Raw genomic sequence first — 57,671 nt, forward strand, 5'->3', positions numbered from 1 at the left:
CAAATTACAATCACAGGTTGCACTTATTTAGATGTATTAGATTCTAAACTCAAAAAATTTCAAGCACAACTTGCAAAGAATGAAATATTAATATATGAGAATCAGGAAATAAAACCTATAACTTCTTTTTTCACAAATAAAGCAGATTCTGATAAATACACAATTTTAATCTCACCGTCATGGGGGCGTGAAGCAATTTTAAGTAAATATGGTATGAAGGTTATCTCTCCCCTTATAGATTCAAATTTTAATATCATCATACGTCCGCATCCACAAACTTATATTTCAGAATCTCATATCTTAGAAAATCTTAAAGCTCAAACCAAAGATTGTCCAAATATAAAATGGGATAGTAATATAGATAACATTTATGCTATGCAAGAAGCGGATTTAATGCTTGGTGATTTCTCTGGGATTTTATTTGATTTTCTTTGTCTTTTTTCTAAACCTATTGCCACAATGGAATTCAACTTTAATATCACAGGATATGATTTAGAGGATATTTATGACACTCCGTGGGTAAAAGGTGCGTTGCAAAAAATTGGCAGGAGTATCAAAGATGAAGAAATACCCAATCTTGCATCTGTTTTAGAATCTTTTTTAGAAGATAAATCTGGAATCTTAAATAAAAATATAGCTGAAATGAAAGAACTACTTTGGCATTATCAAGGCACAAGTGCAGAAGTTAGCACAAAAGAGCTTTTGAAAATACATAGGAATATTTTGGAATCTTCACTTGGGGAAAAATATTCTATTTACCAGCATTTATCATGTCTTAATGCAATCTTAGATTCTACAACAATGTATCAAACTAAAGATTCTAATATTTCGGAGAATGAAATGCGAAATAATATATTCTCAAATCAATTGCAAAATAAAGCTCAAACAGCATATAACTATTCTTTTGTTTCTAATGTAGGAGGGGGACAATGATTGATATTTTATATTATATTTGCATCTTTCCTTTGGAGAATGTATTGGATTGGTTATTTGGTAGATTTAGACTTTGGACCCATAATAGTAGTGGAATGGGCATTATTCTCTCTAGTCTTACTGTGAATCTCATCTTGTTAAAATTATTTTTATACACAGATAAAAAGGCACAACAAGAAAGTGACTTAAAAGCAAAGTTAGATTCTCGTATAAAAGGGTGGAAAAAGGTTTATAAAGGTGCAAAGCTTCATGCTTTTACAAATGCACTTTATAGACAACATAAATATCACCCAATCTATGCTTTGCGTAGCCTTGGTGGTTTGGCGTTACAGATTCCATTCTTTTGGGCTATGTATCTTGTTATTAAGAAATCAGAAGTTCTTGCTGGCAATAGCTTTCTATGGATTGGAGATTTATCTCAACCAGATCTTGTTTATGGTGTGCATGTTTTGCCACTTTTAATGACACTTTTTACCCTTATAAATGTATTTTGTTTATCAAAGGAGTTGGGTGCTAGGATACAAGGCTCATTGATTGCACTGCTTTTCCTTGTGCTACTTTATAACATGCCATCAGCACTTGTTTTATATTGGTGTGTGAATATGTTGTTTTCTTTGCTCAAGACATTATCTGTGAAATTGATAGAAAGAAGGAAGGAAATTTGTGATACATATAACAAAAACAAAGATTCTCTTGATTTAGATTCTAAAGATTTAGATAATATAACAAAATACTTCAATAATCTTTTATCGCAATATAATCAAGATTTTACAAAGATTGGTTTTTTGCAGAAGTCAAAATTATGGTTTAAGGGGCTTTTTGAATCGTATCCTAAATTTTTGATTAAGCTAGATTCTCAACAAATAGGGCTTGTTGTGAATAATTTTCTTGTGCAACAAGCATCTAGTGTTGTTTCTATAAAAGAACACAATTGCAATAAAGATTCCATAAAAGCATATTTGCAAATGCAAATACAAGCCAAACAAAGCCAGTTTTTATCTTTTCAGAATCTTATAAAATGGATTATTCTTAGTGCTTGTTTTATTATATGTATTTTCTCTCCTTATGGTGTGTATAGCTCTGATGTATCGCAGTTTAATCTTGCTTATACTTATAATACGCTAGAGGTTATGTTTGGTTGTTTTTTACTGCTTTCATTAAGCCTTTTATACTTTATTAGTTTTTTTTCTTATACGCGTGTTTTTAAAATTGTTGTTGGGCTTTTCTTTGCATTTTTATTACTTGGGGTGAGTTACACATTTGTGCTTACTGGGGATTATGGTCTTATGACTGATTTCGTCTTTGCTAATATGCCTTCTGTAAGCACAAGGGATAGCATCATAGATATTGTTCTCTGCGTTGTTTTCGTTGTGTTCGCATTTGCTTTACTTGCTTGGCGATATAGCATTTATCTTGTTAAAATTATTTTTATTGTGGCATTTGTGATGAGTCTTGTATTTGCTGGGAATATCATTAGCTATGTGCAAAGCCATCAATTTCTTATTGCTGAAGATTCCAAAGATACAAAAGTGAAAACACGAGAGAGAAATTTTATTACGAAAAATACACAGGAAGTCGATCCACTATTTGATTTCTCAAAAGAGAAAAATAATGTGTTAGTCATTATCTTAGATAGAGCCGATGGATATTCTATCAATCAGCATATAGAAAATTATAAAGATATTGCAAATAAATATGATGGCTTTACTTACTTTGATAGAGTATTATCCACTTCTGGTAATACTGCACAAACACTTGCAAGTATCATTGCTGGGGAATACTATACCGGGCATAATATCAATCAAAGATATACAAAATATGGCTCATGGAAAGAAATAGCGCAAGGCTATGCTGGAATCTTTAATGCCTTTCATAGTGCGGGGTATAAGACAGCAGGTATTGTTGAATGGCCACTTGATGGCGCGTATTTTTATCCCTTAGTTAAAGAGAAAAATGATGTTATATTCAATACAGAAAAATATGAGACATTTTACAGACAGCAACATGGTATTTCAGAAGATTTTCACAAGAGAATCCCATTTTCAAAGCTTTTTTCATTTGGTGTGTTTAGATTTGCTACATATAGTATGCGTCCAAAGGTTTATAAAAGTGGCTTTTGGTTATTTAGAGTGAAGAGCGTAAAATTATCCCCTATTGCTGAAGTCTATGCCTTTAAGGAACTCATTTCTAATCGCACCACACAATCAACATTTAAATTTTTCCATTTTGATATAACACATGATCCTTATTTACTTGATTCTAAATGCGAATATACAGAAAATTTTGGTGAACATAAAACAAGTGAAATATGCGCTCTAAAATGGATTGCTGAAGCAATAGATAAGATGAAGAAATTAGGAATATATGATAATACAGAAATATTTATCACAGCAGATCATGGTGCACATGGCATATCAGATTCTGTATTGCCTATCAAACAAAACTTCGTTGTGCCATTTTTCTATAAGCCATATAATGCAAGAGGTGAGCTACAAATCAATCATGCAAATCTTGTCAATTATGATTTAGCCACAATCTTTTGTGCAAATATCGCCAAGAGTGAGACACCATGTCCGCATGTCGCACAAAATATTTTAGAGAATCTACCAAAAGATAGAATAATTCTGACATATGACATGGGATGGAAATTTAACAAAAATTATTTTATACCATACACTTACTACGAATTTACCCCCAACCAATCAGGTGATATATACGACCCAAAAAACTGGAAAGATGTAACGGAAAAATATAAGGATAAATAGGGAATATTTATATGTAATACTATCGAATTTATGGCAGTCAAATATAAGATTTCACAATTTATAAATCTATAAAAAGGAAAAATATGAAAGCTATTATTCTTGCAGCAGGGATGGGCACTAGATTAGCTCCTATGACATTACTAAAACCAAAGCCACTCTTAGAAATTCGTGGCATAGCTTTGCTTGAAAATATGATTAAGCATTTGCAAGCTGGGGGAGTGAATGATATAATTGTTGTTACTGGATACAAAAGTGAATTATTTACACCTTATGCAAAAAGATTAGGTTTTAAGCAAATAACTTATAGTGATTATGCCACGAAAAATAGTGCCGCTTCCTTAAAGCTTGTGATTGATGAAATGCAAAAAGGTAGCATTATTCTTAATGGAGATTTGTATCTTACAGAATCTTTTTTCCAATATATTAAACCAAATGTTTCACAATTTATTGCACAAACGATTACAAATAATGTCATATCTTGGGGATATATTACAGATTCTAACTTTAAAATACAAGATATAGATACAAATGCGACAAGCGGGTATGGTGATGGAATTGCTGTATTTGATAATGAAAAAGATATTGAGATTTTCAAGCAAGAATTAGAAAAATGTAGCGATGATGAGTATTGGGAATATTGTGTCCTGCGTTCTTTGACAAAAATCGATTGCTATGCTTTTCATCATAATACTTATGTAGAGATTGATTCTTTTCAAGATGCTTTATATCATGATTTATTAACTCCAGAAGATATTGCTGTGCAATGTAGTGATGATTCGCATATACAAAGACTTGGTGGTATAACAAATATTAATTATAAAATTACATTTTTAGGACAAGAAAAAGTTATTAGAATCCCGCGAAAAGGAATAGAAAATATTGTCAATAGAGATTCAGAAAAAGAAATTATATCGCTTTTACAGAATACAGATATAACAACACAATGTGAATTCTATGATAGTAATATCAAGCTTTCTACATTTTTAAATGATTATAGAATCTTAACTTTTGAAGATATAAAAAATAAAGAAAAAATTTTTCCACTTATTGTAGAAAAACTTAAAAAACTGCATTCTTTTACATTCAAAGATTATCCTACATTTCAATCAATTAGCATGGTAGGTGAAATAGTAAAATTTGAAAAACTTGCAAAAATCCCATTACTCACTCAACAAGAACACAAGCTATTACTAAACATTGCAAGAAAGATGGATAAAGATATTTCTGTGCTATGCCACAGGGATTTGCAACTTCCAAATATTATGTATAATGGATGTGAAGTAAAATTTATTGATTTTGAATATGCAGGGTTTTGCTCAATTGCTTGGGAAATAGGGAATCTTAGTGCCGAACTTGAATTAAATAAAGATGAGATTCTCTATTTTATTTCTCTATATGATAAGATTACTTATCTTGAAGTCATTGAGGGGCAATTACTTTCAAATTACATTTGGGCTTTGTGGGGATTTATCTACAATCGTATTGATGTAGCTCGTAATTATATTAAGCGATTAGATTCCAATCTTGCAATATTACAATCTCAAGAAATGGAATTCTCATGAATATGATGAAATTGTATGGACATTTATATGCTTTTTTAAGTGTATTTTTTTGGTCAGCACTTTATGTTTCAACAAAGATTCTTTTAGAATCTTTTACGCCTTTGACATTGCTTATTATGCAATTTATCGTTGGATATACTCTTTTAATATTATGGAAACCAAAAAGACTAAGAACAAAAAATATGAAAGAAGAGGTATATTTTATTCTTGCTGGATTATTTGGAATCACAATCTATAATCTCTTTTTAAATCTTGCAATGGATTATTCACTTGCTTCAAATGTCAGTGTCATTATTGCTACTGCACCACTTTTTACAGGAATTTTTTCATTTATCCTCAAAATAGAAAAGCCATATATTAATTTTTTTATTGGTTTTTGTATTTGTATTGTGGGTATTTTTCTTTTAAGCTTTAATGGAAATTTCAATATTTCTATTAATCCATTGGGTGATTTTTTTGCGATTATTTCTGCTATTGGTTGGGGAATCTATGCAGTTATTATCGCACGGATAACAAAAATGAACTATGATATTATTTTGACAACGCGAAGAGTAATATTTTATGGTATTGTTTTTATTATTCCTGCATTTTTCTTTTTAGATATTCATTTTGATATTGAAAAACTTACAAAGCCTATCAATTTCTTAAATCTTTTATTTTTAGGAGTATTTTCCTCTGGTATCTGTTTTATTATATGGAACAAAGCCACCCAATTAATTGGTGCGGTTAAAACAAATATCTATGTCTATCTCACACCTATCATTACGATAGTGGTATCAATGATTGTATTAGATGAAAAAATAACATTTGTGATGTTTATTGGAATCATTCTTACACTCCTTGGGGTAATCCTCTCAGAATATAAAAATGCAAAAACACAAGGTAAAAAAGATTCTCTGTGATTGATTCATTGAATTGATAATTTTATTGTTATTAAAAATCTGCAAAGCTTTTTAATATCTTGAGATTCTAAATTGCAAAAACCCTAAGAGCATAATATGTATTCATGAAATATTTTTTAAGCCTTAATAAACCTTATTGTATTCTGTATTTTATGTTTTAAGTTAATATGAAAATAAAGTAAAAATAAAATTGTTTTATTTTATTACACTATAATATAACATTAACTTATAAGATTTCAAAAAGAAGTATATATTCATATTTTGTTTGATGATTTTATAATGTAACGGAATCTCAATTTTTATTTAAGTATATATAATTTTCTTATTATAAAATTCTTATTTATCTCAAATTTATTTAGGAGTTCTCATGCGTATGACACAAGCCCTTGCAGATTTTATCAAAAGTGAATCTTTTGGTGGGATTTTTCTTGCAATAAGCACACTGATGGCATTAGGTATTGCAAATTCTCCTCTACAACATTATTATCGTGAGTTTTTTCATTATGAATTTGGATTTACTTTTAATAAATATCATATCGGTATGTCCTTGCGTGATTGGATTAATGATGTTTTAATGTCATTTTTCTTTCTTTTGGTTGGTTTGGAAATTAAGCGTGAAATGCTATTTGGTGAGTTAAATTCATTCTCTAAGGCTGCCTTTCCGGCAATTGCGGCTATTGGTGGCATGATTGTTCCTGGTGTAATATATTATGCTCTCAATTATGATACAAATTCTTCACATGGTTTTGGAATCCCAATGGCAACAGATATAGCGTTTGCTTTAGGTGTTATGCTTATGCTTGGTAAACGCGTTCCAACAGCATTAAAAATCTTTTTGGTAACACTTGCCGTTGTTGATGATTTGGGTGCAATTGTAGTTATTGCCTTATTTTATGGTGGAAATATTCAAGTGATGTGGTTAGCTGTCGCTGGTATAATTATCATTGTTCTTACACTTTGTAATTCAAAAGGCATAAAATTATTAAGAGTGTATTTAATATTGGGAGTTCTTTTATGGATATTTGTACACATGAGTGGTATCCATGCAACAATAGCTGCGGTCGTGCTTGCATTTTGTATTCCTGTGCGAGCAAAACAAGATTTTTCGGCTTTTCAGGCACAATTGAATGAATGGTCAAAAATAAAAGTTTACCAGACACAAGAAGATTCTGTTTTGCTTGATGCACATAAAGTTGAATTTATTCATGAAATTCGTGAAAATATTCTTCACACTCAAAATCCGCTTTTGCGTTTAGAACACTTTTTGCAACCTTGGAGTGCATATTTTATTATGCCTTTATTTGCATTTGCAAATGCAGGTGTAACATTGCAATCAAATTTTAATTTTCATATTGATCATATTTTTTTAGGTATTTTTTTAGGATTAGTCGTTGGAAAACCAGTTGGAATATTCCTCACAACATTCCTTTGTGAAAAATTTGGTATAGCAAAACGACCAACAGGAATCTCATGGTTACATATTATTGGTGCTGGTATGCTTGCTGGGATAGGCTTTACTATGTCACTCTTTGTTTCAGGATTAGCATTTGATAATGAAGCTGCACGCGAATTATCGAAAGTTACAATTTTAATTGCTTCATTATCATCATGTATTGTTGGTGTAATTTTTTTACTTTTAATAGGAAAATCTAAAAATTAAACACTTTTGTGCTAGAATTACAATTCGCAATTGTCTTTTCAGTAAGTTAGAGATATTTATTTTCTAAGTATTTTACAAGGAGTTTTTATGGAATCTTTATTATCATTTTTACCGCTTGTGGTTTTGATTTTGGTTTTTTATTTTTTGGTGTTTCGTCCGCAACAACAACAACGAAAAAGACATGCTGAAATGGTAACAACATTAAAACGAGGCGATAAAGTTATTACAAATGGTGGATTTGTCTGTGAGGTAATTAAACAAGAGGAGAAATTTATAATGGTTCGTTTAGGCGATAGCCAAGTGCGATTATCAAAAGATTATGTTGCCTATAAAATTGATGATATTTCGGAATCTGATGATTCTGTGGAGAAGAATTAAATAATAAATGTGTAATACTATCTAGATTCTCTATAAGGTAAATAAAATATGGCAAAAATTCATAAGCATACCCAAAAACCTTTCAATTATCGCCTTTTAACTTTGATTATTGCTTGTTTATTTGGAATTATTTTTAGCATTCCCTCATTTTTTCAAGATGGTGTAAAATACCCTTTATTCAAAGATAAACCAAAAATTACTCTTGGGCTTGATTTGCAGGGTGGATTAAGTCTTTTACTCGATGTAAACGTGCAAGTGGCAATCAAAAATCATTTTTCTAAAATTCTTAGTGAAATAAAATATAAAACTGATAAACAAAACATATTTATTAATAAGCTTAAAGCACAAGAAAGTAGTGTAAGTTTTACCCTCATTGATACTGATAAAGAGACAGAAATTAACAAAATTCTTGCCAATATAAATGGATCGCAAGTTAAAAAGAATGGTAATAAATTCATTATCACATTAAGTGAAGAAGAAGAAAGAAATGTCGCGAAAGGTGCTATCGATCAGGCTATTTTTATTATACGAAAGAGACTTGATACATTTGGATTAACAGAACCAAATGTCGTTCGTGAGGGACTTAATCAAATCCGTGTAGAAATGCCTGGGACAAATACAAAAGAAGAGCAAGATAGAGTCATTAAACTCATTTCACAAAATGCAAAACTTGATTTTATGGCAGTTGATGAGACATTAGCTATACGCAGTGATCTTACAGAATCTGAAGCTATGAATGCAGGTGATATTTTGCTTCCTTATGCAACAAATGAAAACGCAAAGCTTCCACTGAAATCTATACCAATTCTTGATGGAAGCTCCATAGTTGACGCACGACCAACACTCGAAGAAAGCAAGAATGCTGTAAGCTTTAAGTTAGATTCGAAAGGTGCAGAAATTTTTGGTGATTTTACTGGTAAAAATATCAAAAAAAGATTAGCAATCGTGCTTGATGGAAAAATTGTATCAGCTCCTTCGATCAATGGACGCATTGGTGGTGGTAGCGGTATTATTACAGGAGATTTTACACACGAAACTGCAAAAGATTTATCTATTACATTGCGATCTGGTGCATTACTTGCTCCTGTAAGTATTATAGAAAAACGTAGTGTCGGTCCTAGTTTGGGTGCTGATTCTATATATGCTTCATTTGTAGCATTAATTGGTGCTTTAGTCTTGGTTGCTGGTTTTATGATTTTCTATTATTCTGTTGCAGGAATCTTTGCCTCCTTGGTGCTTATTATCAATCTTTTTTTAATTATTGCAGTTATGGCACTTTTCCATGCAACATTGACACTACCTGGAATGGCTGGAATAGTTCTCACGATAGGTATGGCAGTTGATGCAAATATTATCATTAATGAACGAGTAAGAGAAGCACTTAAGCAAGGAATGGGTGTCGTAAAGGCACTTCAAATTGGCTATCAAAATGCCTCAAGAGCGATTTTTGATGCAAATATCACTTCTTTGATTGCTTCACTATTGTTGTATATATATGGAACAGGTGTTATCAAAGGTTTCGCAATTACCACAGGGATTGGTATTCTCGCTTCGATTATTACTGCTATCATTGGCACACATGGAATTTATCTTTGGCTTGGTGAAAAAATAGAAAAAAGTAAGAAAATTAATCTTTGGTTTGGCATAAAGCTTGATCCAAACCTTGTATCTTTGGCAACAAAAGATAATAGAATCAAAAAGAAATCGAGGTAATATGGAAATATTCAAACAAAATAGGGTATTTGACTTTGTATCATGGAGTAAGTATGGTTTAATCATTTCTATTCTACTTACTATTGGTTCAATTTATCTTTTTTTTGGTGTCGGATTTAATTTTGGGATTGATTTTGCTGGTGGCAGCACAGCACAGATTCAATACCAAGAAAAACAAGCTCCAATGGTTGAAATCCGCAAACTTCTAACTACAAATCCACATTTTGATAATACACAAGTCAGTAAATTTGGTGCAGATAATGAAATTGTTGTAAAAATTCCATATCATGAGAATCTTAAATCAGAGGAACTTGAAAGTGAATTGTATCAGACTCTTGCTTCGAGTGGAGATTTTACAATTCGCAAACTCGATAGTGTAGGAGCAAAAGTTGGAGATGATTTGACAAAAAGTGCGATACTCTCATTACTTCTTGCAACGCTTGCAATGATGCTTTATGTAAGTTTTCGCTATGAATGGCGATTTGCACTTGCTTCAATCATTACTCTTGTACATGACATTATCATTACCGCAGCTTCTGTAATTATTTTTAAGATTGATATGAATCTCGAAGTGATTGCCGCACTATTAACATTGCTTGGTTACTCTATTAATGATACAATTATTATTTTTGATAGAATACGAGAAAAAATGTTAGAAGGAAAAAAGATGCAAATTAGCGATGTTATCAATGAGGCTATTTCAAATACTCTTCCAAGAACACTTTTAACTTCGCTTACAATGTTCTTTGCAGTGCTGACACTGTATCTTTTTGGTGGACATATTATCGTAGGTTTTTCTTTGCCTTTGCTTGTTGGCGTAATCTTTGGAACTTATAGTTCTATGTTTGTTGCTCCTAAACTAGCTATTCTTTTAGGGTTTTCTATTGAGAGATATTATGCAAAAGAATCTGAAAAAGCTAAAAAAGCTGAAGAAAAGCGTAGAATGCGACAACTTTATGAGGGTGGTCGAGTATAAAAGCACTGGTTATAAAGAATATAAATAAAATAAATTAACTTTTTAAATTGGAGATATGCTAGGGTAGGCTGAATAGTGAGAAATAAAAAGGTTTGTGACTCACTATTTTGGCATTATTATTTTTTCCATTTGTTTTTTATTTGTGTTGAGTGACTTATAACATACAAATATTATATATCTTTAATTTAGTTTTATCCTTACTCATTGTATTTTCTCGTGTATAATCTATTTTCTTTATGAAGTTTATTATTTCTTTTTAGATTTTTTTGTTCTATTTCTAAAAGAGTCTTTTTGACAGAATCTTATTTTGACAGCAAGAGTAGTAAAAATACGATATACTTGTAGGATATTTTAGTTTAAAAAAGGTTATTATCTATGAAAATAAAAAAGATGGCAAACACTCTAATCGATGAGCTAAATAAAGGTATTGCAAATGGGGAGATAAAACGAGATATGGTGGATAAATTCGCCGAAGAGGAAAAAATACAAAGTATGCAAATTAGTGAGATGATACGCGGGAATCTTGCGAATTTAGAAGGGAGAGACAAACCCGTTTTTGATGCATTGAAATCATTACAAAATACTATAAGTGATTTAAATCCAAATAATTTCAAACCATCGTTTTTTGAAAAACTCTTTGGTAAAACTACAAAAAGCATGAAGCAATATTTTCAAAAATTTCAAGATAATCAGGATTTATTAAATGAGATACTTAAACAACTTGATACGAGTAAAGAAACCTTATTGCGTGATAATATCGCACTTGGTATTGAGGCACAAAGAAATGCAGAACTTGCACACAAATTAGAAGAACAATTAGCACTTGCAAATGAAGCAAATAATTATATCGAATCTATTCTAAATACTTCATCACACACAGCAATGCAACATAAACTTCTTACAATAGAATCTAATAATGCGACAATGCAATCAAATACAGAAATTATTTCGCATGATTCAGATGTGATACCAGAAATATATGCAGAAATTACTCATAATGACATCGAGATTTCAGAAAAAAATAGAGATGCAATACAAAACCAGATTCTTTTTCCTTTGAAACAAAAAATTATGGATTTTCAGCAACAAATTCTTGTGCATACACAAGGGGAGGTTGCATTAAAAACTTTGATTAATAATAATAAAGAGTTGGTAAATAGTGTTGATAGGACAAAAAGTGTAACACTTAATGCACTTAATATGGCAATTATTACAGCACAAGGTTTGGAACAACAACAAAGAGTGTTAAAAGCTGTGCAAGATATTAATACACAAACAAGTGATCTGATTGCACATACAGGAGCAAAATTGAAAGAACAAGGTGTGCAAATTCAACAAGGCGCAGCAAATACAATGCTTGATATGGATAAACTCAAAGAAGCGTTTGACAATGTGATTACTGCAATGGAAGATATGAAAACTTTTAAAGTAAATGCTTTGCCAAAAATGCAGGAGAATATTAATCTCTATGATAAATATCTTGGTAATATGAAAAAAGCAATGCAAAAATCCTAAATATGATATGGGGAAGTATCAACAATCAAATCTATTAGAATCTAAGTATGATAGATAAAAATAAAAACTTAGAATTATTAAAAAAATATTTTCTTATGTATTCTTAAACAAATATTCTTGTTGTTTAATATAGTAAAAAACAATATTTTAGAATGTTTTTATCGTTTGTGGGTAAAATCATACACATTTTAGAGCTTTTTGAATATACTAAATACATTCTTTTAATGTTTTATGTATATCAATGTTTTTTCGCTATAATTATCCAGCTTTCAAGAAAGATTGACACTGCCTTAACATTCATGGGCTTATAGCTCAACACATTTGAAATAAGTCATGATTTTCAGGTAAAAATTGATGGCACAACAAGAGAGATGGAGGATGTGGCAATGACAACAACGCAACAACAAGTAGTCCCCCACATTACAGATGATACGCGGGAATTAAGACAAGATTCCCTCTTTTTACAAATACCACAAAACGAAAAATTCCTCGCTTCACTTCCAGCACACACAAAGATAATACAACGAGATGATCTAAAAAAATATTTTAATCTAAATCTGAAAATTATCGGAATAACAGGCACAAATGGTAAAACAACAACGGCTGCTATAATTTATTCTGTTCTCTTAGATATGGGATATAAAGTTGCACTGCTTGGCACACGTGGTATGTTTGTTAATGATAAACAAATCAAACCAAAAGGTTTAACCACACCAAAACTCATAGAACTCTATCAAGATATTCATACCGCAACTTTGCTTGGTTGCGAATATTTTGTAATGGAGGTAAGTTCGCATGCTATCAAGCAAGAGCGTATTTATGGTTTGGAATTTTATACCAAGATTCTGACAAATATTACAAGCGATCATTTGGATTATCATAAAACTTGGGAGGACTATGCTCAAACAAAATTAAATTTTTTACAAACAAATGAGAATAATCAGTGCATCAAGATTATTAATTTAGATGATCCAAGTGCTGCAAAAATACGATTTTTTCCAAATACTCTCACTTATGGCATTGAGTCAAAAGGAAATTTTTTTGTAAATGCCTATTCTCTTAATGATGGTATTTTCGCACAAATTGGACTTCGTATGTCAAATAAAGTGCAATCACAGGGGAATAATAAACAAGATTCTACATATACTTCAGATATTCAATCGGCTCTGTTGCATAGTGAGCTTTTTGGTTTGTTTAATCTTTATAATATTATGGCTGCTGTTCTTGCCATTAAGGCTCTTACAGATGAATCTTTGCAAAAAATATGTGATTTGGTTGAGCAGTTTGGTGGTGTTTCTGGGCGCATGGAGGTTGTAAGTAATAATCCTTTAATTATCATTGATTTTGCTCATACAACCGATGGTATGGAAAAAATTTTTGAATCATTTAAAACAAAAAAGATTAGTGTTGTGTTTGGTGCAGGGGGTAATAGAGATAAAAGCAAACGAGCAAAAATGGGAGCAAGTGCGGCAAAATATGCAAATAAAATTTATATTACTAATGATAATCCGCGAAGTGAAGAACCCAATGAGATTGCCAATGAAATAGTTAGCGGTATAGATTCCCATCAATTTCTTACCAAAATACAATCGTCTCTAAAGATTATACTTGATAGAAAAGAGGCGATACGACAAGCAATTAAGGATTTACCAAAAGATTGGGTATTGCTTATATTAGGGAAGGGTGATGAATGTGAGCAGATTTTTAAAGATTCTATTATTCAGTTTAGTGATAAAGAATGTGTGCGAGAAATACTACAAAAAGAGCAGTGAGATATTTTAGATAACAACACAGAGTCCCAATTTTTTATAAGGCATACAATGCAAGGATTACAGCAATATCTCATTAAATCGGCAACAGATTATCTTGATTATTTAGAGAAGAATAATCTTGGTTTAGATGAGATAAAGATTCATGATGTGTCTATTCGTTCAAATAATACGCTTTTTTTGCATCTTGAAAAGAATTTGATTGGAACAGATTATCTTCAGCTTTCTCTGGGAGATTACAATATTGATTTAGATGTGATTGAGGAGAAAAGTTTTAATGATGTCACAAGAACATTGAAAATTACATTTGAAAATAGTATGTTAAAAAATCTTTTTGAGGATATATATAAAGATGTTTTTTTTAGTATTGATGAAGAACAAACTAGCAATATATTTGAAATACTTTTAGACACAATAGACAAAAATTGGAGGCATAATTTAGGGCTTTTTGTTGATCTCAAATTTCTCGTAAAAAATATTCGAGATTTTTGCCAACAAGATATTGTCTCTATAAAGCTTCCTACCAAAAAACCAGAAAAACTTGCTATTTCTTTGGAATCTTTCATTAGCCAAGAGCAACAAGAAGCTATTAGGGGGATTTTCTCTTCCCCCATAAGTTATATTTGGGGTATTAGTGGAAGTGGAAAAACTCAAGTTGTGCTTTTTACTTCTGTATTGAATCTTATAGCACAAAATAAAAAAGTATTGCTTCTCGCACCAACAAATACAGCATTAGAACAAATTTTTAGTGCGCTGATTACAAAATGCGATAAGAGAGGAATTTATCGTTCGCAATTTCTGCGTTTGGGTATGCCTAGTGCGGATTTTTTGCAGAATTTTCCGGAAGTTTGTATGCAAAATGAAGAAAAAGAGAAAGTAGAACAATCAAACGAACTTTTCCGCACATTAACATTAAAGGAAAGATTACAAGATTCTCTTGTTATTGGGGCAACTTTGGATAGCTTTGTCAAACGTTATCAAAGTCTTTCGTCATTGGATTTCTCACATATATTTCTTGATGAATGTGCATTTTCTCCCCTTATAAAACTTATTATCCCACTTAGTCTTGAGATTCCACTAACCTTATTAGGAGATCATAAGCAACTTATGCCAATTTGTCTCATGGAAGATTCTCTTATCCGAGAAAAAAATCATGAGGTATGTCTCTGGAATCTTAATACACTTTTTTTGGAAGAAATATTTAATTCATATCAAAATCTTTATTTGAAAAGTAATTATGATGAAATAAAATTTAAGGAAATTGCATATTTTAAATTGACTACAACTCATCGCTATGGTGATAATCTCGCAAAAATTTTAGACCGTCATATTTATTTAAATGGTTTGCGTGGTGTTGGGCTATCAACTCAAATTTATTATATTGATAGTGCATATCTTGGCAAGCAATATCAATATAATCATGGACGCAATGAGAGTGAAGGTGAAGCAGATGTGATTCAGATGCTTGTGCAGTCTTATAATTTTAAAGATTATGCTGTGCTTACTCCATTTCGCCACCAACAACACCTTATTGTCCGCAAAGGTGTCCCCAGAAATCGTGTTTTTACAATCCATAAATCACAAGGCAAAGAATTTGATATGATTATTTTTTCCCCTGTAAAGATGAGTAAATATTTGACGAATTCGAATAATAAAAATGCTTTATTTGCATTGAATGTTGCAGTCAGTCGTCTTAAAAAAGATTTGATTATTGTATGTGATTATGGTTTTTGGATACGACAAAATGGGCAGTTTATTACCTCTCTTTTACAAATTGCAAAACCTTATCCACTGAAACAACAAACTCAAATATTTACTTTTTAGATTCTATGTAAAAAATTCAAATTGTTTTTTGAAGATTTAAGATTGGAAGAAATAAATTTGTTGTGTCAAATGAATATGTTGATTTTTAAATTGTCTTTTGCATAAATAGAACTAGAAAGTTGCTTTTTGCGGTTAAATACGATAAAATAAGCTTTTATATTGATTTGATACTTGTTGTCTTTTTGGATATTTGAAAAATCTTTTTTAAAACATTTTTCATTTTTTTTGGTTTGTGTCCAGTTTATAAAAGGGGATTGTATGGCATTACTTAAAGATGTTGAGCCTGATATTATTTTTAGGCATTTTATTTTAAGCATATTGTTTGTGGGATCGGTTGCATATTATATTAATACATTTATTATGCCCAATATTGATTCATATAAGGAACAAGTGCGTTTTACGCGCACAACACAAAGTGTATTAGAAACTACAAGGGCTATAAACGCAGATGCACAATCCAAAATCAATTCTTTTTCTAATGCAAACTATAAAGAATTGAAAGTTTTTTCTGGCAAGATTAACGAAGCAACTATACGAAAAAGTCTCCCAAAAGGTTTTTTAAAAATAAATGTGAAACGTTTAAATGAGGAATTTATTCCTAATGAGCAATTAAAGAAAACACATTATACAATTAGTGGAGAGGTTGGTGCGAATAATCTTGGTCTTATTCTCAATATTGTGCCAAAGTTACATGAAAATAATATTAGTGCGATACTTAATCTTCCTTTTACATTGAAAAAAACTGCCAAAAATAATCTTGAATTTAGTCTTGGTGTTTCTATTACACAAAGCACTTATACAAGAAAGTAAAAGAGGTATATTGTGAGCGAAAAACGATTATTTAATGAAGCATGGGAATCTCTTATCTATAATGAATGTGAAAATCGTGGATATTTTGAAACAGATGGCAATATAACATTACAAAATGCAAGAATACAAAAAGAATCGCAACTATCATCAAAATTTGAGAACAAAAATAATATTATAGAATCTCATGATTTTGAAGTGAACGAACAAAAAAATACTTTTTGTGTTATGATGCCACCACCGAATGTAACAGGAGTGTTGCACATTGGACATGCTCTCACTTTTACTTTACAAGATATTATTGTGCGATATAAGCGCATGGATGGATTTAAAACACTTTGGCAACCTGGATTAGATCATGCAGGTATTGCTACACAAAATGTTGTAGAAAAACAACTTTTATCCCAAGGTATCACAAAAGAGCAATTGGGGCGAGAAGCATTTATTAAAAAAGTATGGGAATGGAAAGAAGAGAGCGGCGGTAAGATTCTTGAACAAATGCGTACTATGGGATTTTCCCCAGCATTTAAACGCACTCGTTTTACTATGGATGTAGGACTTGCAAATGCAGTAAAAAGAACTTTTGTTACATGGTATAATAAAGGATTAATTTATCGTGGGGAACGTATGATAAATTGGTGTACTCATGATGGGGCATTAAGTGATATTGAGGTAGATTATAAGGAAAATAAGGGAAAGCTTTATTATCTACGCTATGAAATTGTTGATAAAGATTTAGATTGTAAGAATGACACAAATACGCAAAATCTTTTATCTGATAAAACAATGCCATATACGCTTCCATATCTCATTGTAGCAACAACAAGACCAGAGACATATTTTGGGGATACAGCAGTTATGGTTAATCCAAATGATTTGCGATATAAGCATTTAATTGGAAAAAAAGTGTCTCTTCCACTTATTCAAAAGCAAATACCAATCATCGCAGATTCTCATGTTGATATGGATTTTGGGACAGGTGCAGTAAAAGTTACACCAGCACATGACTTAAATGACTATGAGGTAGGATTACGGCATAATTTAGAACAGATTATCATTTTTGATTCAAAGGGTATTTTAAATGATAAATGTGTGCAATTTTGTGGATTGGAGCGTTTGGAGGCACGAGAAAAGATTGTTGTAGAGTTACAGCAATATGGTGCAATAGAAAAAATTGAAGAGTATGAAAATAAAGTTGGAATCTGTTATCGTTGTGGAAATGTAATTGAACCATATATTTCGAAGCAATGGTTTGTAAAGGCTGAAATAGCAAAAGGTGCAATACAACGAATAGCACAAGATGAAGCAAAATTTTATCCGGCACAATGGAAAAATAATTATAATGCTTGGATGCGTGATTTGCGTGATTGGTGCATTAGTCGTCAATTATGGTGGGGACATAGAATCCCAGTATTTTATTGTAAGTGTGGCTATGAATTTGCAAGTGAGGAGGAAAGTCCTCTATGCCCTCGTTGCAACACAGACAATCTTGCACAAGATGACGATGTATTGGATACTTGGTTTAGTTCGGCTCTCTGGAGTCATAGCACACTTGGTTATGGCAATGGTAAATTTGGAAAAGGTAGTTTATGGCATGAGAATGATTTGGAAGATTTTCACCCAAATTCTTTACTTATAACTGGTTTTGATATTCTTTTCTTTTGGGTTGCTCGTATGTTATTGGCAGCAGATTCTAATATAAAAGAAATTGCTTTTAAAGATATTTACCTCCATGCTTTGGTATTAGATTCTAAAGGGCAGAAAATGTCAAAGAGTAAGGGTAATGTGATTGATCCTCTTGTATTATGCAGGAAATTTAGTCCTGATATTGTGCGTTTTAGTCTCGCATATCTTTGTATTCAGGGGCGCGATATTCGTTTGAATGAAAAGCAACTAGAAATCACGCGTAATTTCACCAACAAGATTGTGAATGCAATGAAATTTCTCCAACTCTATGCGAGTCAGTTGGATTCTAATTATTCTTTTATTGAGCGACAAAGTCTTGGGGAATATACGAGTGTGCTTGGTATTTTTATGAAATCTCGTCTTAATCTTGCGATTACAGAATCTCGTCTTGCACTTGCAGATTATCGTTTTGATTTATATGCGAGCATTCTTTATAAATTTTTGTGGAATGAATTTTGTGATATTGGTATTGAATATGCGAAAGTAGAAAAGCAAAGTGTTTTTGAACTTGCAAGTATTTTAATAGAATCTATGAAGCTCCTTCACCCATTAATGCCATTTTTAAGCGAATATATATTTCATACGCTTTTGGGACATAATATTGAGCATGGATTAGGCAATTATCAATCTATCATGATAGAATCTTTTCCATATGAGAGTACAAGACATAAAGGATATGAACAATCCTTTAAAATCATTGGTGATTGCATTACAACTATTCGACGTATGCGTATCAATTTGGATATTGGTGGAAATGAGATAGAATCTGTTTCTATTGTATTACATAAAGATTTAGAGAATATCATTCATGATTCAGACTTTAATGAATATGATTTCACTTTTTTACGAAAAATTGGGTTAAGTTTTATTACAAAATTAGCAAAAGTTAAACATATTGTTTTAGTAGATTCTAAACCAGAATCTTGTATTTCAGATATTGGTGAGTATGCACAAATTTTTATAGAATCTAAAAATCTTGATTTAGAAGGATTGCGTTCTAGGTTATGCCAACAAGAAGCAAAGATTGCTAAAGAAATTACAAAATTACACTCTATGTTAAAAAATGATAAGTTTATTGCAAATGCACCACAAGAAGTAGTAGAGAGTAATCAAAAAGCATTGCGTGAGTTAGAAGACAAGCAAATAAAAATAAAAGCTGAACTTGCAGAATTATCTACTACTATAAATGAAATAAAATAGAATGACTGCTTTGAGAATCTTATAGAATATATTTTTGAAAGAAAATAATGTTTCATAGTTACTACTCTCTTTGTCAATAGATAATTTTGTGAATCGATTCTAAAATAAGTTAATATGTGTTTTGATTTTCCCTAGAAATATATGAAGTTAAATATCTCTAGATTATTTATAAATGATTCAATTTACAAGAAGTATTATGAGAAAATATATAGCATAGTATAAGCGACAAAAATTTATTCTTATCTTTCTTTGATTATATTTAAATATTATTAAATTTATAAGGATTTCAAGTTTTTTCTAGATTCTTACAGGAATATTATGTTTTCTTAAATATTCTTTTAATTCCATAATACTAACTTCCTGATAGTGAAAGATACTTGCAGCCAAAGCCGCATTAACACCAAGTTCAAATGCCGCTAAAATATGCTCTTTGTTTCCAGCACCACCACTTGCGATAAGGGGTAAATCACATACCTCCATAGCAATGCGTAATTTTTCTATGTCAAAACCTAGTTTTGTTCCATCCGTATCCATACTTGTGAGTAGTATTTCGCCTGCACCGCGTTCTTTTACTTCTTGCAACCAATCTTGCATGTTGCGTCCACTATCATTACGTCCACCATGTGTAAAAACTCCAATAGTAGAATCTTGTCTCTTTTTTACATCAATAGCAATCGTAATACATTGTGTGCCAAATTTTTCTGCACTTTCATTAATAAATGATGGAGTGTTAAGTGCAGAAGAGTTTAAACTTACTTTATCGCAACCGGCATTCAGCATATCTGAAATATCTTGCAAGGTAGAGATTCCTCCTCCTATCGTAAGTGGAATAAAAACTTCTTTAGCAATAGATTCTATGACATTTAAAGTTGCTTTACGTCCTTCGTGAGATGCATTAATGTCAAGAAAAACGAGTTCATCTGCTCCATAATCATTGTAACGTTTTGCAACTTCAAGGGGATTCCCTGCATCTTTTAACTGCACAAAATTGACACCCTTTACAACTCTACCATCTTTAATATCAAGGCATGGAATAATTCTTTTTGCTAAATTTGTCATAATTACCTTTACTTCATAATTAAAAATAGATATAATTTCAAAGATAAAAGAATTATACTAGAAAATATGTTTAATATGATTGTTAAAAGTGTAAATATAAATCACAATATGAACTTTTGTTATTTTATCATTGAATTTTTATAGAATATTTTTTAAGAAATTATAAAAACTTTAAAAAATAAAATTAGTTTTGGTGAAATAAGGCTTTAATGGAGGTGGTTATGAGTAAAATATTGTTTAGTTTTTTTCTTGCTTTAACAATTTCCCTTACAAATGCTATTGGAGTGAATCTGCCAAAATGCATGAATGAAGAGGTAATTAAGGAACTTGAAAAAGAATTTATCAAAGAAATAAGATATGAAATAGCTGGAGATGATGAATTGCGATTGAGACTACATGATAAAACTGCACAAAATAATATTAATGTAGATACAAATGCAAAAGCTTGGGATAATGCACTCAAAAAACTTGGCACAGAAATTTTTATTTCAATTAGATTTACAAAATTTATCACAAATAATACAGATAATCAAGCAAAAAAAGTTATATGTCAGGCTCAAATTGCTGAATTTAAATTATCATTACACGCAATGAAAGAATTCGCAAAATTTGTTGCAATGGAAACATTGATTGCACATCGCCAAGATTCAAAGAAGTTATCAAAAGAAGAATCTCAAGCATTAAAAGTAGCGATTGATTCAGAAATTGATGCAGTAGCACCTTCAATGGTAGCAGAAATGGAAAATGCAATCAAATCACAAGTTTTTCACTATTCTGCACAACATACAGATGATGGTTTTGTGGTAGTTGAAATTCTTGATGAGTAATTATAATGGCTTTGAAAAAACTTATTATTAAGATAGCAAAATGCAACAACAAAGATTGATAAAGGATTGCAAGAGGAGGCATAAACAAGAAGTAAAATATTCATCTTGTAAAAATATTAAAGAAAAAGAAACTCAAATGAAAGCAAAGAAGAGTTTAGGACAAAATTTTTTACAAGATGAAGTTATTTTAGATAAGATCATCAAATCCATTCCCTACAATGTGGCACAGAGTATAGAATTAAAAAAAGTGCAACTCATTGAAATAGGGGTTGGATTGGGTGATTTAACCAGAAAGCTTTTAGATAAATATAATGTATTGACTTATGAAGTCGATAGCAATCTTATCGCACGGGCAAAGCGAGTATTGAATGAATTTTTAGTAAATAAGCGACTTACTCTTGAAGAAGCAGATGTATTAAAGATTTGTAAGGGCAATGGTTATTTATTTGAAAGCGAATATTTTTTGGTATCAAATCTCCCTTATTATATTGCAACACCTATTATTTTGCGTGCAATGAGAGATAAACAATGTTGTGGTTTTCTCGTTATGACTCAACGAGAAGTTGCACAGAAATTTTGTGCAAAAGTTTCAAGTAAAGATTTTTGTGCTCTGAGTGTTCTTTCAGAGTCTTATGGCACTATTTCTTATCTGTTTGAGGTTTCTCCACAATGCTTTATACCTCAACCAAAAGTGTATTCGGCTGTATTTTGTTTTGAGAGATTTTCAAAAGAGATTCCAGATAATTTAGAATTGCTTTTGAAACATGCTTTTAAAAGCCCGAGAAAAAAGCTTTTTTCTAATTTAATGGATATGTTATCAAAGCAAGATATGCAGAAAATCTTTTATGCATTAAATTTGCGAAACGATATTCGCCCACATGAGGTATCAACGCAAACATATCTCTCAATAGCACAATTATTAGGTAATAATTTAAAGGAATAACATGGATAACAAGGAAAATCAAATAAAACAGGCGAGAAACATAACAGGTGAAAATTCAGAAATAAAGAAGAATTACACACAAGCAAATACAAAAACGCATGGTATTAGTGCAAAGGATAAGACGAGACATACAAATGGTAATAAAAATAAAAAAGTCAATGCACGGGAACAAGAACATGGAAATGACGACAGAAAACGTAACTTTAAGTCACAATTTAGAAGTGAAAATAGTGAAAGTAAAAGGTGGACAGGCGAAAATAAACATGCTATAAAAAACAATAATGGTTATGAAGGTAATGAAAAACATGATGATGGAACAAGAAAGATTCAATCTCCTACTGAAAAAGGCACACTATCTTTCCATAAAGATCTTAAAAAAGGCGTGGAGTCTAATCATAAGATTCAAAAAGGCTCTCTTAATCCCCATCACAAACTTAATTTGAATACAAATGCAAAAATTCGTATTACCCCTCTTGGTGGCTTAGGTGAAATTGGTGGAAATATGACTGTGATTGAAACAGAATCTAGTGCGATCATAATTGATATTGGTATGAGCTTTCCTGATGAAACAATGCCTGGTGTTGATATTTTAATACCTGATTTTCATTATATTGAAAGTATTAAAAATAAAATTGTTGCAGTTCTCATTACTCATGCTCATGAGGATCATATTGGTGCTGTCCCTTATTTTTATAAACAATTTCAGTTTCCACTTTATGGTACACCGCTTGCACTTGGGCTTGTTGGTGCAAAATTTGAAGAACATGGTCTAAAACGATATAAGGGGCTTTTTCATATTGTTGAAAAACGTACACCAATAAGAATCGCAGATTTTGAAGTTGAATGGATACATATTACTCATAGTATCATTGATAGTTCTGCACTTGCTATTCGCACAGAAGCGGGGATAATTTTACATACGGGAGATTTTAAAATAGATCATACCCCTATTGATAATTTGCCAACAGACTTACATAGATTAGCACATTATGGCGAGGAAGGTGTTATGCTTTTGTTAAGTGATTCTACAAATTCACACAAATCCGGTGTTACTCCAAGTGAAGCAAGTGTAGGACCAACATTTGATAATCTCTTTAAAAATGCGACAGGTAGAGTTATTATGAGTACATTCAGTTCTAATATTCATCGCGTTTATCAAGCTATCCATTATGGGTTAAAATATAATCGTAAAGTTGCAGTTATTGGACGTTCTATGGAAAAAAATTTAGAAATATCACGCGAATTGGGATATATTGATTTACCAAGCAAGGTATTTATTGAGGCACATGAGGTATTAAAATATCCAGATGAGGAAGTATTAATCGTTACCACGGGTAGTCAAGGTGAAACAATGAGTGCTCTCTATCGCATGGCAACAGATGAACATAGGCACATTAAGATTAAACCAACAGATATGATAATTCTTTCTGCAAAAGCAATACCGGGCAATGAAGGAAGTGTTTCGGCAGTCATTAACCTTATTATGAAAACAGGAGCAAAAGTAGCCTATCAAGATTTTAGTGAAATACATGTAAGTGGGCATGCCGCACAAGAAGAACAAAAGCTTATGTTGCGTCTCATTAAGCCAAAATTCTTTTTACCTGTTCATGGAGAGTTTAATCATATTTCAAAACATAAACAAACAGCTATTGCGTGCGGTGTGTTAGAAAAAAATATTTATCTTATGGAAGATGGCGATCAAATTGAAGTAAATCCAAACTATATGCGTAAGGTAAAATCGATTCGCACAGGGAAGACATTTGTAGATAATCAAGCAAACAGAATTCTTGATCATGAAGTAATTAGTGAGCGTAATTTACTTGCAAATGATGGGATATTTATTTTAACACTCCACTTTTTGCAACAAGAAAAAAAATTGTTAGAACACAGAATCAATGTTTTTGGACTTGTCGGACAACATGAAGAGAAAGAATTAACAAAATTTGTTATGGATAACCTGCATGCTTTTCTTGCAAATGCAAAACCTAATTTATTGAATGATTCTAAGGTTTTAGAACAAAATCTTTTTGCTTTTTTACGTAAGTTACTTTTCAAGCAATTTAAAAAATACCCCGCAATTTTAGTGAATGTATTGTTTGATGGTGCAACGAAAGCAAAAAATATACACAATGAAAATACTATGTTAGAAAAAAGTGAGCCTATTCAATCAGTCTTTAACGAACATGGAACTTTCGGCAATTTGCAGTCATAATATACAATTAATAAAATTATAAAATATGGATATATATTTTATAATGCACTGTGATGAATAAACTTTACCAATTCAATATTGGATAAAAATTTTCAGTAACAAAAGTTTTTGTAATAAATTATTAATACACTATAAAGTATAGATTACCGTAATGTTTCCCTTATGTGCTTGATAATTAAATAAAAAAGAGATTTTTATAAGAAAATATAATATTAAGGACAAAGAAGTTCCTAGACATGTAATACCTCCCCGTATATTCATGCAAAGTATTGGAAAATTTTTTATATGCAATTCTAAACTTTTGAAAATATCTTTTGCTATTTGAGTGTTTTTTGGGGTTTCTATAATGATTTTATTTTTTTGATTTCTTTGTAAATTTTTGGTAATGCGGTAGTGCTAGATTCTAAATAAATACTATCAAACAAACTTTCATCAATCATATCTCTTGATTCCAAATTATTTAAAATCTTATATCCTTTATTTACTAAAGAGTTGATATTGATAACTTCACCACTTGTTCCAATTACTATAATAATATCATTTTCGCAAACCGAATCGAAGATATTATACATCTTTTGATATTGTGGTGCATGCTCAAAGAAAAATACAATATTTGGTTTTAGTAATGTTGCATTGCATGTGGGACAGGGTGTGAAATTATATTGTTCATATCCAATTTCAAAGATTGTTTCACATTCCTCACAACGCAATTCTTTTAAAAAACCATGTAGATGAATAACGTCTTTGCAACCAGCACGTTCTAATAAGTCATCAACATTTTGTGTAATATTTATCACTTCAAATTCTTCTGTGAGTTTGCAGACAATTTCATGAGCAATATTTGGTTTTGTGGTTTGCAACTCTTGTCGTCGAAGATTGTAAAATTCATGCACTAACTTATAATTTCTTCTCCAATTTTTATAGTTACATACTTCCATTACATTATATTTACTCCACAAGCCATCATTATCTCTGAAAGTCGCAAGCCCAGAATCCGCACTTATTCCTGCTCCACTAAAAATAACTATTTTACCCTGTTTTAAATCCATTGTATTGCCTTGTGAAAAATGATACAACATAAAATTTATATCATAAGGATTATTTGTTATAGAATTTTTACTGCACAATAGCAAATTAATAGATAATGAAATTATATAATTTATAGAGTTACAACAACAAATTTTTGAAATAGACATTTTAGTTTAAAGTATTTATCGTTGTTGAAGGTTCATGTTTGAGAAAAACAGGTAGTGAACTATTTTTAGAAAAGTTATAGAATAAAATTTCTAGTTTATATACAAAAAAACAAAAAAGAATACAAAATATTCGAGATGCTTAAAGATTTTATATGAAATTTTATATCCATTAAGGCAAGAAAATGCTGGTAATTTTACTCATTTAACACATCAAAGAATATCTAAATAAATGTATCAGTTTGCTCTTATTGATTTGTAAATGCAATAAAAATTTTATAATTCATTATTCACGGAACTTCCACTCATCTTTAAGATTTTGCAAGGATTGAGTATCAAGTTCTACGCATAACATACCTTCATCTGCATTTAAAGAATCAATAATCTTTTGTCCAAGACTTACAAAACTATGACCATAAAAATCCCATTCATAACCATCATTTGCCTTGTATTTACCTATACGATTGGCACGGAAAACATAGCATGAATTTGTAAAAGAATGTGTTGTTAAAAGACTTTTCCAACGCTCTTGAGATGAAAAAGTGCTGGCAGTTGCAACAAGAACAACATCAACACAAGCTTTTTTGAATCCCATCCAAAATTCATCAAAATGTGCTTCAAATCCAAATAAAATACCAACTTTAAGATTTCCCGCACGAAAAATAAATGGTGTTTTGGGTAACTTTGTTGTATCATTAGAAAAGAAATTGACTTCATTCCAATGATCATATTGAATCATTCGTTGTTGTGTATAGGTATAAGATTTTCCATTTGCAAAAATTACCATATTTTTATAGTATCCTTTATTTTTATATTGCACAGATGGAATTACGAGGGTATGTCTATACTCCTTGCAAAATTCCATAAGGAAATCAAGTTTATTTTTGTCTTTTAATTCTTGTGGAGGATTTATTTTCCATTGTTCAGAGAAAAATGGTTCAAGAACATATTCTCCAAATAAAATAATTGTGCCTTGCGGAAGAGATTTCATGTAAGTGTTAATTCGTGTTGTATCCATTAGATTCTCAAGTTGAAAAATTGCTATATTATTACTAAAATTTTCTAAAATCAATTCTTTCATGATGTTCCTTTTGTGTATCAATTATTTTTGCTCAAGGGCGTTTTTAAGTTCAAATTCAGCATCTTCTAACATCTGGTTGGCAACTCCTAAATGCTTTTGTGCTTCACGATAAAGTTGCAAACCATCTTTAAGATTGATTTCATTGTTATTAAGAGATTGAATGATATTTTTTACTCTTTCAATATGTGCTTCAAAGTCAAGAGATTCTATAGTTTCGTGTTGTTTTTTATTCTTTCTTTCTGTATTCATAGATATAGCCTTTATTTTGGAATCTTAAATTAAGAATTATATCAAAATTTGTGATAAAATTGAAATATAAAAGCTGTATTTAAGTTTTATTTTGGTAGAATTAGCTCTTTTATTAAAGTTTGGAGTTTTGATATGAAAAAGAATATTCACCCACAGTATATTCCATGTAAAGTAACTTGCGTAACAAGTGGCAGAGAAATTGAAGTGTTAAGCACTAAGCCGGAATTGCGTATTGACATTTCCAGTTTTTGCCATCCTTTCTACACTGGGAGCGATAAGATTGCAGATACAACAGGAAGAGTTGAACGGTTTAATAAAAAGTATAATCGTTAACTTATCATTATATCATCATTTATTGATTCACTACTAAAAATTAAGCACACAGAAATTGAGTTATTTGCTTTGCTATGTCATGTCTTACATCATTCATTTTTGTAGGTGGTTTCCAGTTTTGTATACAACAGAAGTATATTGAATTCTGTTTGTGAAAAACACTAGAATGATAATATGAAAATTATTGAAATAATTTTTGCAATTGGCATCCTTTTTTACATATCTTCAGGTGCTTGGCTTTCTTATACCTTTTCCCTACAAAATAAAACGCGATCTGCTCTTACTACACTTTACGCCTTGAAGCATGCTAGAATCCTTGCGATGATTGATAGCTCTACACTTGGACATACTGATTTCGGAAATATTTATTCATTTGCGAGAGTAGATTCTAAGCGATTATTATCTGTTTATGAAAATTTTTATTGGCAAGTGCAATTTCATACAAGTGGAATCTATACAAAAAATGCACTCTCTATCTATCGTGATACACCGAGATTTGCAAATACAACAGATTTTGATAGACGTCCTCTAGCGGGAGATATAGTTGCACTTCATGTGAGTAGCTCACAATGTTTGAGTGGCTATAATAATACCAATATTACAGGATTTTGTAAAGATAATGCTTTGATTGATTTTCGCTTGAATGAAAGCTCAAGACTTGAGATATTGCAACTCAAACAACCAACAACTTGTCAAGAAAGAGATACTTTTCGATTTTATTTTAATGATTATGGTCAGATTTTATGCGGACAGAGATTACATACACCAATAGGCTTACAAGGTATTATTGTTGGAGATTTTCTGATTTTCATTGAGCCATATACCGGATACTCATTTTTATAGTAAGTAAAAAATCTTTATTTAAATAGCAAATAAATATTGATTTATCTTACTTATAGACTTTATTCACGATAAGAATATTCAAAGATATTTAAGTTTATAATACCTCTATATCGGCAGCTATAGCTCCACTTCTTTTCATGGTTTCAAGGATTGAAATTACACTCTGTGGGCTTACACCAAGTCGTTGTAATGCACGTACAACACTCGCAACAGTAGGTATTTTACCATTACTGCTTAAAGTGTTCGTTTTAGGGTCAAGTGTCATAGAATCTACTGTTGCACTATTTGAATTTGTGTCAAAATCACTTGTAATTTTGAGAGTAAGATCGCCGTGAGTAATCACAATAGGTTGCACACTAATACCAAGTCCTGATACAATTGTGCCAGATTTTTCATCAATAACAATTTTTTCACGTGATGAATAAGGAATATCTACTTCTTGCACGAGTGCCAAATATTCAATCATGCTTAAATTATCTGGCTTGTTAATTTTAATAGTTCGAGAATCTAAAGCTTGAGCAGATTTATCACCAAAGACTTCATTAAGTTTATTTTGCACTTTTATAGCATTTTGGAAATCAGATTTTTTTAAACTTAAAATTGTGCTATTTTGATTTGCAAGATTGTAAATTACTTCTTTCTCGATTGTCGCACCACCATTAATTGTTCCACTTACAAGGCTATCGCCTTTCCCAACACTAATAGCTCCTTGTGCAACCGCATAAATCTGTCCATCTACCGCATTGAGTGGTGTCATAACCAAAGTGCCACCTTGCAAGGATTTTGCATCTCCTATGCTAGAAATTTTAATATCAATTTTATCTCCCTGTCTTGCAAATGGAGGGAGAGAAGCTGTTACCATAACGGCAGCTACATTTTTTGATTTTATATCATTTGCACTAAGTTTTACATTCATTGTTTCCAACATGTTTGCCATAGATTGTGCAGTAAATTGGGAACCACCTTTATCACCTGTTCCATTGAGACCAATTACAATGCCATAACCCATAAGCTGGTTATCTCGAACTCCCGCAATACTTGTGAGATCACCAATTTTTTCTGCTTGTAAAATGCTAGGAAAAAATCCTGCCAACATTACAAGAGATAGTATAGTTCTAATTATATGTTTTTTTATAAGACTTTTGCGGAGACACAACATATCTTTAGTATCCTTAATTTGAGTAAATCTTTTTTCAATATTATTTATAGATTCTTAGAATCCATAAACTTATAAAGTGTAAGGGAGTTTCCAAGCCTTCTGTGGCATTTTTAAACTTTCTTTAAGCTTCAGTATTATAACAGAAAAAATATATAAATATAGAAAAAAGTGGTAGAAAATTATATAAATATATAAATTTTTTTTCATTATATATTCTAAAACCAAAAAATATTTTACCTCATTTGTAAAGCTTTCAAATTGCCTGTGTACTTTCTCATTTTCTTTGTAATATTCATAATGCCTAAACCCTGTGCTTTCATTGCATTTGATAAACAATTCTTGCATATAAATGTAATAGAATCCATTCAATATTAAAATCTCATCTTATCTTGGTTTAACCCCACCATCATAATAATCTCGCATAATAAACGGATTATTATAAAACCAATCACTAGGCGTTGGGTCTCCCTCGTATCGTCTATACGAGTTCTTATCTTTTGCTCTGTTATCAATGTGTTGAGGGTTTCTAGGTGGTAATGGTGGCAAATCTTCGATATTTTGCAGTGTATCAAGTAGTTTGTCTCTCTCTGTATTATTTTTTGGGAACAAAACTAAATCTTTGTCATTCTCATTTTTTGTGTCCTTTGGGTTCTTCAGAGAATTTGCTAACAAGTCCGGTGTAAAAAGAAGAAATATCATGTATAATAAAAGCTTTTTCATGCAAATCCTTTACTCTATGATGAAATAACTCATCCTTTTAGAATCCACAATGCAATATTTACAAATTATATCCTATGTTCTATTGAATGTAAAACCTTTTTACAACAAAAGATATGGAATCTATTATTTTGTTTCATTATCATATTCACATTTATAACGATTAAGCAAGATTCTATCTTGTGTACCAAAAAGATTCGCTATTGATTCTAAGATAGCATCTGAATTTTCATCTTCTGCCATCGATTTGAGCTTTATTGTTGGTGCATGGAGAAATTCATTAAATATACTATGTGCGAGTTTTGTAACATTATCACGCAGGGCTTCAGGGATAAATCCTTTTTTAATTGCGCGATTTATTTCTTTTAAGCTTGCTTGTTTTGCTTGAGTTCGCATAGTTTTAATCAAAGGATCGACACCAAGAGATGAGAGCCAATGACTAAAATCAAGTGTGAATTTCCCTACAATCCCCATTGCTTCACGTGCACTTTCCTCACGCAAATGGATATGTTGTTGTGCTTTTATCTTCAAATCATCAACACCAATGACTTCGAGATTATAGATTCCAGAATCTTTTAAAGAATTTGTATCAAAAGAGAAATTGCGAGGGATTGAGAGGTCAAAAAAGATTTTCTTTTGTATATTTTTATTGAGTCCATGTCCTTGTTTGAGATTCATAAGGAGCATATCTTGAGTGAGAATCGCTCCCCCAGCTACGGCACTTAAAACAATATCATATTTATAAATATTTTCTTGTAATAAAGAAAAATCAAGCAATTCCACATGATGCACCCCTAAATCATCAAGGATTTTTTGAGCATTTGCATGTGTGCGATTACAAAGAGTGAGATGCACGCTATGTTTTAATAAGTGTTTGAGACAGAGTACACCCATTTCGCCAACACCAATAATAAGGATTTTGCAATTATTATTTGTACGATGAGATTCTGTTAAAGATTTTGATACATTATTAGTATTATTGGTAGGAATCTGATAATAAGAGCTTTCTTGTAAAATATCTTGATTAGTATAAGAAAGTTGCAATGAAGAATCATCTTGTGGTATATTGTTGCAATTTATAATAGGATTTTTCGCATGGGAATCTACAGAATCCAAGTTATTATGAGCATTGCAAGATTGTATATTGATGTACTCAAGGGCAAGATTCACTGCCACAGAAGCAACAGAAATTGGATTTTTAGAAATATCTGTCCTACTCCTCACACTTGCAGCACATCGAAAGGCAAAATGAATGAGTCGCGTAAGTGCTTTCGCACAAAAGTTATTATCATAGCTTAATTTATACGCATGTTTCAGTTGTCCACTGATTTGTGTTTCTCCTACAACAACAGAAAGTAAGGAACTTGCAACACAAAAAATATGATGTATTGCGTGATTCTGTAATTGTATAATAGCTATTTTATCGAGTTCAGAAGAATGAATTGATTTGAATTTCGCAAGAGATTCAATAATTCTCTCCATGCTTTCTTGTATAAATCCATGATTATTTTCTGTAATGTTCTGAATCTGTGAGATATTATACGAATCTTTGTTTTGCAAACTTTGTTCTTGATAATTTTTTCCCTGTTGTATAAAATGTATTTGAGTAGAATCTGTTTTATAGGAATCTAATCGTTCTATATATTCTTTTTTCTCATCGCATTTTTTTTGTGTAGTGAAATGCTTTTCCTTTGACTCTTCAAGAAAAGCATAAATTTCACAGCGATTACAAGTTGAAAGCAAAATAACTTCAGATACACCCTCAATAGTATGTAATATTGGTAAAAATTCTAAACTCTCCTCATCGCTAAAATGCAATTTTTCGCGTAATGAAACATTTGTATTTTGATGTGAAAAACTAATTGCGATATACATTAAAAATCTCTTTCAATCATTGTATTTATAATAGATTCTAATTTTTTATTTTTTACTTTTTGTGCGATTTGCAATGCAAAATTCCCGTAAAACAAAGCTTTTTGCTTTGCTTTTTTAATTGGATTCTCAAGCAATAGTGAATGTAAATGCTCAAAATCATCTGTATTAAGATTTTTTTTAAAAAGTGATTTGAGCCAAGCTTTTTTATCATTGTCTAACTCATGATAAAGATAGATATATGGGAGCGTCGTTTTCCCTGAACAAAAATCACTTAATGCTGGTTTGCCAAGATTCTCACTTTTTTGCGTAATGTCCAAAATATCATCGATAATTTGAAATGCCATGCCAAGATATAATCCATACTTATAATAATCCCTATGATTTTCATGGGTAGCTAATATTGCCGCACATTCCGCACTTGCAGCAATGAGACTAGCACTTTTATGTGTAATCATATCAAGATATTTTTGCTCATTGTTATTAAAGCTTTGTTCTAAACTCACATCTTCTAGCTCACCAATGCTCAATAAAGAAACACTTTGAGAGAGACTTTGAGCAATTTGAGAATCAAACTTTGAAAGTTCAAAAAACGCATTTGAATAAAGTATATCACCAAGCATAATTGCAGTTTTATTTCCAAATTTTGCATTAATGCTTGTTTTCCCTCGTCGTAATAAACTCTCATCAATTACATCATCATGCAATAAAGAAGCACTTTGTATCAATTCAATGATGGCACATAAACGATATGCACTTTCATTCTCTACTATACTTAAGACAAGCTTGGAACGCAACATTTTACCACATTCCAATTCTTTATAGAGAGAGATTGCCTCCTTGCTTTGAGTATTTTGCAGGATTTCTAAAGCAATATTAGCTACTCTTTCAAGTCCCATTTTTTGCCTTTTTTATTTTATTCATAAAATTCTAAATTAATAATTTTCTCATTATTGTATCATTTTTTTGAAATTTTTATAGTGATTTTAGGCAAATTATAGTGTGATTTTTTGGATTTTTATTTGCTTGTTGTAGATGATTTCTTTCTTAATATTATATTGATATTCAACTTTTATCGTTACAATTTTGTATATTTTTAGAATCTTAAAAATAACTTAACTTTCAATAATAATTCATTTTAGAGGTAATATGCAATCTCAATGTAATACTACTCATGCGATACAAAATGCAGATTCTCACCTTTTATCCTCCAGACAAAGAGATGATACACAAAGGATTATAGTTTTAGGCATTAGCGGTGGGAGTTCTCTTGAGTTAAGTTTCCATTTTATTAAAAAATTCCCTAAAGGGAGTATGCTTTATGTCGTGCCAAGCAAAAGTGCAAATATTCTTTGCAAAGCAGAGAAAAATCTCAATCTCATTGATGAAATTTATAAAATCCGCACACAGAATCTTTGTATTGAATCAAAAATCACAAGTAAGCTTGCAAGTGGGAGTTTCTCTTTTGAATCTTATATCATTCTACCAACAAGTTCCAACACTCTTTCACGCATTGCCTGTGGTTTGCAGGATAATTTGCTCACACGCGTCGCAGCGATATGTCTCAAGGAGCAAAGGAAGCTTATTCTCGCTGTACGCGAAATGCCCTTAAGTCCGATTTTACTTGAAAATATGCACAAACTTGCCCTTTGTGGTGTCTGTATCGCACCGCCAATCGTTGGATATTATAGTGGCGTCAATAATTTAGAATCTTTGCATGATTTTTTGATTGGGAAATATTTTGATGTATTAGGGATTAGGCATAATCTTTTTATGCGTTGGGGTGAAAATGAGTGATACATTTGGTTTGTAAGAAGTTGTAAAAATACGATTTTTGAAATTCATAACTTTGTATATTTCTATTTAATATTCATTCCATTTTAAGTATATTTTGCATAATCTTTACAAAATGTAACTTAATAAATACAATCAAAGAGGTATAGGATTGAAACATGATACATTTCTAGAAATATTTTGTTACACTAAAAGCTAGTGTTTTTGTAAAACTTGTTTAGGGTTAGGAGGGGGCAGATAATCTTGTGAATCTTATGGTTACTCAAGACTTGGTTTCTCGTTATTGTAAAAATATAGTTTTTGGTAATTATAAACATGATTTCTTGTCATTCTGAGGTGTAGCTGAAGAATCTACAATTTAATATAGTATTCATTAAATTGATATTTGGCATTCGCTCAATAGGGCAAATAGTCATGAGTAAGGTTGAATGCAAGATTGAATGAATGAAAACTTGATAATCTAGGACTCTGTGTCATCACAAGACTTTATGATACGAAAGTATGATAAGAGAGTTCTGATAGATTTTACAAAAATGCTTTTATACTTTCTATAAAAAGGAGAAATATGAAACAACAAAACTATTGTAAAAATTACATAAAAAGGCTTTTTATCTCAAGTATGCTTTTTGTCTCAGGAGGTATGCTCTCACATGTCTATGCCTCCGGCTTTCGCCTACCTGAGTAAAGCCTCAATGGCACAGCACTGAACTCCGCCTATATCGCAGGGGCGTATGGGGCTGACTCGACCTACTATAATCCCGCAAATATGAGCTTAGGCAAAGACAATGAGAAGTATGAGTTTGAGGTCAATGGGACATTGATTGTCATACCCGGATTTGACTTTCATACAGTAGGTAGAGATAAGGGAATGTGTACAGTTAAATCATTCTTCAATGTAAGTGATGGTTGTTTTTTTAAAGGGAATCAAGAAGCAGATAAAACTACTGCACCAACATGGGAAGCCCCTGCCTACACTGCAACTGGTAAGGCAATCACGACGATTCAGCCTGTGCCGAAATTCTTTATTAAATCTCGGAGCTATCATCTTTCAGAGAATCTGCGTATGAATTATGGTGCGTCATTCACGACACCATCTGGACTCTCGATGAATTGGGAGGGGGAAGGAGGTGGATTTCTCGATGATGTGAGTATCGCTATGCTTGAGTTGAATCCCGTCATATCGCTTGGCTGGAGGGATTTCATAGCAATTGGAGGGGGGTTCCGTGCGATATATACTTTTGGGAGCTTTAATAACACCTTGTATGTCCCTATGGATTTTAAAGGTGATACAACAACAGGAAATACATACGGAACAACGGAAGTATCTCAAACTTCAAATGGTTCTGCTTGGGGCTTTGGGTGGAACGCAGCAGCAAGCATCCGTCCTTTTGCTTTTACCTCAAGTGAGATACTCAAGAGCCTTACCATATCTGCGACTTATCGCTCCAATGTGCATTGGGATATGAAAGGGAAACTTTATGCTAATTCTATAATATATGCACTTGGAAAACAACATACTATTGGTATGGATGCGGATTTGACACTCTATTCAGACTTACCTCCTATCCTCAATGTCGCTATCTCACAGGATTTTGGGAGGAATCGTATCGAGTTTGTCTATGAGCGGACCTTCTATGGCAGTGCGAGAATCTTTGAATTTGGCTATGCAAATCAAGTATTTGATTTATCATCTTTGGGTATATTGGCAGGTTCTGTGCCTATTGAAGGTATGATAAATGCTGCTGACTACTCCGCAGTAGCGTATGGTAATGGGTGGAAGGACGCCTCTGCCTATCGTCTGGGCTATACTTACTTTGGCAATACATGGAAAGTCATGGCAAGTGTCGCCTATGATATGACTCCTGCACCACAAGGAGTATTTGGCATACCTGATGCGAATGCCTATATGGTGGGCTTTGGTGGGAGAAAGAGACTATTAAACAATAAGCTTGATATAGGCTTTGGCTACTCCCTTGCACTCAAAGACAATCGCAAGAGCTTCATTGTCTCACACGATGGCTTTGGACAGCTCCATTTATTTACGATTGGTCTCAAATACCTTTGGGGAGGGAATGGATAATGAAGATTTTACAACTATCATTGATAGCACCTATTGTATATTGTCATATTGCATTTGCTTCTTTTACAAGTCAATCTCTCAATGCTACAAACACACAAACCCCACACAATATTGCGGGGGGGGGGGGGGATTTCCTCCCTACTTTATCTCTTGTAGTATCTCTAAATGATAGGCATTCACTCTATGCAGACAATGAATCTATGGGTAATGCGAATACCCACTCTATCACACAGAGTGAGACAGCTACACAGACACAAGGAGTGCAAGGAGATGTAAAAGATTCTCAATCGCAAAATACTCAATCGATTGTGGGAGATTCTACGCAATCTAATGGCAAACTTTATAGCTTTGGAGCTGGGATTGGATATGGTTTTGATAGTGTCCCGGGAGGACTCAATCACAAAACAAGCCTCATACTTTCACCACATTGGGAAAATGCGAAAGGCTGGATATTAGACGCTCCATTTATCCTCTCATATATTGCACCAAATCCGAGCTATTTTCAATCATATTTTAATAATATCGGAGATGGTGCGAATATCGATATTTCTGCACTTGTTGGGAAAAAACTGCTCAATGCAAAATCTTTTGGAATCTCTGCAAGTGTTGGGCTTGGCTATAGTATCTCATATATGTGGGCATCGCGTGAAAGATTAGTAGGAGATGGGAGACAAAAAGATGTCGGCACTGCATTATATAATGCACTTACTTTGAGAGCTGGTGTTGAGGGGAATTATAAAAAGCATGTTATCGGAGCGTATACGTCGTATTATATGCCTTTGCGAGAGACACTCAAGCTTTTGAGTACTGGGGCAAGTGCGAATAGTCCACAAACAAATCTGTATGACAATACGATTTTTAGCTCCTATGGCATTAATGCTTATTATTTGTATAGATTCTAGAATCTGTATAAAATTTCTTGAGATGACAATATGTAAAGTTTTCTTTCTTAGAATCAAAACAAAATATCTAAGAGATTTTTGTTTGTGTATAAATATCGCTTAGTGGTTTTGTTGAGATTCCAATCAGTATATTGTCAAATCAATCAAGCTGTCCCCAACCAAGTTTATCTCTTAAACGAATAAAATAAGAATATGGTTCTAGCTCTACAAGCATAGCACCATACTCTGCAACTTTTATACAAATAGTCTGCCCTTGTAAAATAGAGATTTTTTGTTGTCCATCGGCAATTAATGCACCGTTAGTTTTTAATTTAAATTCTATGGTAAAGCTGTCATTTAAAATGATTGGTCGCTGTGTGAGTGCATGTGCACATATAGGTGTAAGCAATACATTGCGACAAGAAGGATACACAAGACTTCCTCCAGCAGAAATGTTATATGCACTTGATCCTGTTGGAGTGGCAACCAAAAGCCCATCAAGTCGATAATGGTTAAAGAGGATTCCATTAATGTATGCTTCAATTTCTACCATACCACCAAGCCCAGCATGAGAAAGTAAAAATTCATTGAGTGCAAAATAGGATTGCTTACGCGATTGTCTATTTTCTTCTTTAATATATGCTTCAAGCATTAAATGTCTATTGATATAATAGTTACCACATTGTATGCGTGGAATAATCATATCAATTTCATTGGGTGAGGTAATCGTAAGGTAGCCCAATCTCCCTGAATTAATGCCTAGAATAGCAATCTCACTACCATAACTCTTTCGAGCAGATGAAAGTAATGTGCCATCGCCACCAATACTAAATAACATATCTGCATGTTTGCAAATATATTTCATACTACAAACTTCTATTGAGACGCTTGATATATCTAACATTTTTGCACTAGAAGATTCAAGTATAACCTTGATATTTGCCTTAATAAGTTTGTGATAAATATCAAGGAAAATAGGCTGAATATGTATGCTATATGGACGCAAAACAATTCCTATTGTATTGACTTTGTTGTGGTTGGTAAGATTTTTTGCGGATATTTTTTTTGACAGAACATTATCATTATGATATTCACTATTTTTTTTCATTTCAGATTCCCCCATATACAATACATATTTTTATACGGGGTATTGTATAGAGTTGTTTTTGTTGTAATTTTATCATTTTTTACCTTTTTTGGTTTTATATACAACTAAGAATGTTTTAGTGAGCCTGCTCGTTTAATTTTTTTATATGCTTCAGTAATCTGATGAAATCTTGTAGTGTAGTTAAGGATTTCACTTTCACTTTCACCATAAAAATTATCAGGATGATATTCTTTTGCAAGTTTTAAATATCGTTTTTTAACTAATTCAAAATCATCACCAAATTGAGAATCTAAAGTTGCATAACATTGTCGTAAATTTCTCTCTTCTGCGGTTAAGAATGAAAAATCATCAGCATTAAAATCACTATATTCAAAAGATAATACAATATTATGTATTATTTTATTACCAAGAAAATGTACAACTTTTTCCCAAAAATATTCATTATGAGATTGCAGATAGATTTCATTTTGACTAATGCCAATATAATGCTCTCCAAACATTGCTTTGATATAACGTTCTGCAACACGATTTCTTTTACTTAATGTAAGAATAATACGAGAAGTTCCAAGCATTTGAATCTTGATGCGTATTTTTTCAAGCATATCCGTAGATTTAATAATTTTAATGCGTATGGGTAAGTGGCTGTGTGCTAAAATTTCTTCGATACTAATTTGTTCGGAAGATTCTGTATTGTTTATGGCATGATAACACCAATTAATAAGGTAATTTTTTTTAACAATTTCTCCATCATCAAGAATCAATACAGAACTAGATAATCTATAATGACGACTAAAATGCTTGTCCGCATAAGCTAATACTTTATTGAGAATTTTACTATCTTGAATAAGCTTGATTTGCACATATTTATCACAATAAGAAATCATGTCCTACCCTACTACAAAAATCCAAAATTCCAAACATTTATTTTAAACTAAAGTATCGTGATTATAGCAAAAAATACTTTAAAGTTTAGAATATTCACTAAAATATTTACAACTTTGAATAAATAATAAAAATATCACAATAAAATTTAACACATCAAAACAATTTAAGAAAAATACAACCAAGTATTTTATGATATTTACTTTTTTGAATTGTCTTTTAAAAACTCAAAATTTTTCAGCCATCTTGTAATGAAAAAACCAAGAATAATTCCAAGCAATGCACCTACTATAACCTGTAATGGTGTGTGCCAAAGTGTAAAAATACGAGAAAATGGAATTAAAATAGCAAGTGCAAAAACAAGGAAAATCCATTTCTTTGAATAATAATTTATCACAAAACCGAGTGCGAAAAATGCTGGTGCAGTATGTCCGCTAGGAAATCCATTGAATTTACCATTAATAGGTCTTTGTGCTATGGTGATATATCCTCCACCATAATGGTTTGCGAGGAAGCTAAAACTAAATTTCATACTGAAAGTAACCCCCACAACAATACATACCCCAATAAGCAATATAATTATTCTTTTGTATTGTCTCTGATAGAGTAGAAAAAAACCTAAATATAAAGGTAGAAAACGAAAAATATCACCATATAATTTAATATCATATTGCCAAATAAAGAGAGCGATTAGAATAATACCCATAATAATAACAATGTGCCACACTTCATTTATATATGAATCTTGTGATTTCATTTTAATTCCTTATTTTACAATTTTGTCCCATTAAGATAGAGTGTGAAAAAATCTTTTGCACTACGAGGGCTTCTATTGCCAATTTTTGTAGCAAAATTAATTGCTTGTTGTTTGATTTTTTCAAGAATATTTTGAGATTCTCTATCAATATTATTATTCTCTAGTGTAATTTTAGAATGGGCTTGCAAAGATTGATTGTGTAAGTGATTTTTTATAAGATGTAATAAAACTTCTAAATATTCCTTTTGTCCAAGAGTATAAAAACCAATGCTCAATGGAAATCTATCACTAAATGACATTGATTCGTGCAGAGAATCTTGTATATGTAACGAGTTATTGTGTTCATTTTCAGAGATAATATGTCGCAGGTTTGAAGTTGCATAAAGTAAAATATTATTTGGAGGACGCTCAAACGAGCCTTCTAAAATACTTTTTAAACCATGATACCCCCAGTCATTATTACAAAATGCTATATCATCGCAAAAAATCACAAAATAAAAGTCTTGTATTTGACGCAAAGAATCAAATAACAATGGTAAAAAGCTAATATCATTGCTATCGAGTTGTAAAACACGTAGCTTATTGCTGTGTATTGATATATTCTGAATGTCTTGTGATGTAGATTCTATACATTTTTTTGCATGGTAATTTCCATTTTTTGGAATTTTATATGTTTTATCAAATAAGTATTGTGCCAATACCGCCTTTACTACCGAACTTTTACCGCAACCTCTAGCACCCCACAATAATGCATTTAGGGCTTTTTTCCCTGATAAAAAAGCAAGTGTATTGGAATCTAAAAGTTGTATTTGAGATTCTAATCCGAGTAAATCATCTATCATACAAAAATCAAACTCATTAATTTGATGTAAATATATGAAATTATGTATATTGCGAAAAATAGCCACCTTAGTGGATTTCCAATCGATATGTATTATTTCTTGAAAATCTTTAAAATTTCTCATCATACTCCTTTATTTATGAAGCTTTATTGCATTATATCTAATTTTTTATAAAGGGTAGAAATACAATATAAAGTTTTCTAGAACAAGGATTTGAATTTTATGTAATTATATGGAAAATTAAAAATATTGTTTGGCTTTATTATTCTCATTTCTATAATTTTTAGAAATCATTGATTGTTACATAGAAGCTAACAAGTTTTCTGTATAATATGTAGATTTAGTTTGATTTGAGGTTTGTAATGATAAAACAACTTTGTATCTTTTTGATTTTATTAGGAGCGAGTGTTATGAGTGCAACGGACAATAAAGTTCAGTATATTCAAATGAATGGCGTGAAGATTCCTGTTATTAGTGAGTTTTCAAATAATATTCCCATAGGACATGTTGAGATTGTATTTGTTGGTGGTGGAAATGTCTTTAATCCTTCTAAACAACCTTTATCTGAAGTCTCAAAAAATTTATTAAATTATGGGACAAAAGAACTTGGAAATGTTGGCTTTGCAAGTTTGTTAGAATCTAAAGCCATAGGTTTAAGTGCTACCACAACAGGAACGACACTAAATTTTGAGCTTGATTTTTTAAAAGAATATGAAGATTTTGCATATACCCAATTAGCAAGTCTTTTATCAAATCCTAATCTCACGCCAAAAGCACTGAAAGATATACAAGTAAAATTGCGTGCTTCCTTGATGAGTAAGAGTGCTGATTTTGACTATCAAGCAAGAGTTTTGTTGCATAAAAATATTTTTGCTAAAACACCTCTTGCTTACCCTTCTTTGGGGAATTCTGCAAATGAGATAGATTCTGTAACATTGCAAGATGTCCAGAATTATCTGGATACAAATCTCGTTTTAGAACGAATGATTATTGTGATTGGTGGTGATTTAGATATTCAAAAAAGTCTTGCAAAATTACAAAAAATACTTGAGAAACTACCACGAGGAAAAAAAGTAGATATACCTCACTATACAATAAAAACCACCCCAATAAAAACTTTGAAGAAAGATACGCAACAGGCTTTTATCTATTTTGCTAGTCCTTTGCAATTACAAAGTATTCGTGATGAGGCATATAAGGCACAAGTAGCTGGATTTATACTCGGTAGTTCTGGTTTTGGCTCGAGATTAATGGAAGAAATACGAGTCAAGAGAGGACTTGCATATTCCGCATACATGTATCCCAATATCACGCGTGTAAGTGTGTATTTTACTGGGCAAATGCAAACTGCACTTGATAAACAAGATGAAGCAATTAAAATTACACAAGATATTCTCAAAGAATTTGTAGCAAAGGGTGTAACTCAAGAAGAATTAGATTCTGCAAAACAATTCATTTTAGGCAATAAACCTCTCAGAGAAGAGACTTTGGAACAACGATTAAATGCTAAGTTTATGAACTATTATAATGATTTGCCACTTGATTATAGAGAAGAGTTTATAAAAAAAGTCGAACAACTAAGTCTCACAACACTGAACGAGTATATTAAATTGCACCCAGAGATTGCTGAACTTACATTTGCCATAATAAGAAACTAATCATCTCTTAATGTTAATTATTGTGGGGAGTGGAAGTAACTTAAGAGACAAATTTTCATAGTAAGAAAGTTGGCATACATTCATTAAAGATAATGTCATTTTTATTTGTTGTTTATTTTAAAATTTAAGTGTTTGATATATAATTTGATTTCAATGATAGAGTTCTAAGGATTATAATATGCAAGAAATCAACATAGATAGTATTGTATTTATAGAATAAAGGAATATTTTATGAGTCCTCATCCAATCAAGATTTTTGTAAGTGCCCTTGAACCAAGCTCAAATTTGCATTTACGCAATCTTTTGAAATATTTGCCTAATGAATGTGAAATCATTGGAGTCTGCGATGATGATATGGGGCAAGTTATATTTTCGCCAAATGATTTTTCAATTATGGGATTTAGTGATGTTGCAAAGAAAATCCCATTTTTAAAGAAAGCATTAAAAATACTTAGCATTGAAGCAAGTAAATGCCATAGAATCTTACTTATGGATAGTTCGTCTTTTAATATTCGTCTTGCAAAACTCATTCGTAAAAGTGGTAACCAGATTCCAATTATGTATTATATTCTTCCACAAGTGTGGGCATGGAAAGCTTGGAGAGCAAAAACCATAGAATCTTTATGTGATAAATTAGCTTGTATTTGGCCTTTTGAATTGCATTATTACACTCATAAGGCACGATTTATCGGGCATCCTTTACTTGATATTTATACCGAAGAGAATTCCACAAATTATGAAGATTCCAATGTTTTTGTTTTTATGCCTGGTAGTCGCAGAAGTGAAATAAAAACACTTATGCCTGAATATAGAATCTTGCTAAAAAAAATTCGCCAATATAATACAAATGCAAGATTTCGAATCATTATTCCAGAACGATTAAAAGATACTCATCTTGATGTATATGGTGATTTAAGTGATTTTGAACTTTCATTTAATACAAAAGATGGTTTAAAAAATGCACATTTTGCTTTTGTATGTGCTGGCACAGCGACGCTTGAGGCAGCACTCATGCGTATTCCATTTGTGCTTGTGTATCGGACAAAATGGATTGATTATTTTATAGCTCGTGCTTTTGTGCAGCTTAATTTTGTTGGGTTAGCAAATATTATTTATCAGGCAATGCAACTAGAGCAAGGAGAAAATATTCAAAAAGCAGGACTAGGGAATGATTATCTTCATGAGGAATTGTTGCAACATGATTGCAAGGCGGATAAAATGCTTGAATCTTATCAAAATTTTGATTATAAGCGTTATTTTTATGGTGTAACAAATTTGCGTATGTATCTTAAGTGTGGTAGTGCAAAAAATGTTGCACAGTGGCTAATTTCAGACTAAGTATTTACTCGAATGAATGTATGAATTTCTGTGGGTCTTGTTACTAACATTGTAACAAGAGTATAAAATCTATCGTTATGGTTTTATCAGAAGATTGGGAAGTGGTATAATGACAAGAATCATTTGTGTGTAAAGAAAATATGAAAATATTTCATGTAATAAATTATAAAACCAATAAATAGTGATTTTATTGAATAATTCAAAATACAATTTTTAGATTTATGTTGTGAATTTGGATTGTGGACGGGAAGATTCTAACCTTAAAGTTTTTTAATATTTTTCTAAAAAAAGTTTAAGGTTAGATGAAATATGCTATAATTGCATGAGATTCTAGTAGGAGTGTTTTAATGCGTATTTTGGTTATAGATAGCAATAAAGAGTCCGTCGAACGGCTTATTAAAGAATTATCAAAACACAGCTATCAAGTAGATCCTGCATTTAATATGAAAGATGGAGAATATCATATAAGTGTTCGTAGCTACGATTTGGTTTTAGGTGGTTATGAACTTACAGATGGTGGTGCTATTGATATTATTACAATCGTAAAAGGAAAATATCCAAAAGTGCCAGTTATTATACTTGGAAACAATGAGGCTCAACACGAAGTTGCATCATTTAAAGCAGGAGCAGATGATTATCTTGTATATCCTTTTAATTCTGAAGTACTCCTAGCAAGAATACAAGCTCGTTTAAAATTATGGGATTCTAATCTTATTGAGATTGGTGACTTGGTAATTATTCCTGATGAAGAAAGAATAACATATAAGGGAAAAGAAGTTGAAGTAAAAGGTAAACCATTTGAGGTACTTACCCATCTTGCAAGACAAAGGGACCAGATTGTCTCTAAGGACCAGCTTTTAAATGCTATTTGGGACGAACCGGAATTAGTAACACCAAATGTTATTGAAGTTGCTATTAATCAGATTCGACAAAGAATGGATAAACCGCTCAATATTAATACAATCGAAACTGTTCGAAGAAGGGGTTATCGATTTTGTTATCCTAAAAAATACTAAGTATAATTTTATAGTCCATTCATACTCAGATATTTAACAATCATTGAGCTATTTGACTAAAAAACTTTAATAATGTATTTGTAAGCTTTCCTAGGATATTTTTTATTCATAAGTAGCGTGTTAAATTTTTACACGCAAGAAACTAAATGGAGGAAGTTTAAAGGGTAATATAACAGGGTGAATGTTGCCACTATGAATAGAATCTAACTCTTTACCATTTGCAGTAATAATTCGCAATAGTTTTAAATAAAAACGACCATCGATACAAATGATTTGTCCTAATTCATTAGAGCATTCATGTAACCTTTCATTCTCTATCGCACTTTGTGTTGGCGTGGTTATGAGTGTATGATATTCTTCTACATTCTTTTGCGATTCTTTATGTGAGGATTTACTATGTTGTTGTTTGACATTTATGTTAGATTGCACTTCAAGTATATTATTTTTATATTGCGTATGTGGTGGTTGTAAAGATTCTGTGTTATTTTTTAAATGTTCTAAGGTATGGGAATATTCGGTGGAATCTCCTTTGTGATTATGCTGGGATATTTTTTCTTTACTATGGATAAAAGGAAAATCCATACTGAAAGTGTGGTTTTTATAATATTCAAGTGGTGTAATAATTTCCAACCAATCATTTGGGCGAATTGTATGTTTGCATAAAAATTGAGTTCCATCTTCATTTACTTCACCACATACTTGATAGCTACCTTCACTAATTGCGGTAACATGATTTTGTGTATCAAGTTTCTGGAATGGGCGATGAATAATATAACCTTCAGTAAAACCACGATTTTTAAGTGTATGAAGCTCGTATTGATAAAGTGCATTTCTCGCATTCCTTTTTTCAAAATAGTCTTGCAATGCAAGACGATATGTTCTAGTTGTGATTCCGACATAGTAACTACTTTTTGTTCGCCCTTCAATTTTTAATGCATTGATTGCACCAGATTCCAAAATTTCTCGTAAATGACTCACAAGATTAAGGTCTTTTGCATTAAAAATATGTGTTCCTACCCCTTCTTCTTCCTTTAAACGCATCATGACTCCATTATCAGGATTTCGTACATAATATTCATAATCAAATCGACAATCATTCGCACAACTTCCACGATTTGGAACACGTCCGTTTTGTAATGCGGAGATGAGGCAACGTCCAGAGAATGCAAAACACATGCTTCCATGCACAAAAATTTCAATTTCTAATTCAGGTAATACGCGTTTTATTTCAATACAATCATTTAGACTAATTTCTCGAGCAGCCACAATACGTTTTACACCCATATCTACATAGACTTGTGCATCAAGTACACTCAAGACATTGGCTTGTGTGGAAAGATGGATAGGCACATGTGGGGCAATTTCTTTTACTAATTTTACGACACCAGGAGCAGCTACAATAAATGCATCGGGAGATAAATCACGCATTTTTGCAATGTGGTTTTTAAGACTTTCAATTTGGGAATTAAACGGAAAACCATTAATTGTTACAAAAACTTTTTTGCCCAAATTATGTGCATATTGTATTCCTCGTGAGAAATCATCATAGGTAAAGTCTTTACTTGCACGATTGCGTAATGAAAAATGGCTTACGCCACCATATACAGCATCTGCACCATAGTTCAATGCAATCTTTAGTTTTGTTAGATTCCCAGCAGGAGAAAGGAGTTGGACTTGCTGCATTTTATCATTTTTAGATTTAAATTCTAATATATTATTTTCCATAGATTTTTCCTAATAATATTTTGTTGTGTGAAAAGGTGAGAATTTTTCTATGTAAAATCTTATAAGATAGCATAGAGATAAATAAAAAATCAAATTGTAAATTGTATCAATAAATTATTTAAAAATCTTAAAAAAAGTAGAGTTTTTTTCGATACTTTATTTTTTTAATGTAGAATTATATTCATTGTTAGCTTTTTCTAAGGAATTTTTATGAATAAACTTTTAACAATCAGCATTGTTTTTTTCTTATCAGTTATTGTTGTTTTTGCACAAGATTCTAAACCAAAAAGCAATTCGGTTGTAACAAATGCAGCTTTTGATCCAGAAGCAGCACAACAATTAGCAAAACAATGTGATGCAATATTTGAGGCGAGGAAACAAGAAATTGCAACGAGTCTTTTACAATTACAACAACAGCAAAGTACATTACAGATTCTCACAACGGAAAATACGAAATTGTTAAAAGAAAAAGATGAACAAATGAAGCTAAAAGAACAGGCTTTAAAAAAAATGTATGCTGATATGAAAGATGAACAAGCCCAAAAACAATCTGCAAGTGATGCGAAGTTAGAACAAGCAAAAAAAATACTCGAGCAAAATAAAGAAATTCTTGAACAAATTACAAGTGCAAAAGATTCAAAGTTATCAGAAAGCTATGCAAAAATGAAAGATAGTAAAGCAGCACCAATTTTAGCTGCAATGCCAGAAGACGATGCTGTAATGATTCTTTTAAGTCTTAAACCAAATCAAATGGGGAGTATTTTAGCACAAATGCAACCAGATAAGGCTGCTGAACTTACCAAGTTAATAAAATACTTTCCAAGTAAAAAACCAACTCCTCCAGATGCACCTCCTCCGGCAGTTCCAGATGGAATCAATGTAGATGATAATCTTCCTCAGAATGCAAAAGAAACAATACAACCAAATCAATATCAACAATCAACACAAGGAAGTGGGGCAGGCATAAGAGTATATTAAGTTTGGTGAGATTATTCACACTTGGATAGTTAAAGTCTTATAGAAAAAAATATTTAAAACTCAATAAATTGTATTTATCTATTTTATTGTATATCTAAAATATAAAGAGGGAATTTAAATGGGCTTTATATATGATAATATCAATTTTCCTTATTTTTTTCTCAATATCACATATAAACAAATTGTTATCTAGTATTATATAAGGAAAATATTGTAGAGATTTATAATTTTTCTTTTTATCCCACACTTTTATTTATTTTATAGTGTTACAATGAAAAAGAATACTATTTTGATTAAATAGTTAGGTTAGTTAAAGTTTTTATTGAGATAATTGCTTTAGAATCTTATGAAATTTCTAAAATCTCCAAAGGAAAATAGAATGAATACTCATGAATCTGCAGATAATAATTTTATTTATTCCCCATATTCTCATAATAAGACGATTTCTGATGAACAACAAGATATAGATAAAACGAACTTTCTATATTGCTTGAAAAACTACTTAATGATACTTTATAAAAAATCAGAGATATTCTTTCATTTGCTAGTTGGATTACCAAGTTATGAAAAATATCTTGACTACCATAAAAAATATCACCCAAATTGCACTCCAAAAAGTCGCAAAGAATTTTTCTTAGATTCTCAAAACAAACGGTATAGTAGAGATGGTGCAAAAAAATGTTGCTAAAGGGATTAGAACTTCTGATATAACATGAGATTTAGTGTAGATATTTTTTATGAAATTTAAATAATTTTCTCCCGAATATTTACTATATAAAATGAAAATATTGTTCAATGCTCTAAAATTACCTTATTTAACTTAGCAAATAAACTACGGCATTTGTATATCTTTCATATCATAAAAACTATCTTTGTAAAAGCTATTGTAAATAATAAATAGTGTTAAAGTTTATAAGATTTTGTAGGTTTTTAATTATAAAATTACATATATGAGTATATTGCATAATCCAAAAAATAAAAAGTTATTATGATATTTTTTAAGATATATCATTATGTAAGATGTTATATTGCATTATTCTTTGTTTTATTGTTATAGCTTTTATATTCTCGGTAATATTTGACAAAGATTTTATGATTATATTATAATTTTAAATATATTAATTGTTTTGGAGATAAAATATGAAAATACAGAAGTTTTTTTTACTCAGTATTGTATGTTCATTACTTGTCTATGCTAATAACCAGATACAAGATGAAGTAGATTCTGAAGAGGCACAAGTAGGCAACAATACTCAAACTTCACAAGACAAAGATTCTAATGGTTTCTTTTTACATGGTGGTTTAGAGGTCTTCAACCGAACGAGTTTTAGTCTGAAGCAAATTATTCCGAGTAATAGTTATGGTTATGTATTAGCACACTTAAGTGGGGGGTATCATTATAAAGGATTTGAAGTGGTTCTTGGTGCTGTAAGTGCTGGTTTATCGCATGATACTTCAAATGGTCTTGGTTTTAATTATGTTGGGAATTATGTATGGTATAATCTTGAGGTTGCAACCGCCAACACTGCACACAGAACATTTGTGCATAATGCTCATATAAAGTATGAAAATGATATGATGAGTATTAAAGCTGGGAGATTTTTACAAGAAAATGACGATTGGTTTAATAGTTATGCAGAAGGGATAAATGCAGTATTTAAGTTTGCAAATCACTACCATATTAAACTTTTTGGAACAAGTTCTTTGGCACTTGTGGGATATGGTTGGTTAAATGACTTTAGTCGTGCATACTCAACCTATGGAATTGTAAATGCAGAAATAGGTTATGAAAATGATTTCTTAAAAACAGCCCTTTTTGCATATTATGGTTATAAAGAATATATTGCACCAGGATTGAATCTTGAGCTGTATTTTGGTAAGCAAGATTTTATTGCTTATACAACAAAAATTAATGCATTATTTCCTATCCATAGCCAAAGTATAGAGAGTATTGGTCGATATTACTTTGGTGGTTCAGTCAATGGTGGAAGTTTTAATAGTAGCCCTGTTGGTTTCACTTCAAGTATTTTAGTGCGTCAAGATATTGATTTCTTTGATACCTATAAAATAGCACTTGCAGTTTATAAAAATATAGGGAATGCCAATGCTCGTATGGGATTATTTGGGAATCCCATAGGAATTGATGTCTTTGATAATAGTGTTTATGAACATGGCACATCACTAAATGCTTCTGTTGCTCCTGATGCTTTGAGTGCTTTAATATTCACTCAAGCAAAATATGAGAATCTTGCTAAATATGTAAAGAGTATTTCTGTGGGATTAGATGGTCGTTATACGACTTCACCAAGTGCCGATGAATATTCCATAAAACTTAATTTTAATTGGGGTATTACAAAAGGATTATCATTGGGCTTGATTTTAAACTATTACACTCATACAATCAAGAATTCATCTTGGTATAATGGTGGTCTAGATGGAATTGCTCTCAATCAGGATGCACATTATAGGCTTGATAGAAGTTATCTTATGTCTCGTATTGCCTATGAATTTTAAGATAATTTAGAGTGAAATAATTATTTCAATGTATATCATAAATACAATAAAATAGAAGTATGTGCAAATTGAAATTCATATAGCAAGAGAGACTCTTGGGAATTAATTTAGGATTTTGTTATTGTCAGAATCATTCAAATGCGTGGAATATTCCTTAATATCATCAGGATTCTTGATGTCTCACTATATAGAATATTGGCTGACTTTTATATATATTATCATCAAAAGAGAATTTACAAGACTTTATCTAGAATCTATATTTTGTTGAGAATTTCCATGAAGATTATATTATCACAACCTAAATTCTGATATTAATTTATTATTAAAGCTTAGATTCTAAATTTCACAGCAATGATTTTGCTATGGAATTTCATTGTAGTAATTTTAGATTCTAATCATTAAATAATTAATTATCAAATTATGATAAGTTACCACAATTTCGCAGTAATCTAATATGCAAATAATAAGTTAGAATATAAATGTGAATATAAATTTGTAATTTATAATGTAACTCTTGCTTCAACCCTATTCTATAATTTATATAAATATAATAAAAACAACTTATTGCTGAATTTTAGCAGTAATTATTGGATAGCGGAACTCTAGCCTACATTGAGGCATTGCTCGAATATAAAAATGAATAGGAGAGAATCAAATGCCATGCGGTTGTGTTTTATTGTAAAATCGAAACCTCATTTAAGCTATGTGTGAAATTTATTACAATCACTTAACTTTCAATCATAAAAGAGTTACAAAATTACCTATTCTATCGATTTTGCCTAAAATACTTAATTTGGGGCAATATATTTTAGTAAGAATAAAGTTATACTATACTTCTATTACAAAAATTCTATGCCTAAAAGGAGAAACATGGTAGGAACACAAACAATGCAAAATAAAAAATGGATGGGGGATGGTATATCACATGCTAAACACCCTAAGTTTGACAAAGATGATTTGATTTGGACTCTTAGCCTCTTTGGCACAGCTATTGGGGCTGGGGTGCTTTTCCTTCCTATAAATGCTGGAGTTGGTGGGCTTATACCACTTTTGGTTGTGCTTTTCTTAGCTTTCCCGATGACTTTTTTAGCTCATCGTGGGCTATGTCGTTTTGTGTTGGGAAGTGATAAACCCGCAGATGATATTACATTTGTCGCTGAGACTTATTTTGGTAAAGGTGGAGGCTTTTTAGTTACACTTTTGTATTTCTTTGCGATTTTGCCTATTTTACTTGTATATAGTGCAAATCTTACCACGACTTTAAGTGAGTTTTTTATACATCAATTGGGGTTAGAAGCACCAAATCGCCTCATAAGTTCATTCCTCATTGTGGGAATATTAATGCTTGTCTCTATAAGTGGTTCAAGTATTGTTACAAAAGCAATGAGTTTGCTTGTTTTTCCTTTTATCATTATCCTTATGGTAATTGCGTGTTTCCTTATCCCACATTGGAATGGTGCAATATTTGAGAATATTAGCTTTGTTTCACTTTTTAGCAGTCAAGAGAATCGACAAAGCATGATTGTAACACTATGGCTTGTTGTTCCTGTTCTTGTTTTTAGTTTCAATCACTCTCCTATTATTTCATCTCTTGCGTGTCATTGCAAAGAGAAATATCGCCATTATGCAGAACCAAAATCATCTCAAATTATTGGTTATGCGGTAGCGTTAATGGTTGTCGTTGTTATGTTTTTTGTCTTTTCTTGCGCACTATGCCTTACACCAGAAGATTTTGCCACTGCAAAAACACAAAATGTAAATATTCTTACTTATATTGCGAATAAATTTCCAGAGGCAACTTTCCTTGCTTATGTATCACCTATTGTGGCTTTGATTGCGATGAGTAAAAGCTTTTTAGGACATTATTTAGGTTCAGCAGAGGGGCTAAATGGGATTTTGTATAAAGTGAGTAATGGCAAGTTGCAAGGCAAATTTGCTCATACTATCACAGCAGTTATTACATTTTTAATTGCGTGGTTTGTTGCATATAAAAATCCCAGTGTTATTGGCATTATAGAATCTATTGGGGGACCAGTCTTAGCAGTGCTTTTGTTTCTTATGCCTGCGTATGCGATATATAAGTTTGATGTGTTGAAAAAATATCGCAATAAATGGACTGATATTTTTGTTGTTATTATGGGTTTAATTGGTATTAGTGCTGCAATCAAGGGGTTATTGTAATTCTTTATGTATTCATTTCTTAGAGATTGTTGTCATTGTTATTTTTATTTAATTATCCAAAAAACTAGCATTTAACCTTGGTTTTAAAAATTGATAAGAATCTGCAGATAAAAGAATTTGCTTATATTAGATTCTATATTTTATTAAGGAGGAATATATGAGTAATTTAAATATTTTTAAAATAGGTGTTGGACCATCATCATCACATACGCTAGGGCCACTTGTGGCAGGGAATCTCTTTTGCAACAAAATAGAATCCAATAATACAGAATCTAAACTTGATGTAATTACAAAAATCACTATAAATCTTCATGGCTCTTTGTCGCTTACGGGTAAAGGGCATTTGACTGATAAGGCGATCTTATGGGGACTCAGTAATCTGAAACCACGTGACTTACATGCAGAGATACAAGAGCAAGTCAATAAGGGAGTGCTAGAGCATAAAATATTGAATCTCTGTGGAAAGAAACAAATTATGTTTGATTATGATCAAGATTTGGTATTTAATAATGATTATTTACCACTACATGAAAATGGCTTGGAAGTGAAAGCTTTTGATAATATGGACAATATAATAGAATCACAAGTGTATTATTCAGTTGGTGGAGGCTTTGTAAAAACAAAGGAAGAGCTAGAAGATGGAGCAGATTCTAGCACACAAGCAAATGTCAAAATGCAAATAGACAATGCAACAAAAGCCCTCTATCTCTGTGATGAAAAAGGTTATAATCTCGCACAACTCTCACTTGAGTATGAAAAGCAATTTGTTTCAGAATCTAATGTGCGTGAGTATTGCTTAGAAATTTGGGCAACCATGCAAGAAGTCTATATGAATGGGATTAATCCAAAAGCAGACACTTTGCCCGGTGGTATGCACTTGCATCGCCGTGCAAAAGGTTTAGCAGAACGAGTAAAGGCTACAACTGACCCTATGGGGATTATTGATTTTATTTCATTATATGCCATTTCTATTGCAGAGGAAAATGCAAGTGGTGCAAAAGTTGTTACAGCACCAACAAATGGTGCGTGTGCGGTGATACCTGCCGTAATGCTCTATCTCAAAAATCACACTATAGGCTTTAATGATGATAAGGCGGTAGAATTTTTGCTGACAGCCATGCTGATTGGTTCATTTTATAAGAAAAATGCAAGTATTAGCGGTGCAGAAGCAGGTTGTCAAGCAGAAATTGGTTCTGCCAGTTCGATGGCGGCAGGAGCAATGGCTACGGTGTTAGGTGCAGAGGCAAGAAAAGCATGCAATGCAGCAGAAATGGCGATGGAACATCATTTAGGATTGACTTGCGACCCTGTGGGAGGATTGGTGCAGATTCCATGTATTGAACGCAATGCTTTTGGTGCAATAAAGGCAATTAGTGCGGCACGAATGGCAATGACACGCAAAAGTATCCCTATGGTAAGCCTCGATGAAGTTATAAAAACTATGTATCAAACAGGTAAAGATATGAATGCAAAATATCGCGAAACTTCTCTTGGTGGATTGGCAAAGACACTTTCGAGCGTGTGTTAAGTTGGTATATTATGCTTTTTTGATTGTTTTGTATTTAGTTTGTCATGTAATACTTTGTTGTTTGAATGCTTTTATCTTTGCTTATGCAGTCTTGTAAGTTTTCTTTGTTCTTTGTATCGTGTATAGCTTCTTGTAACTCAACAGAACTAAGAGAACCTAAGCTTCCTTTGTCTTGCTACTTAGCTTGTTCTTTAGAATATTGCTAATATCTTGAATGTGATTATCATAAATACCTTTATTGCTAGTGTTGTCTTGCTTCTCTTGAGTAATACTATCATTCAAGCATTTCGCTTTACTCTTTTTCTTTCCTTTTGTATTTACATTCTCATTTGCAAACTTATCACTTTTTGTAACAAAATCTTTATTTCTTAATTCTGTTTCAAACTCTTTTATAAACTCTTTTAATTCATGTAAGCTTTTAAACCCCATTATATACCCTTTTTGAATAAAATATTTGTGTATAGTTTTATGTATAGTTTCATATTCCACAAGACAAAAAAGCATATTTTATAAGAATATGTAAAGCGATAAATAGGGGGTTTAGGGGAGTGGGTTAAGATAAACTTTTTGTTGGTAATGCAATCTTTGATTTGTTGCACATATTTTTACTTATTTAAGAAATAGAAAATCCCCAATAGGAGAGAAAGATTCTGCAAATAATTTATATCATTAAGCAATATTGTCTTTATATCATAATTTGTTTCATTTGTAATTATGGTGCAATTTTTAGAATTTTTTTTGTTTGTATAGCGATGGGGATAAGTTGTTTTGCCTCCCACATATTATGACAATAATCGCAAACTTTATAAAAATCTTGCCCATAAAACTCTAGTATCCTATCTCTTGTTGCATTTGCTATGTCAATAAAATCACCTTCAAACTCATCCATTCCCCTTAAACGTGAAAGAGAGCTTGCAATTGGACAAACAAACAATGCACCAATTGGGGCTATCATAGTATTGTTTGGGGTGTTACATAATATTCCCTCACCACTCATAAGACTGACACAAGGCATTCTACATGCACGAAAGTTTTTTATAATGTCATTTTTATTTCTATTTCTCTTATAAATTTTTCCAGGATTGAACCAAAAACTAGAATCATCACTCCATGCAAAAGAGTATGAGATACCATAAGATTCTAAAGCGTTCATAATCTGCTTATGCCTTAATGGTAATGTAAGATTAGGGGAACGTGTGTAATCGGAAATATTCACTTGCACCTTGTGAGAATTTCTCAGTGATTCCAAAAGTTCATTAGAAAACATCATTGTCCCATTTGTTACGATATTAAATGCTCGAATTTTATCTTGTAAATCTAAAAATCTTATAATTTGTGGTAGCTCTTTAAATAACAATGGCTCACCACCAATAACTCGTATTAATCCCACAGAATCTACTTTACTAAGTAAAATATTAAGACTTTGCAATATCCCTTCTAGTGTGCAAGTATATTGCTGATTTGGAGTAAAATATTGCATAAGATTATTGCAGGATTCACAACGCATTGTACATTTTGTTGTTAAAACAAGTTCAAAATAAGGAATATCAACTTTACCTAAAATCACACGAATCTTTATATATCTTTTTAGCAAAGAATTATAAATTTTTTCAATTTTTTTGGATTTATAAGAGAGCTTTTTCATTTTCTGCCAACAATAAAAAGCTAAACCTTGTTGTCTGTATCTTTTAGGTGTAAGAAAAGAAAGGAAAGATTTTTTTGCTACATACTTATGAGAAGAGTAACCAAAATATATATCTCTCATTTTACGAGTGACAGAATGAGGGTTGTGAGAATAGAGATAGCGATAAAAGAATATATCATTTTTTAACAAATTAAGTCTAAATTTTACACCATAGTTCTTGGTAATGGGATTTCCCCCCCCCCCCCAATTAAAATTTTGTTGGTTCATAACAATCTCCTTGCCATAGCATAAATACTTTGTATCATACTGAAATTAAACAAATAAATCTACTACTTGTTCTTTTTCATCTCCAGATACAACACCAACTACTTTTTGTTCGTTCGTCTCTCTGGTTGTATTATCTTCTGCATTGCTAATATTATTTGTTTCAGAATCACTTGGACTTTGTATATCTTTAGTTGTATGAGCAGTTTGGGAATCTGCTTGTATATTTTGGTTATTGGTTGATATTGTCTCTGTAGATTCTGTTCCATTGACTTTTGTATCTTTTGTTGCATCTGTTGCAGTAACAGTATTTGTAGTTGTATTGTTTTCCACATCATTTTGTTGCATATCATCTGGAATTTGAGTTGAATTCTCTGCAAGATTAGAATCTTTTGTATTAAAATTTTGATTTTTATTATCCTGGTTATTTTTTATGGCATTGATTGGGCTTATAGCATTATCAATATCATTTGGAGTATTTTTCTTTGCTATACCTACTACTCCATTATTTGCTTCATTTCCAGTTGTATTGTTGTTATTTAAGGTATTTACTGAGGCAGAATCTTGATTTTGCTTATTTACTTCTGCCAATGCACTTGCAAGGCTTGGAGTAGCACTCGTAGCTTTTATTGAATCATTTACAGATTTTTGTTCTAATTGCACATTTCGGAGTTGTTCCATAGAAAGCCAACGACTTTGATCTATTTTATCAATTTTATCTTGTAAATTCCTAATATTTGATTCAATTTCACTGCTTAATTTTGCAATGTTATCGGAAAAAATATTGATTGAAAGTTCATCATTGAGATTTAAATTTGCAAGATCTTTTCGCTCAAGATTAAGTTTAATACCTTTGTCAGAATAATCAGCTGTAAAAACATTTTTATGGTTATATACTGCATTTGCAAGAATATCTTTTATTTGCAAAGTGGCTTCATAACGTTGCCGTAGCATAGAATCATCAAGGGGAGCCCAAGCATCATTTTTTTCTGTCTTGTAACTACTTTTAATATCTTTTGTAATACTTTGGACTTCACTTAGGCTCTTTTTTGCTAATTGGAGACTTTTAAGAGTTGCAAGAATATCATTAATTTGAGCTGAATATTGTGGATCATCATCTATATTAATTCTATCTGTTGAGGGGATAATATCTACAATACTAAATTTCTTTTGGATACCTACAAATTTTAAAGAATCTTTTGCATGAGGTGTGTCAATATTAATGTTTGGTGTTTGATTAACACTTGCAGTATTCATAAATACGCTCCATTTTTTATCTTAAATATCTTTGCAACAAGTTAAAGCAATTTATATTCCTTAGTAAAAATATGTATTTGCATCTTTAATCCTTATTTGATTATATGCTTATATATTTTTGCTTTTGTGCTATACTTTCATGCTTTATTGTGCAAATTTTTTGAAAAGGATCTGCTATGATTGTGCGTCTTAAAGGGCAAATTGAAAATCTATTGCCAACAAGTGTTGAGTTGGAAGTGCAAGGTGTTACTTATTTCATCGAAATATCGCTTTTGACAAGTCTGGAATTACAAAATAAATCACAAATTACACTTGAAATAGCACAGATTATTCGCGAAGATTCCCATTTACTCTATGGATTTGCGAGTAAACAGGAACGAGAGATTTTTTTGCATATACTTAAGGTAAATGGGGTGGGACCAAAGATTGCCTTGACTATTTTATCAAGTTTTTCTGTTAATCAGTTTCTTTCTATTGTGCAAACAAATAATTTATCTGCACTTAAGGGTGTGAAAGGAATAGGTGCAAAAGTTGCAGGGAAAATTATGTTAGAATTTACAGGTTATACGCAAAATGTGCAAACTCAAGAAAATAATAATACTAAGCTTGCTTATGATGCTTTGATTGCACTGGGATTTAAAGATTCTGAAATAAATACCGCCCTGCAATCTCTTCATGCAGAAGAATCTAATTTTGCTCCAAATGAGATTGTTAAAAATATACTTAAACGTATGGGGAAATAATATTCATATTGCACACTATAAAAATTTCATTAGTTTTTATCATAAAGTGTATGAATTTTAATAAGATTAATTTTTAAATATTATTCACAAGATTGTTAGAAATCCATAAAATTATAACTTTGTATCTAGAAAGATTCTATAAGAAATTCAGGAAATCTCAGTTATTAACAAGCACTAGAATTTGATATAAAGTATTTTTTATTGCAATGAAATTTTTAATTTTTTAATTCGTGTATCTTCAATAGCCAAAACTTCATATTGATATACAGAATCGCTGATAATATCACCGACACTTGGCATAT

46 protein-coding genes and 1 pseudogene (2 of these 47 running past the window's edge) are annotated in these 57,671 nt (G+C 31.4%); 30 read left to right on the forward strand and 17 right to left on the reverse strand.

What is annotated here, in order from left to right:
* From CQA53_RS01165 to CQA53_RS01225, 13 genes are all read left to right on the forward strand, one after another.
* Positions 1-933, forward strand: the 3' portion of a protein-coding gene (locus CQA53_RS01165; RefSeq protein ID WP_115542170.1) for a CDP-glycerol glycerophosphotransferase family protein. 237 nt of this gene lie to the left of the window's left edge; 933 of the gene's 1,170 nt are visible here — the last part of the coding sequence; its start codon lies beyond the left edge, outside the window; it ends in the stop codon at positions 931-933.
* Positions 930-3,698, forward strand: a complete 2,769-nt coding sequence (locus CQA53_RS12225) for a YidC/Oxa1 family membrane protein insertase (protein WP_181882304.1) — start codon at positions 930-932, stop codon at positions 3,696-3,698. The genes CQA53_RS01165 and CQA53_RS12225 overlap by 4 nt, the downstream gene beginning before the upstream one ends.
* Before the next feature lie 83 nt (positions 3,699-3,781).
* Complete coding sequence (locus tag CQA53_RS01175; RefSeq protein ID WP_115542171.1) at positions 3,782-5,260, forward strand: sugar phosphate nucleotidyltransferase; 1,479 nt, start codon at positions 3,782-3,784, stop codon at positions 5,258-5,260.
* Positions 5,257-6,162 (forward strand): DMT family transporter, encoded by a 906-nt coding sequence (locus CQA53_RS01180; protein ID WP_245945561.1) that lies wholly within the window; start codon positions 5,257-5,259, stop codon positions 6,160-6,162. Before CQA53_RS01175 ends, CQA53_RS01180 begins: the two co-directional genes overlap by 4 nt.
* Positions 6,163-6,529: 367 nt before the next feature.
* The gene (nhaA, locus tag CQA53_RS01185; RefSeq protein ID WP_115542172.1) at positions 6,530-7,822 is read left to right on the forward strand and encodes a Na+/H+ antiporter NhaA; all 1,293 of its coding nucleotides are present in this window, start codon (positions 6,530-6,532) and stop codon (positions 7,820-7,822) included.
* 87 nt (positions 7,823-7,909) lie between these two features.
* Positions 7,910-8,200 carry a preprotein translocase subunit YajC gene (gene yajC / locus CQA53_RS01190; protein WP_115542173.1) on the forward strand — a complete coding sequence of 97 codons (291 nt, stop codon included), beginning with the start codon at positions 7,910-7,912 and terminating at the stop codon, positions 8,198-8,200.
* Between the two features lie 48 nt (positions 8,201-8,248).
* On the forward strand, positions 8,249-9,913 hold the full coding sequence (secD, locus tag CQA53_RS01195) for a protein translocase subunit SecD (RefSeq protein WP_115542174.1): 1,665 nt from the start codon (positions 8,249-8,251) through the stop codon (positions 9,911-9,913).
* Position 9,914: 1 nt separating this feature from the next.
* Positions 9,915-10,889: a protein translocase subunit SecF gene (gene secF, locus CQA53_RS01200; RefSeq protein ID WP_115542175.1), complete on the forward strand. Its 975-nt coding sequence runs from the start codon at positions 9,915-9,917 to the stop codon at positions 10,887-10,889.
* A 375-nt stretch (positions 10,890-11,264) separates the two neighbouring features.
* On the forward strand, positions 11,265-12,404 hold the full coding sequence (locus CQA53_RS01205) for a toxic anion resistance protein (RefSeq protein WP_245945563.1): 1,140 nt from the start codon (positions 11,265-11,267) through the stop codon (positions 12,402-12,404).
* Positions 12,405-12,790: 386 nt separating this feature from the next.
* Positions 12,791-14,176 (forward strand): UDP-N-acetylmuramoyl-L-alanyl-D-glutamate--2,6-diaminopimelate ligase, encoded by a 1,386-nt coding sequence (locus tag CQA53_RS01210; RefSeq protein WP_181882305.1) that lies wholly within the window; start codon positions 12,791-12,793, stop codon positions 14,174-14,176.
* Positions 14,177-14,224: 48 nt separating this feature from the next.
* Positions 14,225-15,997: an AAA domain-containing protein gene (locus CQA53_RS01215; protein ID WP_115542177.1), complete on the forward strand. Its 1,773-nt coding sequence runs from the start codon at positions 14,225-14,227 to the stop codon at positions 15,995-15,997.
* Between the two features lie 258 nt (positions 15,998-16,255).
* Positions 16,256-16,807: a hypothetical protein gene (locus CQA53_RS01220; RefSeq protein WP_115542178.1), complete on the forward strand. Its 552-nt coding sequence runs from the start codon at positions 16,256-16,258 to the stop codon at positions 16,805-16,807.
* 12 nt (positions 16,808-16,819) lie between these two features.
* Positions 16,820-19,690 (forward strand): valine--tRNA ligase, encoded by a 2,871-nt coding sequence (locus tag CQA53_RS01225; RefSeq protein WP_181882306.1) that lies wholly within the window; start codon positions 16,820-16,822, stop codon positions 19,688-19,690.
* Between the two features lie 297 nt (positions 19,691-19,987).
* On the opposite strand, the gene hisF is transcribed toward CQA53_RS01225, so the two are convergent.
* Positions 19,988-20,749: an imidazole glycerol phosphate synthase subunit HisF gene (hisF, locus tag CQA53_RS01230; protein WP_115542180.1), complete on the reverse strand. Its 762-nt coding sequence runs from the start codon at positions 20,747-20,749 to the stop codon at positions 19,988-19,990.
* 221 nt (positions 20,750-20,970) lie between these two features.
* Between hisF and CQA53_RS01235 the strand changes: the two genes are divergently transcribed.
* Genes CQA53_RS01235 through CQA53_RS01245 form a run of 3 tightly spaced genes read left to right on the forward strand, consistent with a single transcriptional unit; the run spans position 20,971 to position 24,731 of the window.
* Positions 20,971-21,576, forward strand: coding sequence for a hypothetical protein (locus CQA53_RS01235; RefSeq protein WP_115542181.1), 606 nt, complete (start codon positions 20,971-20,973; stop codon positions 21,574-21,576).
* A gap of 40 nt (positions 21,577-21,616) precedes the next feature.
* Positions 21,617-22,519 (forward strand): 16S rRNA (adenine(1518)-N(6)/adenine(1519)-N(6))-dimethyltransferase RsmA, encoded by a 903-nt coding sequence (gene rsmA, locus CQA53_RS01240; protein WP_115542182.1) that lies wholly within the window; start codon positions 21,617-21,619, stop codon positions 22,517-22,519.
* 1 nt (position 22,520) lies between these two features.
* Positions 22,521-24,731 (forward strand): ribonuclease J, encoded by a 2,211-nt coding sequence (locus CQA53_RS01245; protein ID WP_115542183.1) that lies wholly within the window; start codon positions 22,521-22,523, stop codon positions 24,729-24,731.
* 341 nt (positions 24,732-25,072) lie between these two features.
* Here CQA53_RS01245 and CQA53_RS01250 read toward each other — a convergent pair whose 3' ends face one another.
* From CQA53_RS01250 to xseB, 3 genes are all read right to left on the reverse strand, one after another.
* Positions 25,073-25,780: an SIR2 family NAD-dependent protein deacylase gene (locus CQA53_RS01250; protein ID WP_115542184.1), complete on the reverse strand. Its 708-nt coding sequence runs from the start codon at positions 25,778-25,780 to the stop codon at positions 25,073-25,075.
* A 430-nt stretch (positions 25,781-26,210) separates the two neighbouring features.
* The gene (locus CQA53_RS01255) at positions 26,211-27,005 is read right to left on the reverse strand and encodes a carbon-nitrogen hydrolase family protein (RefSeq protein WP_115542185.1); all 795 of its coding nucleotides are present in this window, start codon (positions 27,003-27,005) and stop codon (positions 26,211-26,213) included.
* A gap of 21 nt (positions 27,006-27,026) precedes the next feature.
* Positions 27,027-27,254, reverse strand: coding sequence for an exodeoxyribonuclease VII small subunit (gene xseB, locus CQA53_RS01260; protein WP_115542186.1), 228 nt, complete (start codon positions 27,252-27,254; stop codon positions 27,027-27,029).
* 132 nt (positions 27,255-27,386) lie between these two features.
* On the opposite strand from xseB, the gene rpmE reads away from it, so the two are divergent.
* Together rpmE and CQA53_RS01270 are read left to right on the forward strand one after the other, a co-directional pair.
* Positions 27,387-27,587 carry a 50S ribosomal protein L31 gene (rpmE, locus tag CQA53_RS01265; RefSeq protein WP_115542187.1) on the forward strand — a complete coding sequence of 67 codons (201 nt, stop codon included), beginning with the start codon at positions 27,387-27,389 and terminating at the stop codon, positions 27,585-27,587.
* A gap of 174 nt (positions 27,588-27,761) precedes the next feature.
* The gene (locus CQA53_RS01270) at positions 27,762-28,430 is read left to right on the forward strand and encodes a hypothetical protein (RefSeq protein ID WP_115542188.1); all 669 of its coding nucleotides are present in this window, start codon (positions 27,762-27,764) and stop codon (positions 28,428-28,430) included.
* Between the two features lie 94 nt (positions 28,431-28,524).
* On the opposite strand, the gene CQA53_RS01275 is transcribed toward CQA53_RS01270, so the two are convergent.
* The 4 genes from CQA53_RS01275 to CQA53_RS01295 all read right to left on the reverse strand — a co-directional run bounded on the left by CQA53_RS01275 (position 28,525) and on the right by CQA53_RS01295 (position 33,077).
* The gene (locus CQA53_RS01275) at positions 28,525-29,553 is read right to left on the reverse strand and encodes a flagellar basal body P-ring protein FlgI (RefSeq protein WP_407918836.1); all 1,029 of its coding nucleotides are present in this window, start codon (positions 29,551-29,553) and stop codon (positions 28,525-28,527) included.
* A gap of 420 nt (positions 29,554-29,973) precedes the next feature.
* Complete coding sequence (locus tag CQA53_RS01285) at positions 29,974-30,309, reverse strand: hypothetical protein (RefSeq protein WP_115542190.1); 336 nt, start codon at positions 30,307-30,309, stop codon at positions 29,974-29,976.
* 123 nt (positions 30,310-30,432) lie between these two features.
* Positions 30,433-32,181: a glutamyl-tRNA reductase gene (locus CQA53_RS01290; RefSeq protein WP_115542191.1), complete on the reverse strand. Its 1,749-nt coding sequence runs from the start codon at positions 32,179-32,181 to the stop codon at positions 30,433-30,435.
* On the reverse strand, positions 32,181-33,077 hold the full coding sequence (locus CQA53_RS01295; protein WP_115542192.1) for a polyprenyl synthetase family protein: 897 nt from the start codon (positions 33,075-33,077) through the stop codon (positions 32,181-32,183). The genes CQA53_RS01290 and CQA53_RS01295 overlap by 1 nt, the downstream gene beginning before the upstream one ends.
* 250 nt (positions 33,078-33,327) lie before the next feature.
* Here CQA53_RS01295 and CQA53_RS01300 point away from each other — a divergent pair, with 250 nt between their 5' ends.
* The 3 genes from CQA53_RS01300 (at position 33,328) to CQA53_RS01310 (ending at position 36,954) form a co-directional block, all read left to right on the forward strand.
* On the forward strand, positions 33,328-33,975 hold the full coding sequence (locus tag CQA53_RS01300) for a UbiX family flavin prenyltransferase (protein WP_115542193.1): 648 nt from the start codon (positions 33,328-33,330) through the stop codon (positions 33,973-33,975).
* A 715-nt stretch (positions 33,976-34,690) separates the two neighbouring features.
* Positions 34,691-36,052 carry an OmpP1/FadL family transporter gene (locus CQA53_RS01305; RefSeq protein ID WP_281271157.1) on the forward strand — a complete coding sequence of 454 codons (1,362 nt, stop codon included), beginning with the start codon at positions 34,691-34,693 and terminating at the stop codon, positions 36,050-36,052.
* The gene (locus tag CQA53_RS01310; protein ID WP_115542195.1) at positions 36,052-36,954 is read left to right on the forward strand and encodes a hypothetical protein; all 903 of its coding nucleotides are present in this window, start codon (positions 36,052-36,054) and stop codon (positions 36,952-36,954) included. The genes CQA53_RS01305 and CQA53_RS01310 overlap by 1 nt, the downstream gene beginning before the upstream one ends.
* Before the next feature lie 139 nt (positions 36,955-37,093).
* Here CQA53_RS01310 and CQA53_RS01315 read toward each other — a convergent pair whose 3' ends face one another.
* The 4 genes from CQA53_RS01315 to CQA53_RS01330 form a co-directional block, all read right to left on the reverse strand.
* The gene (locus CQA53_RS01315; protein ID WP_115542196.1) at positions 37,094-38,041 is read right to left on the reverse strand and encodes an NAD(+)/NADH kinase; all 948 of its coding nucleotides are present in this window, start codon (positions 38,039-38,041) and stop codon (positions 37,094-37,096) included.
* A gap of 104 nt (positions 38,042-38,145) precedes the next feature.
* Positions 38,146-38,925 (reverse strand): J domain-containing protein, encoded by a 780-nt coding sequence (locus CQA53_RS01320; protein WP_115542197.1) that lies wholly within the window; start codon positions 38,923-38,925, stop codon positions 38,146-38,148.
* A 197-nt stretch (positions 38,926-39,122) separates the two neighbouring features.
* Positions 39,123-39,680 carry a phosphatase PAP2 family protein gene (locus tag CQA53_RS01325; protein WP_115542198.1) on the reverse strand — a complete coding sequence of 186 codons (558 nt, stop codon included), beginning with the start codon at positions 39,678-39,680 and terminating at the stop codon, positions 39,123-39,125.
* A gap of 14 nt (positions 39,681-39,694) precedes the next feature.
* Complete coding sequence (locus CQA53_RS01330) at positions 39,695-40,645, reverse strand: DUF815 domain-containing protein (RefSeq protein ID WP_181882307.1); 951 nt, start codon at positions 40,643-40,645, stop codon at positions 39,695-39,697.
* A gap of 239 nt (positions 40,646-40,884) precedes the next feature.
* Here CQA53_RS01330 and CQA53_RS01335 point away from each other — a divergent pair, with 239 nt between their 5' ends.
* The 3 genes from CQA53_RS01335 (at position 40,885) to hsrA (ending at position 44,534) form a co-directional block, all read left to right on the forward strand.
* Entirely contained in the window at positions 40,885-42,180 is a 1,296-nt protein-coding gene (locus CQA53_RS01335; RefSeq protein WP_115542200.1) for a M16 family metallopeptidase, read from the forward strand.
* A gap of 231 nt (positions 42,181-42,411) precedes the next feature.
* Positions 42,412-43,518 carry a lipid-A-disaccharide synthase gene (lpxB, locus tag CQA53_RS01340; protein ID WP_115542201.1) on the forward strand — a complete coding sequence of 369 codons (1,107 nt, stop codon included), beginning with the start codon at positions 42,412-42,414 and terminating at the stop codon, positions 43,516-43,518.
* A gap of 347 nt (positions 43,519-43,865) precedes the next feature.
* Positions 43,866-44,534: a homeostatic response regulator transcription factor HsrA gene (hsrA, locus tag CQA53_RS01345; RefSeq protein WP_115542202.1), complete on the forward strand. Its 669-nt coding sequence runs from the start codon at positions 43,866-43,868 to the stop codon at positions 44,532-44,534.
* A gap of 612 nt (positions 44,535-45,146) precedes the next feature.
* Here the strand turns inward: hsrA and CQA53_RS01350 are convergent.
* Positions 45,147-46,217: pseudogene (locus tag CQA53_RS01350) on the reverse strand (peptidase U32 family protein); the annotation flags it as partial.
* 252 nt (positions 46,218-46,469) lie between these two features.
* Between CQA53_RS01350 and CQA53_RS01355 the strand changes: the two are divergent.
* From CQA53_RS01355 to CQA53_RS01375, 5 genes are all read left to right on the forward strand, one after another.
* Positions 46,470-47,237 (forward strand): MotE family protein, encoded by a 768-nt coding sequence (locus CQA53_RS01355; protein ID WP_115542203.1) that lies wholly within the window; start codon positions 46,470-46,472, stop codon positions 47,235-47,237.
* A 379-nt stretch (positions 47,238-47,616) separates the two neighbouring features.
* Positions 47,617-47,925 carry a YbdD/YjiX family protein gene (locus CQA53_RS13680; protein ID WP_115542204.1) on the forward strand — a complete coding sequence of 103 codons (309 nt, stop codon included), beginning with the start codon at positions 47,617-47,619 and terminating at the stop codon, positions 47,923-47,925.
* 452 nt (positions 47,926-48,377) lie between these two features.
* Positions 48,378-49,751, forward strand: a complete 1,374-nt coding sequence (locus tag CQA53_RS01365) for an outer membrane family protein (protein ID WP_115542205.1) — start codon at positions 48,378-48,380, stop codon at positions 49,749-49,751.
* Positions 49,752-50,657: 906 nt separating this feature from the next.
* Positions 50,658-51,932 carry an aromatic amino acid transport family protein gene (locus CQA53_RS01370; RefSeq protein WP_115542254.1) on the forward strand — a complete coding sequence of 425 codons (1,275 nt, stop codon included), beginning with the start codon at positions 50,658-50,660 and terminating at the stop codon, positions 51,930-51,932.
* A gap of 157 nt (positions 51,933-52,089) precedes the next feature.
* Positions 52,090-53,460, forward strand: a complete 1,371-nt coding sequence (locus CQA53_RS01375) for an L-serine ammonia-lyase (RefSeq protein ID WP_115542206.1) — start codon at positions 52,090-52,092, stop codon at positions 53,458-53,460.
* A gap of 156 nt (positions 53,461-53,616) precedes the next feature.
* Here CQA53_RS01375 and CQA53_RS01380 read toward each other — a convergent pair whose 3' ends face one another.
* The 3 genes from CQA53_RS01380 to CQA53_RS01390 form a co-directional block, all read right to left on the reverse strand.
* Positions 53,617-53,889: a hypothetical protein gene (locus tag CQA53_RS01380; protein WP_115542207.1), complete on the reverse strand. Its 273-nt coding sequence runs from the start codon at positions 53,887-53,889 to the stop codon at positions 53,617-53,619.
* A 283-nt stretch (positions 53,890-54,172) separates the two neighbouring features.
* Positions 54,173-55,372, reverse strand: a complete 1,200-nt coding sequence (locus tag CQA53_RS01385) for a radical SAM protein (protein WP_115542208.1) — start codon at positions 55,370-55,372, stop codon at positions 54,173-54,175.
* 45 nt (positions 55,373-55,417) lie between these two features.
* Positions 55,418-56,626, reverse strand: coding sequence for a hypothetical protein (locus CQA53_RS01390; protein WP_115542209.1), 1,209 nt, complete (start codon positions 56,624-56,626; stop codon positions 55,418-55,420).
* Between the two features lie 176 nt (positions 56,627-56,802).
* On the opposite strand from CQA53_RS01390, the gene ruvA reads away from it, so the two are divergent.
* Positions 56,803-57,369 carry a Holliday junction branch migration protein RuvA gene (gene ruvA / locus CQA53_RS01395; RefSeq protein WP_115542210.1) on the forward strand — a complete coding sequence of 189 codons (567 nt, stop codon included), beginning with the start codon at positions 56,803-56,805 and terminating at the stop codon, positions 57,367-57,369.
* Positions 57,370-57,567: 198 nt separating this feature from the next.
* Here ruvA and CQA53_RS01400 read toward each other — a convergent pair whose 3' ends face one another.
* Positions 57,568-57,671, reverse strand: the end of a protein-coding gene (locus CQA53_RS01400) for a hemolysin family protein (protein WP_115542211.1). 1,168 nt of this gene lie beyond the right edge of the window; only the last 104 of its 1,272 coding nucleotides appear in the window; its start codon lies beyond the right edge, outside the window; it ends in the stop codon at positions 57,568-57,570.

The sequence above is a fragment of the Helicobacter didelphidarum genome (assembly GCF_003364195.1).
Classification (GTDB): Bacteria; Campylobacterota; Campylobacteria; order Campylobacterales; family Helicobacteraceae; genus Helicobacter_A; species Helicobacter_A didelphidarum.

Coding starts and splice junctions, on each gene's coding strand:
- CQA53_RS01310 (WP_115542195.1), top strand. CDS start 36,052: ATGAAGATTTTACAACTATCATTGATAGCACCTATTGTATATTGTCAT.
- CQA53_RS01320 (WP_115542197.1), bottom strand. CDS start 38,925: ATGATTTCTTATTGTGATAAATATGTGCAAATCAAGCTTATTCAAGAT.
- CQA53_RS01250 (WP_115542184.1), bottom strand. CDS start 25,780: ATGGATTTAAAACAGGGTAAAATAGTTATTTTTAGTGGAGCAGGAATA.
- CQA53_RS01315 (WP_115542196.1), bottom strand. CDS start 38,041: ATGAAAAAAAATAGTGAATATCATAATGATAATGTTCTGTCAAAAAAA.
- CQA53_RS01270 (WP_115542188.1), top strand. CDS start 27,762: ATGAAAATTATTGAAATAATTTTTGCAATTGGCATCCTTTTTTACATA.
- CQA53_RS01380 (WP_115542207.1), bottom strand. CDS start 53,889: ATGGGGTTTAAAAGCTTACATGAATTAAAAGAGTTTATAAAAGAGTTT.
- CQA53_RS01295 (WP_115542192.1), bottom strand. CDS start 33,077: ATGGGACTTGAAAGAGTAGCTAATATTGCTTTAGAAATCCTGCAAAAT.
- CQA53_RS01235 (WP_115542181.1), top strand. CDS start 20,971: ATGAGTAAAATATTGTTTAGTTTTTTTCTTGCTTTAACAATTTCCCTT.
- CQA53_RS01175 (WP_115542171.1), top strand. CDS start 3,782: ATGAAAGCTATTATTCTTGCAGCAGGGATGGGCACTAGATTAGCTCCT.
- CQA53_RS01325 (WP_115542198.1), bottom strand. CDS start 39,680: ATGAAATCACAAGATTCATATATAAATGAAGTGTGGCACATTGTTATT.
- CQA53_RS01255 (WP_115542185.1), bottom strand. CDS start 27,005: ATGAAAGAATTGATTTTAGAAAATTTTAGTAATAATATAGCAATTTTT.
- CQA53_RS01210 (WP_181882305.1), top strand. CDS start 12,791: ATGACAACAACGCAACAACAAGTAGTCCCCCACATTACAGATGATACG.
- yajC (WP_115542173.1), top strand. CDS start 7,910: ATGGAATCTTTATTATCATTTTTACCGCTTGTGGTTTTGATTTTGGTT.
- CQA53_RS01365 (WP_115542205.1), top strand. CDS start 48,378: ATGAAAATACAGAAGTTTTTTTTACTCAGTATTGTATGTTCATTACTT.
- CQA53_RS01290 (WP_115542191.1), bottom strand. CDS start 32,181: ATGTATATCGCAATTAGTTTTTCACATCAAAATACAAATGTTTCATTA.
- CQA53_RS01335 (WP_115542200.1), top strand. CDS start 40,885: ATGATAAAACAACTTTGTATCTTTTTGATTTTATTAGGAGCGAGTGTT.
- CQA53_RS01330 (WP_181882307.1), bottom strand. CDS start 40,645: ATGAGAAATTTTAAAGATTTTCAAGAAATAATACATATCGATTGGAAA.
- CQA53_RS01220 (WP_115542178.1), top strand. CDS start 16,256: ATGGCATTACTTAAAGATGTTGAGCCTGATATTATTTTTAGGCATTTT.
- CQA53_RS12225 (WP_181882304.1), top strand. CDS start 930: ATGATTGATATTTTATATTATATTTGCATCTTTCCTTTGGAGAATGTA.
- CQA53_RS01215 (WP_115542177.1), top strand. CDS start 14,225: ATGCAAGGATTACAGCAATATCTCATTAAATCGGCAACAGATTATCTT.
- CQA53_RS01370 (WP_115542254.1), top strand. CDS start 50,658: ATGGGGGATGGTATATCACATGCTAAACACCCTAAGTTTGACAAAGAT.
- hisF (WP_115542180.1), bottom strand. CDS start 20,749: ATGACAAATTTAGCAAAAAGAATTATTCCATGCCTTGATATTAAAGAT.
- rpmE (WP_115542187.1), top strand. CDS start 27,387: ATGAAAAAGAATATTCACCCACAGTATATTCCATGTAAAGTAACTTGC.
- xseB (WP_115542186.1), bottom strand. CDS start 27,254: ATGAATACAGAAAGAAAGAATAAAAAACAACACGAAACTATAGAATCT.
- secD (WP_115542174.1), top strand. CDS start 8,249: ATGGCAAAAATTCATAAGCATACCCAAAAACCTTTCAATTATCGCCTT.
- CQA53_RS01390 (WP_115542209.1), bottom strand. CDS start 56,626: ATGAATACTGCAAGTGTTAATCAAACACCAAACATTAATATTGACACA.
- rsmA (WP_115542182.1), top strand. CDS start 21,617: ATGCAACAACAAAGATTGATAAAGGATTGCAAGAGGAGGCATAAACAA.
- ruvA (WP_115542210.1), top strand. CDS start 56,803: ATGATTGTGCGTCTTAAAGGGCAAATTGAAAATCTATTGCCAACAAGT.
- CQA53_RS01385 (WP_115542208.1), bottom strand. CDS start 55,372: ATGAACCAACAAAATTTTAATTGGGGGGGGGGGGGAAATCCCATTACC.
- secF (WP_115542175.1), top strand. CDS start 9,915: ATGGAAATATTCAAACAAAATAGGGTATTTGACTTTGTATCATGGAGT.
- CQA53_RS01205 (WP_245945563.1), top strand. CDS start 11,265: ATGAAAATAAAAAAGATGGCAAACACTCTAATCGATGAGCTAAATAAA.
- nhaA (WP_115542172.1), top strand. CDS start 6,530: ATGCGTATGACACAAGCCCTTGCAGATTTTATCAAAAGTGAATCTTTT.
- CQA53_RS01285 (WP_115542190.1), bottom strand. CDS start 30,309: ATGAAAAAGCTTTTATTATACATGATATTTCTTCTTTTTACACCGGAC.
- CQA53_RS01180 (WP_245945561.1), top strand. CDS start 5,257: ATGAATATGATGAAATTGTATGGACATTTATATGCTTTTTTAAGTGTA.
- lpxB (WP_115542201.1), top strand. CDS start 42,412: ATGAGTCCTCATCCAATCAAGATTTTTGTAAGTGCCCTTGAACCAAGC.
- CQA53_RS01355 (WP_115542203.1), top strand. CDS start 46,470: ATGAATAAACTTTTAACAATCAGCATTGTTTTTTTCTTATCAGTTATT.
- CQA53_RS13680 (WP_115542204.1), top strand. CDS start 47,617: ATGAATACTCATGAATCTGCAGATAATAATTTTATTTATTCCCCATAT.
- CQA53_RS01245 (WP_115542183.1), top strand. CDS start 22,521: ATGGATAACAAGGAAAATCAAATAAAACAGGCGAGAAACATAACAGGT.
- CQA53_RS01375 (WP_115542206.1), top strand. CDS start 52,090: ATGAGTAATTTAAATATTTTTAAAATAGGTGTTGGACCATCATCATCA.
- CQA53_RS01300 (WP_115542193.1), top strand. CDS start 33,328: ATGCAATCTCAATGTAATACTACTCATGCGATACAAAATGCAGATTCT.
- hsrA (WP_115542202.1), top strand. CDS start 43,866: ATGCGTATTTTGGTTATAGATAGCAATAAAGAGTCCGTCGAACGGCTT.